Origin of the sequence: Bartonella sp. AP280QHHD (assembly GCF_042196125.1) — a bacterium.
Classification (GTDB): Bacteria; Pseudomonadota; Alphaproteobacteria; order Rhizobiales; family Rhizobiaceae; genus Bartonella.
In genome coordinates, this window is the sequence record NZ_JBHIPQ010000038.1 from 57,672 (window position 1) to 115,342 (window position 57,671).

Annotated in this window: 51 protein-coding genes, 1 tRNA gene and 1 pseudogene (2 of these 53 cut by a window edge); 18 read left to right on the plus strand and 35 right to left on the minus strand. The window is 37.9% G+C overall.

All coding sequences use genetic code 11. From position 1 onward, the window contains the following. Positions 1-38: the start of an argininosuccinate lyase gene (gene argH / locus ACFIMK_RS05195; RefSeq protein WP_375612734.1), read on the minus strand. It extends 1,363 nt beyond the left edge of the window; the window shows 38 of its 1,401 coding nt (coding positions 1-38); its start codon is at positions 36-38; its stop codon lies beyond the left edge, outside the window. Between the two features lie 97 nt (positions 39-135). Here argH and ACFIMK_RS05200 point away from each other — a divergent pair, with 97 nt between their 5' ends. After that, positions 136-765 (plus strand): TlpA disulfide reductase family protein, encoded by a 630-nt coding sequence (locus tag ACFIMK_RS05200; RefSeq protein ID WP_375693527.1) that lies wholly within the window; start codon positions 136-138, stop codon positions 763-765. 2 nt (positions 766-767) lie between these two features. On the opposite strand, the gene ACFIMK_RS05205 is transcribed toward ACFIMK_RS05200, so the two are convergent. The 7 genes from ACFIMK_RS05205 to ACFIMK_RS05235 form a co-directional block, all read right to left on the minus strand. Further along, positions 768-1,244 carry a YaiI/YqxD family protein gene (locus ACFIMK_RS05205; RefSeq protein WP_375612882.1) on the minus strand — a complete coding sequence of 159 codons (477 nt, stop codon included), beginning with the start codon at positions 1,242-1,244 and terminating at the stop codon, positions 768-770. Between the two features lie 30 nt (positions 1,245-1,274). Continuing rightward, on the minus strand, positions 1,275-2,129 hold the full coding sequence (locus ACFIMK_RS05210; protein WP_375612736.1) for a YihY/virulence factor BrkB family protein: 855 nt from the start codon (positions 2,127-2,129) through the stop codon (positions 1,275-1,277). A gap of 410 nt (positions 2,130-2,539) precedes the next feature. After that, complete coding sequence (locus ACFIMK_RS05215; protein ID WP_375612737.1) at positions 2,540-3,469, minus strand: prephenate/arogenate dehydrogenase family protein; 930 nt, start codon at positions 3,467-3,469, stop codon at positions 2,540-2,542. Between the two features lie 1,936 nt (positions 3,470-5,405). After that, positions 5,406-6,446, minus strand: coding sequence for a DNA polymerase III subunit delta (gene holA / locus ACFIMK_RS05220; RefSeq protein WP_375648870.1), 1,041 nt, complete (start codon positions 6,444-6,446; stop codon positions 5,406-5,408). Between the two features lie 4 nt (positions 6,447-6,450). Next, positions 6,451-7,245, minus strand: a complete 795-nt coding sequence (locus ACFIMK_RS05225) for an ABC transporter ATP-binding protein (RefSeq protein WP_375618340.1) — start codon at positions 7,243-7,245, stop codon at positions 6,451-6,453. Continuing rightward, positions 7,238-8,134 (minus strand): ABC transporter permease, encoded by an 897-nt coding sequence (locus ACFIMK_RS05230; RefSeq protein WP_375693524.1) that lies wholly within the window; start codon positions 8,132-8,134, stop codon positions 7,238-7,240. The genes ACFIMK_RS05225 and ACFIMK_RS05230 overlap by 8 nt, the downstream gene beginning before the upstream one ends. 63 nt (positions 8,135-8,197) lie before the next feature. Continuing rightward, positions 8,198-9,175 (minus strand): ABC transporter substrate-binding protein, encoded by a 978-nt coding sequence (locus ACFIMK_RS05235; RefSeq protein ID WP_375612209.1) that lies wholly within the window; start codon positions 9,173-9,175, stop codon positions 8,198-8,200. A gap of 186 nt (positions 9,176-9,361) precedes the next feature. On the opposite strand from ACFIMK_RS05235, the gene ACFIMK_RS05240 reads away from it, so the two are divergent. Beyond that, positions 9,362-9,436, plus strand: a tRNA-Gly gene (locus ACFIMK_RS05240). A 568-nt stretch (positions 9,437-10,004) separates the two neighbouring features. On the opposite strand, the gene ACFIMK_RS05245 is transcribed toward ACFIMK_RS05240, so the two are convergent. From ACFIMK_RS05245 to thiD, 4 genes and pseudogenes are all read right to left on the minus strand, one after another. Continuing rightward, complete coding sequence (locus ACFIMK_RS05245; RefSeq protein ID WP_375693528.1) at positions 10,005-11,006, minus strand: phage late control D family protein; 1,002 nt, start codon at positions 11,004-11,006, stop codon at positions 10,005-10,007. Then, positions 11,006-11,260, minus strand: a complete 255-nt coding sequence (locus ACFIMK_RS05250) for a tail protein X (protein ID WP_375610995.1) — start codon at positions 11,258-11,260, stop codon at positions 11,006-11,008. Before ACFIMK_RS05250 ends, ACFIMK_RS05245 begins: the two co-directional genes overlap by 1 nt. Continuing rightward, positions 11,257-11,734: pseudogene (locus ACFIMK_RS05255) on the minus strand (phage tail protein). Before ACFIMK_RS05255 ends, ACFIMK_RS05250 begins: the two are co-directional and overlap by 4 nt. Before the next feature lie 559 nt (positions 11,735-12,293). Next, positions 12,294-13,148 (minus strand): bifunctional hydroxymethylpyrimidine kinase/phosphomethylpyrimidine kinase, encoded by an 855-nt coding sequence (gene thiD / locus ACFIMK_RS05260; protein WP_375620922.1) that lies wholly within the window; start codon positions 13,146-13,148, stop codon positions 12,294-12,296. Positions 13,149-13,276: 128 nt separating this feature from the next. Between thiD and ACFIMK_RS05265 the strand changes: the two genes are divergently transcribed. From ACFIMK_RS05265 to ACFIMK_RS05275, 3 genes are all read left to right on the plus strand, one after another. Beyond that, complete coding sequence (locus tag ACFIMK_RS05265; RefSeq protein WP_375611308.1) at positions 13,277-14,083, plus strand: lysophospholipid acyltransferase family protein; 807 nt, start codon at positions 13,277-13,279, stop codon at positions 14,081-14,083. Positions 14,084-14,775: 692 nt separating this feature from the next. Further along, the gene (locus ACFIMK_RS05270) at positions 14,776-15,873 is read left to right on the plus strand and encodes a D-alanyl-D-alanine carboxypeptidase family protein (RefSeq protein WP_375682864.1); all 1,098 of its coding nucleotides are present in this window, start codon (positions 14,776-14,778) and stop codon (positions 15,871-15,873) included. A gap of 405 nt (positions 15,874-16,278) precedes the next feature. Then, positions 16,279-17,340, plus strand: a complete 1,062-nt coding sequence (locus ACFIMK_RS05275; RefSeq protein WP_375611310.1) for a CobW family GTP-binding protein — start codon at positions 16,279-16,281, stop codon at positions 17,338-17,340. Between the two features lie 892 nt (positions 17,341-18,232). Here ACFIMK_RS05275 and ACFIMK_RS05280 read toward each other — a convergent pair. The 3 genes from ACFIMK_RS05280 to ACFIMK_RS05290 all read right to left on the minus strand — a co-directional run bounded on the left by ACFIMK_RS05280 (position 18,233) and on the right by ACFIMK_RS05290 (position 20,996). Then, positions 18,233-18,982, minus strand: a complete 750-nt coding sequence (locus ACFIMK_RS05280; protein WP_375611311.1) for a L,D-transpeptidase family protein — start codon at positions 18,980-18,982, stop codon at positions 18,233-18,235. Between the two features lie 40 nt (positions 18,983-19,022). Beyond that, on the minus strand, positions 19,023-19,979 hold the full coding sequence (locus tag ACFIMK_RS05285) for an acetyl-CoA carboxylase carboxyltransferase subunit alpha (protein ID WP_375611312.1): 957 nt from the start codon (positions 19,977-19,979) through the stop codon (positions 19,023-19,025). 78 nt (positions 19,980-20,057) lie between these two features. After that, the gene (locus ACFIMK_RS05290; RefSeq protein WP_375638133.1) at positions 20,058-20,996 is read right to left on the minus strand and encodes a site-specific tyrosine recombinase XerD; all 939 of its coding nucleotides are present in this window, start codon (positions 20,994-20,996) and stop codon (positions 20,058-20,060) included. A gap of 260 nt (positions 20,997-21,256) precedes the next feature. On the opposite strand from ACFIMK_RS05290, the gene ACFIMK_RS05295 reads away from it, so the two are divergent. The 4 genes from ACFIMK_RS05295 to ACFIMK_RS05310 all read left to right on the plus strand — a co-directional run bounded on the left by ACFIMK_RS05295 (position 21,257) and on the right by ACFIMK_RS05310 (position 24,219). Then, positions 21,257-21,889 (plus strand): shikimate kinase, encoded by a 633-nt coding sequence (locus tag ACFIMK_RS05295; RefSeq protein WP_375606223.1) that lies wholly within the window; start codon positions 21,257-21,259, stop codon positions 21,887-21,889. Further along, positions 21,864-22,997, plus strand: coding sequence for a 3-dehydroquinate synthase (aroB, locus tag ACFIMK_RS05300; RefSeq protein ID WP_375638134.1), 1,134 nt, complete (start codon positions 21,864-21,866; stop codon positions 22,995-22,997). Before ACFIMK_RS05295 ends, aroB begins: the two co-directional genes overlap by 26 nt. A 416-nt stretch (positions 22,998-23,413) precedes the next feature. Further along, on the plus strand, positions 23,414-23,809 hold the full coding sequence (locus ACFIMK_RS05305) for an MliC family protein (RefSeq protein WP_375638135.1): 396 nt from the start codon (positions 23,414-23,416) through the stop codon (positions 23,807-23,809). Positions 23,810-23,826: 17 nt separating this feature from the next. Continuing rightward, the gene (locus tag ACFIMK_RS05310; protein ID WP_375629080.1) at positions 23,827-24,219 is read left to right on the plus strand and encodes an MliC family protein; all 393 of its coding nucleotides are present in this window, start codon (positions 23,827-23,829) and stop codon (positions 24,217-24,219) included. Between the two features lie 16 nt (positions 24,220-24,235). Here the strand turns inward: ACFIMK_RS05310 and mnhG are convergent, their stop codons facing one another. The 7 genes from mnhG to ACFIMK_RS05345 form a co-directional block, all read right to left on the minus strand. Beyond that, a complete protein-coding gene (gene mnhG, locus ACFIMK_RS05315; RefSeq protein WP_375611317.1) occupies positions 24,236-24,646 on the minus strand; it encodes a monovalent cation/H(+) antiporter subunit G in 411 nt (136 codons plus the stop codon). Continuing rightward, positions 24,643-24,924: a K+/H+ antiporter subunit F gene (locus ACFIMK_RS05320; RefSeq protein ID WP_375606068.1), complete on the minus strand. Its 282-nt coding sequence runs from the start codon at positions 24,922-24,924 to the stop codon at positions 24,643-24,645. The genes mnhG and ACFIMK_RS05320 overlap by 4 nt, the downstream gene beginning before the upstream one ends. Next, a complete protein-coding gene (locus ACFIMK_RS05325; RefSeq protein WP_375612748.1) occupies positions 24,921-25,406 on the minus strand; it encodes a Na+/H+ antiporter subunit E in 486 nt (161 codons plus the stop codon). The genes ACFIMK_RS05320 and ACFIMK_RS05325 overlap by 4 nt, the downstream gene beginning before the upstream one ends. Next, entirely contained in the window at positions 25,403-27,025 is a 1,623-nt protein-coding gene (locus ACFIMK_RS05330; protein WP_375611319.1) for a monovalent cation/H+ antiporter subunit D, read from the minus strand. The genes ACFIMK_RS05325 and ACFIMK_RS05330 overlap by 4 nt, the downstream gene beginning before the upstream one ends. Next, complete coding sequence (locus ACFIMK_RS05335) at positions 27,025-27,366, minus strand: Na+/H+ antiporter subunit C (RefSeq protein ID WP_273790150.1); 342 nt, start codon at positions 27,364-27,366, stop codon at positions 27,025-27,027. Before ACFIMK_RS05335 ends, ACFIMK_RS05330 begins: the two co-directional genes overlap by 1 nt. After that, a complete protein-coding gene (locus ACFIMK_RS05340) occupies positions 27,366-30,287 on the minus strand; it encodes a monovalent cation/H+ antiporter subunit A (RefSeq protein WP_375612749.1) in 2,922 nt (973 codons plus the stop codon). Before ACFIMK_RS05340 ends, ACFIMK_RS05335 begins: the two co-directional genes overlap by 1 nt. 230 nt (positions 30,288-30,517) lie before the next feature. Further along, positions 30,518-31,015, minus strand: a complete 498-nt coding sequence (locus ACFIMK_RS05345) for a BA14K family protein (protein WP_375632101.1) — start codon at positions 31,013-31,015, stop codon at positions 30,518-30,520. 167 nt (positions 31,016-31,182) lie between these two features. On the opposite strand from ACFIMK_RS05345, the gene ACFIMK_RS05350 reads away from it, so the two are divergent. Together ACFIMK_RS05350 and ACFIMK_RS05355 are read left to right on the plus strand one after the other, a co-directional pair. Then, positions 31,183-32,280, plus strand: coding sequence for a carboxynorspermidine decarboxylase (locus ACFIMK_RS05350; protein WP_375612883.1), 1,098 nt, complete (start codon positions 31,183-31,185; stop codon positions 32,278-32,280). A gap of 55 nt (positions 32,281-32,335) precedes the next feature. Continuing rightward, the gene (locus tag ACFIMK_RS05355) at positions 32,336-33,574 is read left to right on the plus strand and encodes a saccharopine dehydrogenase NADP-binding domain-containing protein (RefSeq protein WP_375682865.1); all 1,239 of its coding nucleotides are present in this window, start codon (positions 32,336-32,338) and stop codon (positions 33,572-33,574) included. A 1,127-nt stretch (positions 33,575-34,701) separates the two neighbouring features. Here ACFIMK_RS05355 and lpdA read toward each other — a convergent pair. The 8 genes from lpdA to ACFIMK_RS05395 all read right to left on the minus strand — a co-directional run bounded on the left by lpdA (position 34,702) and on the right by ACFIMK_RS05395 (position 45,833). Next, positions 34,702-36,108, minus strand: a complete 1,407-nt coding sequence (gene lpdA, locus ACFIMK_RS05360; RefSeq protein WP_375611323.1) for a dihydrolipoyl dehydrogenase — start codon at positions 36,106-36,108, stop codon at positions 34,702-34,704. 31 nt (positions 36,109-36,139) lie between these two features. Continuing rightward, complete coding sequence (odhB, locus tag ACFIMK_RS05365) at positions 36,140-37,351, minus strand: 2-oxoglutarate dehydrogenase complex dihydrolipoyllysine-residue succinyltransferase (RefSeq protein WP_375628547.1); 1,212 nt, start codon at positions 37,349-37,351, stop codon at positions 36,140-36,142. 32 nt (positions 37,352-37,383) lie between these two features. Then, entirely contained in the window at positions 37,384-40,383 is a 3,000-nt protein-coding gene (locus ACFIMK_RS05370) for a 2-oxoglutarate dehydrogenase E1 component (protein WP_375628545.1), read from the minus strand. 163 nt (positions 40,384-40,546) lie between these two features. Beyond that, on the minus strand, positions 40,547-41,449 hold the full coding sequence (gene sucD, locus ACFIMK_RS05375) for a succinate--CoA ligase subunit alpha (RefSeq protein WP_375612754.1): 903 nt from the start codon (positions 41,447-41,449) through the stop codon (positions 40,547-40,549). A 3-nt stretch (positions 41,450-41,452) separates the two neighbouring features. Further along, positions 41,453-42,649 (minus strand): ADP-forming succinate--CoA ligase subunit beta, encoded by a 1,197-nt coding sequence (sucC, locus tag ACFIMK_RS05380; protein WP_375612755.1) that lies wholly within the window; start codon positions 42,647-42,649, stop codon positions 41,453-41,455. Between the two features lie 88 nt (positions 42,650-42,737). Beyond that, entirely contained in the window at positions 42,738-43,700 is a 963-nt protein-coding gene (mdh, locus tag ACFIMK_RS05385) for a malate dehydrogenase (protein ID WP_375628541.1), read from the minus strand. 289 nt (positions 43,701-43,989) lie between these two features. After that, positions 43,990-45,189, minus strand: a complete 1,200-nt coding sequence (zapE, locus tag ACFIMK_RS05390) for a cell division protein ZapE (protein ID WP_375638137.1) — start codon at positions 45,187-45,189, stop codon at positions 43,990-43,992. 98 nt (positions 45,190-45,287) lie between these two features. Next, the gene (locus ACFIMK_RS05395) at positions 45,288-45,833 is read right to left on the minus strand and encodes an AprI/Inh family metalloprotease inhibitor (RefSeq protein WP_375638138.1); all 546 of its coding nucleotides are present in this window, start codon (positions 45,831-45,833) and stop codon (positions 45,288-45,290) included. Positions 45,834-46,058: 225 nt separating this feature from the next. Here ACFIMK_RS05395 and dapF point away from each other — a divergent pair, with 225 nt between their 5' ends. The 7 genes from dapF to ACFIMK_RS05430 all read left to right on the plus strand — a co-directional run bounded on the left by dapF (position 46,059) and on the right by ACFIMK_RS05430 (position 52,132). Then, the gene (gene dapF, locus ACFIMK_RS05400; RefSeq protein WP_375628539.1) at positions 46,059-46,910 is read left to right on the plus strand and encodes a diaminopimelate epimerase; all 852 of its coding nucleotides are present in this window, start codon (positions 46,059-46,061) and stop codon (positions 46,908-46,910) included. Further along, the gene (mtaB, locus tag ACFIMK_RS05405) at positions 46,910-48,193 is read left to right on the plus strand and encodes a tRNA (N(6)-L-threonylcarbamoyladenosine(37)-C(2))-methylthiotransferase MtaB (RefSeq protein ID WP_375612759.1); all 1,284 of its coding nucleotides are present in this window, start codon (positions 46,910-46,912) and stop codon (positions 48,191-48,193) included. The genes dapF and mtaB overlap by 1 nt, the downstream gene beginning before the upstream one ends. 14 nt (positions 48,194-48,207) lie before the next feature. Further along, entirely contained in the window at positions 48,208-49,461 is a 1,254-nt protein-coding gene (gene ftsY, locus ACFIMK_RS05410; protein WP_375638139.1) for a signal recognition particle-docking protein FtsY, read from the plus strand. Further along, positions 49,458-50,144 (plus strand): septation protein A, encoded by a 687-nt coding sequence (locus ACFIMK_RS05415; RefSeq protein WP_375620900.1) that lies wholly within the window; start codon positions 49,458-49,460, stop codon positions 50,142-50,144. Before ftsY ends, ACFIMK_RS05415 begins: the two co-directional genes overlap by 4 nt. Before the next feature lie 62 nt (positions 50,145-50,206). Further along, entirely contained in the window at positions 50,207-50,968 is a 762-nt protein-coding gene (gloB, locus tag ACFIMK_RS05420) for a hydroxyacylglutathione hydrolase (protein WP_375628534.1), read from the plus strand. A 65-nt stretch (positions 50,969-51,033) separates the two neighbouring features. Beyond that, entirely contained in the window at positions 51,034-51,468 is a 435-nt protein-coding gene (locus ACFIMK_RS05425) for a hypothetical protein (protein WP_375682595.1), read from the plus strand. Between the two features lie 196 nt (positions 51,469-51,664). Then, the gene (locus ACFIMK_RS05430; RefSeq protein ID WP_375611337.1) at positions 51,665-52,132 is read left to right on the plus strand and encodes a hypothetical protein; all 468 of its coding nucleotides are present in this window, start codon (positions 51,665-51,667) and stop codon (positions 52,130-52,132) included. A 23-nt stretch (positions 52,133-52,155) separates the two neighbouring features. Here ACFIMK_RS05430 and ACFIMK_RS05435 read toward each other — a convergent pair whose 3' ends face one another. From ACFIMK_RS05435 to mnmE, 5 genes are all read right to left on the minus strand, one after another. Further along, entirely contained in the window at positions 52,156-53,052 is an 897-nt protein-coding gene (locus ACFIMK_RS05435) for a ParB/RepB/Spo0J family partition protein (protein ID WP_375612765.1), read from the minus strand. 41 nt (positions 53,053-53,093) lie between these two features. After that, complete coding sequence (locus ACFIMK_RS05440) at positions 53,094-53,891, minus strand: ParA family protein (protein WP_273790170.1); 798 nt, start codon at positions 53,889-53,891, stop codon at positions 53,094-53,096. Between the two features lie 6 nt (positions 53,892-53,897). Next, a complete protein-coding gene (gene rsmG / locus ACFIMK_RS05445) occupies positions 53,898-54,545 on the minus strand; it encodes a 16S rRNA (guanine(527)-N(7))-methyltransferase RsmG (RefSeq protein ID WP_375611339.1) in 648 nt (215 codons plus the stop codon). Next, positions 54,545-56,413: a tRNA uridine-5-carboxymethylaminomethyl(34) synthesis enzyme MnmG gene (mnmG, locus tag ACFIMK_RS05450; RefSeq protein WP_375639846.1), complete on the minus strand. Its 1,869-nt coding sequence runs from the start codon at positions 56,411-56,413 to the stop codon at positions 54,545-54,547. Before mnmG ends, rsmG begins: the two co-directional genes overlap by 1 nt. A gap of 106 nt (positions 56,414-56,519) precedes the next feature. Beyond that, positions 56,520-57,671, minus strand: the 3' portion of a protein-coding gene (gene mnmE, locus ACFIMK_RS05455) for a tRNA uridine-5-carboxymethylaminomethyl(34) synthesis GTPase MnmE (protein WP_375638143.1). Its footprint extends 156 nt past the window's final position; the window shows 1,152 of its 1,308 coding nt (coding positions 157-1,308); its start codon lies beyond the right edge, outside the window — the gene reads right to left on this strand; its stop codon occupies positions 56,520-56,522.

Below are 57,671 nucleotides of genomic sequence, written 5' to 3' on the forward strand. Positions count from 1 at the left end.
CCACCCCACATTTGGTTCTTTAACTTCTCATCTGTCATATTCTGAAAACACCCATCCAAAGGACAAAATTATGATTTTTCAAATTTTCATCAGCAAAAAAACAATAAAAAAAGGCAACTTTCCCTTGCATTCTTTATCATTGCATTGAGTTTATACGCAACCATAAACTACGATACCAAAAGAGAGTTTTTTCTTTTCAATTTCATTTCAGCAGCACAAGCACAAGAAATAAATACTGATAAAGCACGAGCAGAAAAAATGATGGCGATACGAAAAGCAGCAAAAGGCTTTTTTAGCCACATACGATTTGCTGATACGCCCTCAGATATGAATAAACTCTCTTTCAAGGATATTCTAGGAAAAGAGCACACACTCAGCGAATTTATCGGAAAACCAATGCTGGTCAATCTATGGGCTATTTGGTGTGCACCTTGCCGCACAGAAATGCCTGAACTTGCGCAATTAAAACGTGAATTAGGTGGAGAAAACTTTGATGTCATAGCTATAAATATCGATAAAACTGCTTCTCCTGAAAAAATTCAGCAATTTTTACAGAATATTCATTCAGATAATTTGCTTTACTATCGCGATGAAACAATGGATATTTTCAACAATGTTAGAAAACAGGGGCTCGCTTTAGGACTCCCCATTACATTGCTCATTGATAAAGAGGGATATCTCATTGCTTCCTTCAATGGTGCAGCTCCATGGGCCAATGACGATGCCAAAGCACTTATAAAAGCAGTCATTAAAGAAGCCCTATAACTTTAATAACCGCGTCTTTTTAAACGTTGTATAACAAGATCCAGTGCTGACAAAAAAGCAGAACGGTCTTTACGAGAAAAAGGACGGGGACCACCTATTATACTGCCCTGTCCACGCAAATCTTCCATCAAATTGCGCATCGCCAAAGCCTGACCAATTGAATTTACATCAAAAATACGCCCCGTTGGCGAAAGACAAAACCCCCCAGCTTGCACAACCCGCGCTGCTAAAGGAATATCACTGGTAATAACGATACTTGCCTCATGCACATGTTCTACGATCCAATCATCAGCACCATTGAATTCACCAGCAACGACCACTCTTTCAATGAGTGCTTCATCTGGAAGGGACAAAGAACGATTTGCCACAACAAATGTCTTAAGCTGATAACGATTCATCACACGATAAACTTCATCTTTTACAGGACAAGCATCTGCATCAATCAACAAAGTGATAGCAGGCTTTATTGGGATAATCATACCTTGGCTTTCAAGCAATAATAAGCTCTTTCATTTATCTGAATGTTGCAAATCCTTGCGATAAAACATTATCGCCGCGTTTATTTCTCCTCCCAAAATAAAAATTGCACTCAATATGTACAGAAAAATAATAGCAACCATAATAGATGCCAACCCTGCATAGGTAGAAATATAATCAAACATCGTTAAATATTGCGCAAAAGCGATAGAAGCCATAAACCATATAAACATTGTCACCACTATTCCTGGTAAAATATCTATAATTTTCCGCCGCCCTGCTGGAAGCCATTTATGAACAATCAAAAGACTGATAAACAAAATAACGATTGCAACTGTATAACGCCATACACGAATAACAGCAATATATTCAGTCATAAAAAAAGAATGATTTTGCATAATTTTGATCAACAAAGGCGCCAGAATCAATAAAAAACTAATCACAACAAGACCAACAGCTCCAAGGATTACAAAAAACAGACTTTGAAAACGACAAAATAACAAACTCCGTCGATCAGTAACACGGTAAGCTTTATTTAAAGCCGTACGCAAAGCCTCTATCCCATTAGAAGCAAAATAAGCCGCTCCAATGACAGAAAGCGTCAACACACCTCCTCGATGAATGGTTAAAACATTAACAATTTCCTGAGATAAAGGCTCTGCAATAACATCAGGCAATAACTGCACCAGTGCTTTAATTTTTTGCGGTGTATAAGTAAAAGCACCTAGAAAACGAGCAAAAGATGTTCCAAAAATAAAAAAAGGGAAAAATGCTAAAAGCCCCGATAGCGCAACATGGCTTGCAAAAGCACTCCCATTATCACGCCAATAATGACTTACTGCGTCACACAAAATACGATAGCTATACCAAAAGATATTTTTTAACAAAACTCAATACTTTCTGGTAAAACTCTTCCTCAGTCTATTTCAAGTTTTATAAAAATCATCAAAACTCTGCAAATAAACATTTTGCAATGTTGCAATATAACGGTCAATAATCAATACGGTCAAGCCCGACTTTATACCAAAACAAAAACAATAACCCACTCTATGAAGTTCTACAACGACCTCATTTTTTTGTTACTTCTACAGATCAGTAACCTCTTCTGTACATCATATGCCCTATAGAGAACTAAGCAAGATGATCGTGCACACATAAAACCTTTTGAAGTCATGGTTATCTATATCGGAGCAATCGCCACTCTTTTTTATTGCAATCTATGACTGAGTAGAGAAAAAACTTCTTATCGGTTTTTAGAAAAAACCAACGAAATTCAACAAAAACCTCTTGTTTTTACTCACCCTTTTTTAGAAACATTCTGACGCCCAAAATCAGGAGCATCAATTTCCTGTCCAGCATCAATAATATTGCGGCGTACAGCACGCGTACGTGTAAAAAAGTTAAACAGTGTCTCACCATCTCCTAAATGAATTGCCCGTTCTAAAAAAGCAAGCCCCTCACTAAAACGGCTCAACATTTCTAAAATAGCATCCTTATTATGCAAACAAATATCTCGCCACATAACGGGATCAGAAGATGCTAAACGCGTAAAATCACGAAAACCGGAAGCGGAATAAGCAATCACTTCCGAATTTGTTACTTTTTCTAAATCACTCGCTGTCCCAACAGTATTATACGCAATCAAATGGGGTAAATGTGAAACAATAGCCAAAACAAGATCATGATGCTTAGGTTCCATCTTTTCGACACGCGCACCACAAGCTTCCCAAAACGCTGTTAATTGTGCGACAGCAGCAGCATCGCTATCCGCAAAAGGCGTTAAAATACACCAACGATTCATAAATAAATCAGCAAAACCAGCATCCGGTCCTGAATATTCCGTTCCAGCAATTGGATGCCCTGGAATAAAATGAACCGTTTTTGGCAATAAAGGTGCCATTTCCGCAATAACCAACGCTTTCGTAGAACCAACATCACTCACAATCGCTCCAAGTTTTAAATGATCACGAATGGTTTTTGCCACTTCTGCACTAGCCCCAACAGGAACAGAAAGAATAACCAAATCTGCTCCTTCAACAGCTTTTGCATTATCTGTCGTATAAAAGTCCCCAAGCTCCAATTCTCGCGCTCTTTTCAGGGTTTCTGGACGACGTGTTGCAATAGAAATCTGAGCCGCAAGATTTTTCTTTTTAATCACTCTTGCTAAAGAAGACCCAATCAGACCGATCCCAATGAGTGCTATTTTTTCAAACTGAGTATGGAGCATCTTTCACCTTCAAAGATTCTTTGCAAATGGCAATAAAGACTAATTGTAAAATCACAATTTTCTTGTTTGTTTGTTCAAGAGTTATGCGTAAAACATTAAAAAATGACAACTAGGGAATAAAGAATAACGCAGTTTACCAATTATCACCTGCGCAAGCTGACAACAGATCACTTTACCTAGAAAACACATAAAAAATAAATGACGAGAAATCTAACATCACGCTCTAAAACTCCCTCTTAATTACTGATCAAAGCGCATCACCGAAACAAAATAAAATGCACTCTCAATTAGGATAACAACGACTCTACATAAAATCCCATCAGTTTACTTTATCTTACTAATTTACTCACAAAAAAACACATCAAAAGCGTAAGCAGATACTAACTCTTCTCCAATTATCCCGATACGTTCATTAATTTGTACATTAGACCTATATAAAACGTATTGCGCCTCCACCTACAACATCAACATAAGTTTCGCGAATATTGAAAACACCGTAAAACAACGCATACCAAAAGATACCATTAAAAACATTTTCCTCTCCCGATTCCGGATACCGTAAATCAAATAAATATGAGAAAAACACGCCCTCTCAATAAAGAAAAAGTTTGATAAAAAAAACACCGAATATCCCTTTAATGGAATCACACCCCTCACGTAAAACAGAACGCCCTCAACAGAATAAATTTGGATTACAAATTCATGGGTTTGTTTTAAAAGACATCTCGCTCCCTAGCCTATCTCACGACAGTGTTCGTAAATGTTATAACTATAAATCTATTAAGCACGCCCCTCTTCACACTTAAATAAAACACTATCATTATATTTTCCTACCCCCAATGTTGCAAAAAACCTTGGAATTTGAGAGCATTCATAAGAGGCATTTTTAGTGCTTTCTTGTACAGTTTTTATCTACACGCCCCCCACTTATGACGTGCAAAAGACATTGTTCTGATTGATTTAATATGAAAAATAATAAATTATTAATAATAAACAATGACTAGCTCTGTTTATGAGACACATTCATTGCTAAGATAATCATCTCTGTATCAAACATAAAAGTTTCCCCATAGGTGCTGTGGTTTTCATCATAATCTATTTTGACTTTCTTCTCATCCCATGAAGATTCTTAATTCATACCGATCTGCAAACAATTCATTTTCTTGTCTAAAAGATTCCTCTGGCTCACTATTGTAAATGATTCAATTAATCTATAATACATTGATTTATAAAAATAATACTTTTTTTCAATTTGAATCATAACTTCGAATACTGTAAAATTCTTCCATCACAAACCCTCTTATCAATTAAAATCTCTTGGCTACATGTCACAAGAAGACATGTGAGAAAAAATGATGAAAAACGCTCTCTAATGCTAAAAACTGTAGTAACATTAGAGGCTAGCAAAGTATATAATGAGTGTCGACTTGCGCTTTTATTAAGCATAAAGATAGAGTTGCTCTATGGGTTTTATATTCTTCACAAGGAACTTTACTTCTACACCATTCATAAACACCGCCGCGAAATAGATATGACGCGCATTGAAAAATATTTCTAAGAAAGCGTATGAATCTACCATACAAGTGTCTTCTGTTGTTTGAGATACTCTGTTTTACATGGGGGTGTTACTCCATTAAGACTCTATGAACCAACCTAATATTCACCAAATACCCACACAAAAAAACATCGAACACATAAAATTTGATATGGGCCTCGTATCACTACCCTAAAAACAGTATTTTACGATACAACAAAATAATAAAACTGTATCAAGATTGTCTTTTTAAGGAAAGTTTTTATCAAGCTTTCAAGCTCCTAAAATGCATCCTCAAAAATACAAGTTCCATCAACCTCTACTTGATAGCATAACAGTTTTAATTACTGAAAATACCTCTGTGGTATACCAAAAATAAAAAATCATTATATTTCTAGGCTGTTAAGCTGCCATCTGGCGTCGTGCAATAATTGTAAGCCCTAACAAAACTTGACGAATGATAGCTTCGCCCAAAAGTGGATTTTTACGACTGTCTAAAACAGCACTCTGAATTCTTTCCATTGCATAAGAAATTTGTTCTAACTTCCAATATTTTAAAGCTTGTTCAACGATCTTTTTCCGTTGAAAAAAAATGGGAGGGCGTGCCTGAGAAACCACCGTAAAAGGTGAATTTCCTTCAACCTCTACCTGATAACGCAATAGCTGTAATTGCTGAAAATGCCTTTGAGCTGTACTCAAAATTAAAAAAAGTGCCCCCTGCACTGCTGCATGTCGGTTAAAATGCGCTTCAAAGCCTGATATATCGCCCAATAAAAGAGCATCAATGACTTCATCTTGAGAAAGAGCACTGACATCGCTTACAACAGCTTTCACATCTTCAAGAGTAATATGAACATTTGCAGCGTAAAGACAAAGCTTTTCTAATTCACCTCGTGATACAAGGCGATCCGCCCCTAAACATTCATGCAACCATCTACGTGCATCTAAAGAAAGAGTCTTCTTAAACTGTCCTAAAACCTCATCAATCAAACCGTCAAGAGACCGCATATCATCGGCAAAACAGGGTAAAGCCATCGCTTTTGATGCTGTTTCAACAGCATTGCGCAACCCTGTTCCTTTTTTTAAATCCCCTGCCTCAATGAGAATAAAACAAGCTTCTGGTGGTTTCTCAATTAAAAGTTTTAAGGCAGCAAGAAAACCTTTTTGGTTAGCAGCATTAGAGATCCATATCAAACGATCTCCCCCAAAAAGCGATAACGTACGCGCTTCATTTTCTAAACGTGCAGGATCTTTATCAATTTCAGCAGCATCCAAACGAATTGTCGAAAATGGATCTTCTATTGCTACCCGTGTAAGTTTTGCAAAACATTGTGCACGCTCACAAATAAGACCACGATCTGGCCCATAAATGAGAACAATAGGAAAAGCACGTGAAAAACGCATTAGAAACTGATCAACTTCATGTGCTTTTTTCTGAGCCACACTATTAATCCATTAACAGTTCATCATCATCAAGAACTTCCCCGCGAACTTTCTGAAACATGCCAATTAAATCATTGACATCCAAGCCCTTACGCTCTTCATGACAGACATCCAAAATCACTTTTCCACCATGCAACATCAAGGTACGATCGCCATAATCAAGAGCCTGACGCATAGAATGAGTCACCATGATAGTCGTTAATTTTTTCTCTTCAACGATTTTTTCAGTCAACCGCATCACAAAATCAGCCATTCCAGGATCAAGCGCTGAGGTATGTTCATCAAGCAATAAAACATCCGCATGTGCTAATGTTGCCATCACAAGACAAACTGCTTGGCGTTGCCCACCTGATAAACTATCCATAGGATTATGAATATATGCTTCAAGACCAATGCCTAATTGAGCAATTTTCTCTCGAAAAAATTGCCGTTTCTCATGATTTAAAGCCGCACGCAAACCACGACGACTTCCTCGAAGAGCAGCAAGAGCCAAATTTTCTTCAATTGTTAAAGAACCACAACTTCCCTCTAACGAATCTTGAAAAACACAAGCAATCTTTCCAGCGCGTTCACTGACTGATTGCCTAGAAACATTTTGCCCATTGATAACCACTTTCCCTGTTGAAGGAAGCGTAGCACCCGCTAAAACACTGAGCAAAGTTGATTTACCAGCACCATTTGAACCAATAACCGTAACAAAACTACCCTGATCAATTTTCAGGTTAATATCAATTAAAGCCTGTTTTTCCAAAGGTGTTTGCGGTTTAAATGTGACCCCAACATGAAAAAACTCAATCACGTTTATGCCTCCTCCAATAGCGTGGCACAATAAGGGTTAAAACAACCAACAGCGAAGTAATCAACTGAAGATCTGTCGACGTATCAATGCCAATGCCATTTGCTTCAAATGCAAATTGCACCGCCACACGATAAAGCACAGACCCTACAATACAGCTGATTATAATCCAAAAAATATTGCGCGTACGAAAGAGAGTTTCACCGATAATCACGGCTGCCAATCCAAAAACAATTGTTCCAATTCCACCGGTAATATCTGTTGCAATCGCAGTTTGAATATAAAGAGAACCACCAAGTGCCACACACGCATTGGAAAGCCCCATTCCAAAATATATCAATGCTGATGTATGAACACCTTGCGCCGTCGCCATACGTGGATTAGCGCCCATTGCACGCATAGCAAGACCAATTTCACTTTCCAAAAAGCGCCAAATCAAAAACGCCATAACGAGCAACACAATACCAACGAAAAGAGGACGCACAAAAATATCAGACAAACCAAACAGATTATAAAAGGGCGTTAACGCCGTATCAGCAAGAGCTAAATTAACATTAGACCCTCCCATAATTCCCATAATACGAAGATTAACCGTATAAAGTGCCGACATTGTTAAAATAGAAGCTAAAAGATTCAAAATGCCAAAACGCAAATTCAACATAGCTGTTAATAAACCAGCCACCATACCTGCACAAAAAGCGCATGCCATAGCTGTCCATGCATTGAAACCCAAGAGAATCAAAACACCACAGACACAGGATCCAAGAAGAAACGATCCATCAACCGTTAAATCAGGAAAATCTAAAACCCGAAATGAAAGATAAACCCCTATAGCAACAAACGCATAAATAAGGCCTAATTCCACAGCACCAGAAAACGCAAATATATTCATGTAAAGACAATCCCCATGAAAACTTAACGTATTTTTATTGTATCAACACTCTATCAATAAAAGTTATTGAATCACTTTTGTTGCACGGTCAATAACTGCCTGCGGAATAATAATCCCTGCTTTTTGGGCTGCTTTCAAATCAATTCGAATGTCATTATTAGCCGCCTGCACAACATCAATATCACCAGGCTTTTCACCCTTTAGAATACGCACAACCAATTTCCCAGCATCAACCCCTACATCATAGAAATTCACACCTTGCGTCATAAAAGGCCCACGCCCGATAGTATTAGCATCAACAGTAAATACAGGCATATTGGCTTCCTCTGAGACCTTTATTGCACCTTCTAAAACAGATAAAATCGTATTATCAGCAGGAACAAAAATAATATCGACCTTACCGATTAAAGCGCGTGCTGCTGCCTGCACATCTGAAGGCTTTGGTGCCGATGAGGGAATAATTTCAATTCCAGCTTTTTTTGCTACATCCTTTAACGTTTTAAGTGTCGAAACAGAATTTGCCTCAGAAGCATTATAAAGATAACCAATTTTTTTCAAATCTGGTTTTACTTCTTGTAAAAGTCTAACACTTTCTGCAACATCTATACGATCAGAACTCCCCGTCATATTACCGCCAGGTTTGGTAAGTGAAGAAACGATTTTAGCTCCGATAGGATCAGAAATTGCTGCAAAGACGATAGGAATTGTTTTTGTTGCCGCAAGCATCGTTTGTGCTGAAGGCGTGGTAATTGCTACAATAACATCGGGTTTATCACCAACAAATTTACGCGCAATTTGCGTTGCTGTTGAAATATTACCCTGCGCTGATAAAAAGGTAAGTTGAAAATTTTCACCTTGCTTATAACCATTTGCTGCAAGCACATCTTCCACACCTTTACGAACAGCATCCGCAGCAGGATGGACCATAATTTGCGTTATTGCAACTTTAACGTGTTTAACTTGGTCATCGGCCTTTGCAACACTGTTCATCATAAAAACAGTTGCAATGATAATCCCTAATATATTTATTCTCTTCAACATTATATTCCACCCCTCTCCATGCAAAAATTAAAAAAGGAATAATCTATTACTGAAGAATTTTCTAAAATCAATCTTTATTTCATTTTATTTAAACATGGACAAAATAAATCAAACTAAAATGATATTTTTTTGTTGCAATTCGTAGAAGCCTACGCCATACAGACAAGACATATATCGAATCGGTAAGCGGGTGTAGCTCAGGGGTAGAGCACAACCTTGCCAAGGTTGGGGTCGTGGGTTCGAATCCCATCGCCCGCTCCATTGAATTTTGTATTTATTCGTTCTTGTATGGAGTTATAGTGTAGCTTGCCAGCGGTTTTTGTATATTTTGCCACTGTAGCTTGCCAGCAGGTTTTGTATATTTTGCCACTAGGTTTTGTACCAATTTATTTTTTTTCAAAGAGTTTTTAAGGTGTTCTCAAAGGGTCTTCAAAGACCTTTCAAAGATCATTTAAAGCCTCTTTTTCTTTTCTGCTCAAAATCGCAATTTGAGATGATCAATCATTGAGTTGGAATCGTATTATTTGAGAAGCAGCGTATATAAAGCGTATATAAGATGTGTTCACCTCTTTTAGCATAAATTGACTGATGATTTTTCTGTATCCTAAGCACATTATTCAGGACATTATTAAATAAGAGAAGCGTTTAAGGAATTCGGTCAACTTGACCAAATTGCTCTTCAGTCTGCAATTGTGCAATGTTTGCACCATTGCTCCTTTTAGGAATTGGGTAAACATTACCCTATTGCTGTACTCATGCAATTGGTGCAAGTTTCACCTATTCCTCATCACGACCGATCAAAGGGTCAAGTTGTCCCTTTGATTTTCTGTCACTCAGAGGTTTCCTTTTCTCCTGCCTCTTTTCCCTTGTTTGGTGCCTCGAGTGTGATTTCTGTGGTGTATCCGCTTTGTTTTTCATAGCGGTGGGTGACGGTTGCAGCTTTCCATGGCCCATTGATTTGCCCACGAAACCCTTGCAATAAAAGAGGTTGATCCGCCATGATTTCGGGACGCCCCTCAAGGGTCAAAGAACCACTGCCTACAGCACGACACAACCTGTCCGACTCGGAAGCAGCAGCAGCTCGTGCTTCCTCCTCACAAGTGTAACAAGTGCGAAGACGCCGCACGGGACCGCTAAACCCTGTCTGATGCTTGACTTGGCATTGCTGCCCTTTTGAGCGATCAAAATAAGAAGCTTCAATGGTGCCATATTGCGTACGTGGTTCTAATGTGAATTCCCAGTTAGAACAGTCGTGCTTATGAAGTTCGAGGGCTGGTAAATTGTCACCGCTTAAAAATAAAAACTTATTGTCCTTGATCAAAAAACGTGCCTGCAGGCGGTCAGCAAGGCGGGTTAAAAAATCAACAGCCGATTGATCTGTGCGAATCACATAAAGCAAAGGTTTTTTAGTGAACTGGGGACTGACCTTTGCTTGATAGCCATGGCGTTTGGCGAGTGTCTCCACAATCTCACCAACAGTTTTGTGGTCAAAATGTTCACTCACCTGTTCTTTGAGCTCTTTACGCATCGAGGCACTTTTGCCACAAAGGCGCAAGATCTCTCCATCACTGCCCTCACCACATACAACCGATTCGACAACAAAACACCCCATAAATGCACTGACGCTGTTCTCATAACCAAAGATCACCTGTAGCGCACTGTTGCTTGAGGGAACCTCTAAATCATTGCCACTATCATCAAACTCTGCTTCAAATGTATCGGCTTCATTCCCAGCATGGTCCGTAATGGTTGCGGTTAAAAGACGCTGGTAAAAAACCTCATGAACAGGTTTGTCTCCCACCTTGACCACAATAAAAGGGTGTGTATGCATTAATCCCATAACCGCTTCACCATGCTTTGGGGATTAGACAACACAAATTCAGGCAGAATGACCTTTAAGCCCCGCGGTAAAAACACACCATATTTGGCAATCTCTGGATTGGCTTCCAGTGTGGCTTCTAAATAGCCGTTTAGTCCCCCAACTTGAGAACGGTCCCCTAACACAGCCATGACATGGTGAAAGCAAAGGAGATCGAGGCTCATATCCTCTAGCTCTACAACAACATGTTTTTCTGGTATCTTCATAGAGTTTGTCCCTCTTGGTAATACCCCATTTGATATTGTCTCTCTTGGTATTGTCCTTGTGGTTTTCCGCCATTAAAAAAGGGCAAGAGCGTAATGGAATAGCGGATGGCGCTGGGATTGACCAGAGCGACTGATATAGTCATGGTCTTTATTGATCGTGGTGATTACTACGGGTCCATGGAGAAGGACACTATAGGTCGTATCATTGATCCAACGAAGCATCTGAACCGGTTTGGCTCTTCGAATAGTTGTAGTGATGGCATCAATGGCTACACGGTCACCAAATTCTTCTGGAAACCAAACCCCATGAATGGTTTTTGCATCATTGCCATAGCCGGTAAATTGCAAACTGGGTGCCTTGCCAAAACGCTCCATACAAACCCATGAGGCAGAAAACTCTTCTTCAAAAGATTGGAAATTCAGCCAGTCCACATAAAATTGATGCGGTCCTAACATCATCAAAGGATCTCTCATAGGCTCCCTCCCCTCATTCTGTCCCGCCATGCAGGGCATTAGCGCGTGCCCGTTGCAAAGCATGGGCAACCGCACGACCAGTGGCCATGGGTTCACGGGCACCATTAACATGTACCGTGACATTTTGATTGTGTGTGATGGGGGAACGGTCTTTGTCTCTTTGCTCTCTCGCAGATGAATTTACAGGAGAAGCCCCCGCAAATTGTGCAATCGGTTGAATGGCTGTTTTGCCACCAATATAAGAAACAGCGAATATAGTGGATCCGCTAGCTTTAATATCGCCTTGTAAAAGGTCTTTCCCTCTACTCTTTTTGCTATCAAATCCTGATTTTACAATTCCTTGCTCTCTTTTTTATACTCAAAATTGCCTCTAAAACAGGATAGATTAATCGTAAAAAATATATAAAAGAAGCAAATTATAACATTTTTTCTTATCCTTCTTAATACAAAATAACTGTTAAGCTACAATACGCTAACATTTATCAGTCATAAGTCCAAAACATCATATAATGACGAAACAAATTCATAGAGTGAAGATTTTTCACTATCAACCGTTGTATTAATCTTTCCATAATGCATAAAAATGATGAAGCGGCCCTCGCCCTTTCCCTACTTTTAAAGCATCTGAGGCAGTTAAAGCGCCATGCAAATAATCTTTTGCTTGTTTAACAGCGCAATCCAAAGGTTGAGTAGGTAACAGAGCTGCAATGGCAGCAGAAATGGTACACCCTGTCCCATGATCATGAGTGGTTGAAAGACGAGAAGCTTCAAGTATAAAAAGGTTTTCACAATCACAATAAAGATCTGGACTAGAACAATCGTAATTTTCTGTACTATTTTTGGTCAGCGTATTCAAATGTCCCCCTTTTAACAAAACTGCATGACACCCTAGCGCCAAGAGTCGTGGAGCATATTGATACATAGTCTCTAAAGACCATTGCACTTCACATCCCAATAACAATGCAGCTTCAGGCAAATTTGGCGTGATCAAAGTTGACATCGGCACAAGAACATCACGCATAATTTCAATTGCATCAGACTTTAAAAGAACATCACCACTTTTTGCAACCATAACCGGATCAAAAACAATGAAACGCGCTTTATGATAAGCAAGACGTTCTGCAATAACCTGTGCAATCTGAGCATTTGCAACCATACCAATTTTAACGGCATCAACATGAATATCCTCAAAAACAGAATCAATTTGATCTGCAACAAAAGAAGCATCTAATGCCTGAAAAGAACGCACACCCTGAGTATTTTGTGCAACAACAGCTGTAACCACACTCATACCATAAGTTTTCATAGCTGAAAAAACCTTCAAATCCGCCTGCATTCCAGCGCCACCAGAAGGATCTGTTCCCGCAATAGATAAAATCCGTGGAATAAAAAGTTTATCTTTTTGTAATTCCATCAACCTCTTTCCTTCTGTTTTTAAATATCGGAAAATGAGTTACCGAAAAATAGATGCTTGAAAAAATATAAAGAAGATGTTTTCTCACGTGAATTATATTATATACGAAGTCTTCTTATAGATATAAAATGGAAAATGTAGTGCTTATCCTTCGTTCTATTCTTTTTACGTTCGCTTTTTATACATCAACTTTCATACAAATGATTCTTTACGCTCCCGTTTATTTTTTAATGCCCCGCAAAAAGGCATGGATTGTCCCTAAAACATGGGCGCGCGTTACACTCTTTTTGCAAAAATACATCGCAGGCACAAGTTATGAGATTGAAGGTTTAGAAAATCTTCCCAAAGGACCCTATATCATTGCTCCAAAGCATCAATCGGCTTGGGAAACTTTCAGTCTTGTTCCTTATTTTGATGATCCCACTCTCATTTTAAAACGTGAATTGATGTGGATTCCATTGTTTGGCTGGTATATGGCAAAAACGCAAATTATCCCCATTAACCGCACAACACCCATCAAAGCCTTAAAAATGATTATACAAAAAGCAAAAGAGAAAGTAAAACAAGGGCGCCAAATCTTGATTTTTCCCGAAGGAACACGCCGACAACCCGGTCAAGAACCAGATTATAAGTCAGGAATTGTCGCGCTCTATAATGAATTAGGACTTCAAGTTGTTCCTATTGCACATAATGCGGGTTTATATTGGCCACGCAATAATTTTCGCCGCTATCCCGGAACAATTCGTGTCCGTATTCTTCCCCCGATAGAGGCTGGTTTAAGCAAACGTGATTTTCTAGATCAACTTGTCCAAAAAACTGAAAAAGCGTGTGATGAACTGCTTCTCTTAGCAGCTCAAGACCCTACCCCTCCTCCTATGCCACCATACGCTGTTCAGAAACTTCAAAAACTAAATCAACATGAAACAATGCACTGATTGATAAGAATAATGCATAACTTTGTATATTGAGCGGAGTATAGGGAACAAAAATATAAGAAAGATACTTCAAACTTTCTAATTTAAAATTGTAAAACACTTGTACATGATAAGAAATGATCAATGTGTAAATTTTTTTGAAAAAGAATTCTTCCTCTCTTTAAAATCATTTAAATAACATACATCTCATTGATTTATAAGGATGTTTTAGCGTTATTCAACTTGAATGAGAACCCTGAACACCGTAAGATTTTCTCATTTCAAATCTATTCTAGGTTGAATCAATTAGAATCATTTTCTTACACATTACAAGCGGGGATATCTGTGTGAATAAAACGATACAAGAAAAGATTAAAATGCTTTTTACGAACCGTCTCAAGTGCCAAGGGCTATCCTAACAGGAGAGCAAGAAAAATGCATGATTATGCAGATTCATTCCTTTCTGAGAAATTCAATCCCTCCAAGAACCTGAAATCTTGTACAATCTTCATTATTTAAAAAGTATTTCTTGAGATACTTAAGTCATCAAACCAAATTCAAGGGGAAAATAAAAATGAGAATTGGTTTTTATCCCACAGACACAACGGATACAGCAATTAACCATCTTTCCTTCCTATCCTAGACTTAAATGCTTTGTGTGCTACATTAAAACAATTCTAAATAACGAATAAGAGGGAACTAGATTTAAATTAATGCGACGTCTCTTCTATAATTTATTTTTTTCTGTGATTTTGAGTTTATCCAGCGCTGTTGCTCTAGCGCAGCCTTTTATTTCTGTTGATGTTACAACGAGGCGTATCTTAAAACATAATCAAGCTTTTGAGCGTTGGTATCCTGCTTCCTTGACAAAATTAATGACCGCTTATGTTATTTTTCGTGCCATGAGCCGAGGGGAAGTTTCACCAAACAAACATATCACCATCAGCGAATACGCCGCAAAAGCTCCCTCATATCGTTCAGGCTATAAAGCTGGTTCTGTACTCACACTTGATACAGCCTTAAGTATCACCATGGTTAAATCTACCAATGATTTAGCCATTGCCATGAGTGAAGCTGTTGCGGGTTCACAGAAAGATTTTGTACGTAAAATGAATAGCGAAGCTAAACGTTTAGGCATGTTTGGCACCCATTTTGCGAACGCAAGTGGTTTACCAGATCCTCAAAACTACTCCACGGCACGCGATATTGCTCTTTTAGCCGTTCAAATACGTCGAGAATTTCCACAATATGCTCATTATTTTTCTATTCCAGCCATTGATTTTGGTAATAATCGAAAAATCCAACATAACTCAAACAACCTCATTGGCCGTTTTTATGGGATAGACGGTATGAAAACAGGCTTTATTTGTGCCTCTGGTTTTAATCTTGTTGCCTCAGCCACCCGCAATAAACGTACAATTATTGCTGTCATTCTAGGTGCTAACAACATAAGTGAAAGAGAAGAAAAAGCTGCACAACTTCTTGAAATAGGATTTTTGCACCAAGGAAGCCCCCAATTAACACTAGCAACATTAAAACCTTATGGGAGCAACATAACACAAGCCAACAATATGAGACAACAAACATGCACACCTGAAGCCATAAAAATGCATGCAAATTCATATGATGATCAAGGAAATATTATTCTCACCTCACCTTTTATCACTGCTCCACCTTCTTTTTCTCATCCTTTATCAGTACACCTCATTCGTACGCCACAAACACCTAAAATGAAAGTAAAACCACTAAGAAAACCCTATATTCCGTATAAAAGGCACGCAAACCATTCTATAAAAAGCCATAAATCATAATCTACAATTAATTATAATACTTTGATTTATAATGATAATTAATTATTTTGTACCTTATGTCAAAACCACAAGTATTGTAAGATTCTCTCATTTCAAATCTGTATTTGTTGAATCAATAAAACCAGTCTCTTGCGCGCCACAAGGTGGATGAACATGTAGATAAAATAATTAAAACAAGGAATAAAAATCCTTCCTATAAGTCCTTTCAAGAACCAAGAATTATCATAACATTGACGCTAAAAGTGTATAATATACCCACGTGCACCTACCTTTATAAGCGTAAAGATAGTGGTACAATGGATTTCATGGGGGATTAACCATTATATCCCTCACGGACATCATTATAAATTGCTTAGACATACTGAGATATATTTTTTAAAAACAAAACTATGATTGATGATTAACATGAAAATAAAGCGCATCCCTCTCACGCTTATTACGGGTTTTTTAGGCTCTGGCAAAACAACTTTGCTCAACCGTATGCTACAAGACCCTCTTCTAACAGAATGTGCTGTTATCATCAATGAATTCGGCGAAATCAGTATTGACCACCTTCTGGTTGAAAAAACGACAGAAGGAATTATTGAGCTTGCCAATGGTTGCTTATGCTGTAATTTACGCAGTGATCTCATCGACACATTAATTGATTTAATAAATCGCGTTCAGACAGGACAGATCAAACAACTCCATCATATTATCATTGAAACCACAGGGATGGCTGATCCCGCCCCTATTTTACAAATACTTTTAAGCCACCCATTGTTTATTCAAACATTGTCCATAAATGCTGTTCTTGCAACATTTGATACATTAAGTCCACTTTCCATATGTAAGCGCTATCCTGAAATATATAAACAATTAATATTTGCTGATAAAATCATTCTCACCAAAACAGATCTTAGAGACCCACAAACGCTTTCAGATGCACTCCTTAGCACACTTAAAACAATGAATCCTACAGCACAAATCATTGACGCCCATTCTAAAGATTTCTGTTCAAATCTATTAATAAATAACACATTATGGGATGAAAAAGTAGAAAATACAAAACTTAAACAAAATCTTACGACTACCCCACATGATCATACCCCCCATAAAACCATTCGTACCTTTTCACTAAACTGTGAGGGTCCTGTTGATTACGCCACAATTGAAGCTTTTTTAGATCTCCTACAAGAGCGTTATGGTACAAAATTATTACGTATTAAAGCAATTATCGCATTGCGTGATGACCCTTATCGCCCACTTGTATTACATGGCGTACAAACATTTTTTCATCCTCCCATAAGATTGCCGGCATGGCCAAAAGGAATAAAACAAACACGTTTTGTCATCATTGCCGATGGTGTTGAAAAAGACGCAATACAAAAGCTCCTCAATGCTTTTTTTAATAAACCAGCAATAGATACTGCAGACAAAACAGCTCTCTTAGAAAATCCTCTGGTCATTCCAGGAATAAAATTTTAATTTTTTCTCCCCTTCAATGATATAATATTAAATTCATTGGCACCACCATCTTTATGCTTTTAAAGAAGCAAACCGGCACCATTACACACTTTGCTAATTCCCAATGTTGAAACAAGCCCTTGGTACTTGAGACGGTTTGTAAAAAGCATTTTAGTCTTTCTTGCACAGTTTCACCCACGCGGTTATCCCCGCTTGTAACGTGCAAGAAAATGGTTTTAATTTATTCAACATGGAACGGCTTTGAAATGAGAGAATCTTATGGTATTCAGGGTTCTAATTTAACTTGAATAACACTAAATTATCATTATAAATAAAATTGTTATGATAAAAAATTTAATATCCATCAATCTGCAAACAGATTGTTTTCTCTCTAAATGCGCTTCATCTGCAAACCACTTCATGTGATTCATTTCACAGACAGATTGACCAAATTCTTGGTTCTAAAATATTCTGCTCAACTCTATATTTATTCAAGCTAATTGAAATCAAAATCCCTGTTAAGAAAAAAACCAAAATCAGACAGAGGCAATATCGCATTTTAAAATATGTGAATGTGTCTTATATAACAGCACGACAAGACAATATTTTACAGCATAAAAGAATAAAACTCTTTGAAAGAAATAAAAAGAGAGGTGCATTTTATGTTAACTTACTCTTCACTAAAAACGAAGATTGACACCAGTGCCTATGTGCAAACAATCCAACTTCTTTGAGAAAATTCCTCTTGGCTTCCCACTTCATATGATTTACTTACATTAAGGCTCTATGAAAAAACTCTGCACTTTAAGACTATTGACCACTCACTTAAACACCTTGTGTGCAAAGTTTTTGCATATCCTGTATCGCCATTATTAAGTGATAGTGTTTACGGTGCTGTAAGATACAATAACACTTACTGCATTAGAGAAACTGAATTTTTATCAATATCGCGATTAAAAACGTAACGTTTTTCATAAACCTCAACAGTTGGAGGTTGACGATTTTTTTCAAAAAAATCATAACCTTTCTTAAGCATAACCCAGAATTGATAATGAGGATTCTTGCTATGACGTGACATATTATCTTCGGTCATGCGGAAAGGAAAAGCCTGCAACTGAAACTCTCTTTGTCCTCCTTTAAAAGCATCCCGTGCAAACGCATAAATCTGAGCCATGTTCTTATCACTCATAGAATAACAACCTGCGGAAAAGCAAGAACCATGCACCATAAGATTGCTTCCTGTGCGACCATTTTCCTGATCATAAAGGTTAGGAAATCCTATATTAAAAGAGAGATAATATTTTGAATAAGGATTCATTTGGTTTGCGCTAATAGTATAAAAACCCTCTGGTGTCTGAAGATCCCCTTCTTTATATTTAGGTCCAAGCTTACCAGACCATTTGCAAATGCCATAGCGAGCAACCAAGATAAAAGGTCCTGAACGAGATTGCTTCCAAACTTCAGCAAGATTTTCTTCCTTAAAAAACCGCATCATAATCGGTGCATAGGGATCTATATCATACAGAACCATTCTATTTTTGATTTCTTGCGGCAACGGCTGCTCAACTTTAGCGCGAATAGAGGCTGGTAATCTTCCTTCACATGCTGTCAATAGTCCCATTACAAACAACACACACACAGCAAGGAATCTGCTAAATGTCATCGAATAAAACTCCAATCCAACACCCCTCACAAAAAATAACCTATGTTAGAGATCGACCAATTTGAAGGTATTTTTCCCTTCGCTCTTGTTTAAGCACTTGACCATCTTTTCCAGCCATAGCTTTTAAAGCCTCTGAAATAACATCACCCGTTGCATCAATGACAATCTCTTTGCCACGATGCGCTCCCCCTAAAGGTTCCGAAATAATGCCATCAATAATCTTTAAGCGATACAAATCTTGAGCGGTAATACGCATATTCATTGCAGCATCTTTTGCACGAGCTGGATCACGCCATAAGATAGAAGCTGCTCCTTCTGGTGAAATAACAGAGTAAATTGCGTGCTCCAACATATAAACTTTGTTGGCAGCCGCGATTGCTATCGCCCCTCCAGAACCGCCTTCTCCAATAACAACAGAAACCACAGGAACTTTCAAACGCAAAGTTGTAGCTGTTGATTGAGCAATTGCTTCCGCTTGCCCACGTTCTTCAGCGCTTACCCCAGGATAAGCACCTGCTGTATCAATAAAAGTGAGGAGTGGCAAACCAAAGCGGTCAGCCATTTCCATAATACGTACAGCTTTACGATAGCCTTCTGGACGCGCAGAACCAAAATTATAGCGCAAACGTGTTTGCGTATCGTGACCTTTCTCTTGACCAATATAAGCAACGGCCTCACCTTTAAAGCGTGCAAACCCCGCTTGAATAGCCTCATCTTCAGCAAACTTTCGATCTCCGGCCAAAGGCGTAACGTCACTCAATAGGCGTTTAGAATAGTCCATAAAATGGGGACGATCCGGATGACGAGCGACTTGTGTTTTTTGCCACGGCGATAATTTTTTATAAATATCGCGCAACGCTGTTTGGGAACGCGTTTCAAGACGAGCAATCTCGTCACTCATATCAAGACTGCCTTTTTCCTGAGAAATTTTTTTTAATTCAAGAATTTTCCCATCAAGATCAGCAACTGGTTTTTCAAAATCAAGATAATTATACATTTGTGTCAACTCATTCAGTGTCACTTATACACTTATAATTTGCTTTATAAAGTCTTTTTCAAAAACATCACCTTTTCTTTAACGAGCCTTTTGCTCATCGGCAAGTGGATGATGCTCATTGACTAAACGATAAAGTCCCTCTTCCAACACATGGGTATAAATCTGAGTGGTAGCAATATCAGAATGACCTAACAAATGTTGAACGGCACGCAAATCAGCACCATTTTGCAAAAGATGACTAGCAAAAGCATGACGCAACATATGGGGAGAAAAGCTATCACTTCCTATCCCTGCTCTTCTAGCGAGATTTTTCAACTCTCGTGCAACGACTTGACGAGCAATATATCCTGTCTCGGAATGCGCAGGAAAAAGATAAGAACTCGTAGCGTCCTTTCCCTGATCACGCAAATTTAACCACTGTGAAAGAACTTGGCATGCTTTTTTTGATAACAGCACCATTCGTTCTTTTTTGCCCTTACCACGAACCAAAACGCTGTATTCATTCCTTCGAACAGACTGAACCGGCAGACTCACCAACTCACTAATACGTAACCCTGTTGCATAAAGCATTTCAATCAATAGCTGAAGACGCAGTGCACGGAAATAACCTTTGGACCCATAGTCTGCTTGGTTGACTTCTAACTCCGCAAAATCAAGCAATTTTATCACTGCATCTTCACTCATGATTTTGGGCAAAGGACGCCTCTGACGAGGTGCATCAATATCATGAGAGGGATCATCTGCTCTCAACCCTTCAGCATAAAGGAATTGATAAAACTGACGCAAAGTTGATAAACGGCGCGCTTGCGACGATGCCGCAAAACCAAAAGTATGCATAAGTGACAAAAGAGTAATTAAATCTTCTTTTTGTGCTGAAAAAAGCGAAACAGAGTGTGAAGACAATTCGTCTTGTGCCCACTGCAAATCATGCTGATAAGCCGCAAGCGTATGAGACGAAGCCCCTCTCTCCGCACTCATCATCTCAAGAAAATGATCTATCACAGCACCACTTTTCATTTCATTGATTCGCTTCCGTAGAAAGATTCCATGAATTCAAGGGAACATCAATGTACATATCCACAGTTACTGGTTCAACCCAAACCACAAGAGCACCCATTATAATGAAAAGAACAGAAAGCAAAATGAAAAGAATCATCAAAAATCTAGTCAATGTTGGCATAAGACAATAACCTACCCAAAAATATTCTATCTCGTATTATGCCTCACAAAGATTAACAGGAATTGACTTTAAGATGGATAAATGCCGAAATAAAGTTATGAAAAGCAATCGACAAAAACGCGTCCCCATAACACAAATAAAGAATCAGCTCTTATCGTCCCTTGATAAAAGAGCACTTGTCCTTGTTGGTCTTATGGGGGCAGGCAAATCAGTGATCGGAAAACGCGTCGCCACCATGCTTCGTTTACCTTTTTATGATTCTGACCAAGAAATTGAAAAAGCTGCACAAATGACAATCACGGAACTCTTTGAAATTTATGGTGAATCCGAATTTCGTGCTCTTGAACAGCGTGTTATTCTAAACCTCATGAAAAAAAGTCCCCTTGTTTTAGCAACAGGTGGTGGTGCCTACATAAATGAAAATATCCGAAAAGCCATTCACCAAAATGGTATATCCATATGGCTAAAAGTCGATCTTGATATCCTCATGCAACGTGTCTCAAAGCACCCAACACGTCCCCTGCTTCAAACAGCCAATCCTAAAGAAACCATGCAAAAACTCATGGAACAGCGTTATCCTATCTATGCAAAGGCAAACTTAACAATTAACAGTCATAAAGAAAGCCGTCATACCGTAGCACAAAATGTTATACGATCCGTACAGCACTACCTATACACAGAAATTAACAATAGGGATAACCAGCATGCAAACCAAAACCGTCACTGTTAAACTGGACAAACACTGTTACGATATCATCATTGGTCCGGGTCTGATTACACAAGCTGCTTCACAAATTAAACATGCTCTTAATAAAAAAGATCCTCATCAAACGCGCTTGGCACTTGTTACAGATACAAATGTTGCTTCCCTTCATTTGGAGATATTGCAAGCAGAATTAACAAAAAATAAAATTCATACTGTCCCTATTATTGTAGAAGCGGGAGAACAATCAAAATCATTTTCAACCCTGCAAGTTGTTATCGATCAAATTCTTGCTGCACGCTTAGAAAGAGGCGACTGTGTTATTGCTTTTGGCGGTGGTGTCATTGGTGATCTAGCAGGATTTGCGGCAAGTATAATCCGCCGTGGCATGAACTTCATTCAAATGCCCACAACGCTTCTTGCACAAATTGATTCTTCTGTTGGTGGAAAAACGGGAATCAATAGCCAATATGGCAAAAATCTTATTGGTGCCTTTTATCAACCACAATGCGTTATTGCTGACACGTGTCTTCTTGATACCCTGCCACCGCGTGAATTTCGCGCTGGCTACGCAGAAATAGTAAAATACGGTCTCATTAACCAACCTGACTTTTTTGAGTGGCTTGAAAAAAATGGGCAGAAAATTTTCTCTAATGGCCCTATGCGAACAGAGGCCATTGTTCGCTCATGCCAATTTAAAGCTGCCATTGTAGCACGTGATGAGTACGAAACGGGAGAGCGCGCACTCTTAAATCTCGGCCATACATTTGGACACATGCTTGAAACAGCAACCGCTTATGACTCCAACCGTTTAATCCATGGCGAAAGTGTAGCAATTGGGATAATTCTAGCTCATCAATTCTCTGCTCAATTAAATTTAATAAGCCCCACGCTTACACAACGCATTGAAGCGCACTTCAAATCTATAGGATTGCCTACACAATTAAAGGATATCCCAGGGTCTCTACCAGATGCTGAAACTTTAATGACTCTCATTGCCCAAGATAAAAAAGTTTCGCAAAACAATTTGACTTTCATATTAACACGCGGACTTGGCCAATCATTTATTGCAAAAAATGTTTCACCAGATGCAGTTTTATCCTTTTTGGAACAAAAATTAACAGAAATTCGTTAATTCATATTGAATATAATTGATTCGTTTTTATACTTCTATTAAAGATTAAATATGATGATGTCTGCGTAGCTCAGTAGGATAGAGCACAGGATTCCTAAAGAAATTGGGCACTTTGAGGAGAAATCCTCAAAGTGAATCTGCTCAAATTCGGGGAAAGCTTCATGGGCGACTATATGCCAATCCCGAGCCAAGTCTCTTTTCAAATGAGAGAAAGGTGTAGAGACTGAACGGGCAGCACCTAAAGAGCAAAAGCTTCAAGGTGAAGAGACAGTCCAGACCACAAACAGCCGATAAGGCTGGCGGTGAAAATCGAAGTGGTATGAATCCTGGGGTCGCAGGTTCGAATCCTGCCGTAGACACCATCGTATCAGTCAAATTATTCTTTGTGCACAATATTAGGAATATAGGGAAGCATCATGAAAAAAACTTTGCACATTTTAGGATTTTTCACCGCTTTAAGTTTATCACTCTTCAGCTCAAACAATAGCTTAGCTGGTTCTTTAATCATTGAAGTACCAGACAATCCAGAGCCCAAAACAGAGACCATTACCTATCAGTGTGAAACTGAAACAGGTAAAGAGCGCGTAGAGGCAGTCTATCTTAATGCTGACAATATTTCGTTGGTTGATTTCAAATGGAACGGTGATCGTGTCATTGCTGCTAATGTCATCGCGGCAACAGGAGCAAAATTTGCAGGAGCTCAGTACATCTGGTGGGAGAAGAACAAAGAAGTCACGCTTTATGACCTTGCTCAGGATCCAGAAGAAAAAAAACCTATCCTCTGTAAAGATGAGTCAACATTATTATTTTAAATAACACGGGAAATATTATGAAAAAAATTTCTTTTACTAAACAATTTTTCATTACTTTAAGTGTGCTCCTCCTCGGTTCAATTAATGCATTAGCAAGTTCTTTAGTCATTGAAGTACCAGATAATCCAGAACCAACAACAGAGACCGTCTCCTATCAATGCGATATGGGAACAAGCAAAGAGTATGTTGAAGCAACTTATTATAATGCTGGCAATATTGCGCTTGTTGATTTAAAATGGAACGGTAAGCGCATCGTTGGTTCTAATGTAATTGCCGCTTCTGGAGGAAAATATGTGGGTGGACAATACATTTGGTGGATAACTAAAAATGAAGCCATATTTTACGATCTTATTAATGATCCAAAAGAAGAAAAGCCCATCCACTGTGTAGAAGAAAAAAGCACAGAATAAGGAAGATTCTTACATTTCAAGAACCGCGCTGGCTCTCATCTCGTGATGTTCCTTCTGATGTGGGTAGCTTTTCCTCCGTTTGGTGTAATAAAAGAGCCAGCGGTTTTTCTGATTGTTTTTCTGAATGATGTCGATAAGCTGCCGTATGTGAAAGCAACATAGAAGCTACCGGTGCTGTTAAAAACAAAAAAAACATCAGCAACACTTCATGAAAAACAAAATAATGGTCCACAAATATTGAATAAAGAAATGAAGAAATAAGAATACTACCAACGCCCCAACTCGTACATACTGAAAGCATATGCAAACGCTTATAAAAATTGGAAAAACGCACCAAACCTATCGTTGCGATCAATGTCAATCCAGACCCTAATATTAAGAAAACTGTGATAGCAATAGCAACCACAAGCGATATATCATCTTTCATTCAATAATCTCCCCCCGCATAAGAAATTTCGCCAAAGCGATGCTTGAGACAGATCCCAACAATCCAATAATGAGAGCTGCGACAAAATAAGTGGTTGTTCCTGAACGAATATCGAATGTAAGAAACAAAAGAATAGTGGTTATATAAAGGGCATCCAAACCAACAATTCTATCCTGCGCCCGTGGACCACGAATCAACCGAAACAGCGCGAAAATCACCGCTAAACTTAAAAAAAACTGTGAAAAGAAAAGCCCCCAATAAAGAATCACCATACTCATAAAAAAATCTCCAAAAGCAATTGCTCATACCGTTGTTTGATCAACTGTTTGTAATCATATCCATTTTTTAAATTTAAGACATGAAGCAAAAGTTCACCCTTTTTACTATTATAGGCAACCCAAGCAGTTCCAGGGGTTGCCGAAAGGATGCATGCTAAAATAGCCAAAGCAGTGCGATTATGAAGCAGAAGAGGTACTACAATAAAACCAGATTTCTGCTCTCGAGACCTTTTTGTTAAAACAAACCAAGCCACCGAAACATTTGAGAATATAGAATCTATAAATACTCGAAAAACGAGACGAAAAACCGCACTCCAGCTTTTAATAACAACCTTCTCCGGCTCCAGAAGCCGTATCATCCAACCACAAAACAAAGCGGTTAAAATCCCTAAAAGCAATTGCCCTAAACTAAAACCATTTAAAATAAGCCACATAAGGACAATGACACCACTGAAAAAAGGGGAAGGACAAAAACGATTCATTTACTTATCTCCCTATTTTCGAGAGAAAAATCCGTTAAAACGCTCCCAATATAGTTTTGAGGTTCATACAAAGTCTTAGCAGTTTCAGACATATAATGACTAACAGGACTGGCTACAATTGTTATAAGAAAACACAAAGCAAGGAGAACGGCAATAGGCGCAAATTCTATCACTTGCACACGAGGAATACGCCCTTCAAGAGAAACCCAAAAAGTTCGGATACCCGTTCGTGTCAATGCAATCAAAGCCGCAAAACCAGAGAGAGTGACAAAAACTACAAAAAGCCAATCTTGGTAAACCGGAAGAGAAGCAGAAAAATCCTCTCTACTGTGGTTTAAAATTGCCATGAACATCATAAATTTAGCAACAAAACCAGAAAAAGGCGGCAATCCAATAATCAAAATGGCACAGATACCAAAACAAGCTCCAAGAATTGCCAAGGTTACTGGAAAATAGATGCCAACTTCATCTTCTTCCTCCTCTTCATCGTCACCATACACCTCCATTGTGACAGCAAGAACATTAGCAGCCACATCTTGACAGCGTTCTACCAACTCTACCAAAAGAAAAAAAGCTCCCAGTGCTAAAGTTGAAGAAACAATATAAAAAAGTGCGCCTGCTGTCAGTGCTGCATTGCCTATCCCGATCGCAGCCAACAATGTGCCAGAAGAGACAAGAACGCTATAAGCTGCCAAACGCACCAAAACTTGGCTCGCCAATACTCCAATAAAACCAATAATCATAGTGGCAAGCCCACCATAAAACAAAACTGTATGACCAAAATGGTTAAAATATTCACTTTCAGGACCAAACCATAGCAACGTTAAACGTAAAATAATATAAATACCAACCTTGCTCAAAAGTGCAAAAGAAGCTCCAACAGGCGCTGCTGCTGCACTGTAAGTTGGCACCAACCAAAAATTAAGCGGCCACATACCCGCTTTAAGCAAAAAAGCAATACCTAAAAGTGCAACACCTATTTCGAACAAAACAATATCTGTAGAAGATATATATTTTATTTTAACAGCCAAATCGGCCATATTAAGAGTACCAACGACTCCATAAATGAGCGCTATACCAACTAAAAAAAATAATGAAGCAACAAGATTAACCACAACATAATGCAACCCTGCACGCACGCGCGTCTGACCAGAACCATGCAAAGCAAGCCCATAGGAAGCCGTTAACATAACTTCAAAAAACACAAATAAATTAAATAAATCGCCAGTCAAAAAAGCACCATTTATCCCCACCATAAAAAATTGCATTAGTGACTGAAAATGAGAACCAGCTTTGTACCAATGAGCCCGCGCAAAAACCAACACGCTAGTCACCAACAAGCTGGAAAGTAAAAGCATCATAGCGCTTAAGCGATCAAGGACTAAAACAATTCCAAAAGAAGACGGCCAATTACCAAGTCGATAAACATCGCAAGCCGGTGCTATTTCAAGAGTACGTATAATCAATAAAATGGCAGTAACGACCAACAGTCCCGCAGAAGAAAGACTGATGAATGATTTAAGTCTTGCACGACGTTCATCATAAAAAAGAAGAAGTGCTCCAGTGATTAACGGCAAAAGAATAGGCAAAATAAGGAGATGATGCACTCCTATTTCCATTATTGCACCTCACGTCCATCAACGTGATCAGAACCCGTTAAACCACGTGAAACCAACAAGATAACTAAAAATAAAGCTGTTGTTGCAAAACCAATCACAATCGCAGTTAAAACCAAGGCTTGTGGAAGAGGATCGACATAATTAGCTGGATTAATAACAGTGGTAGGATCAACAATTGGAGCAGCATTACTACGCGGTCTACTCATTGAAAATATAAAAAGATTAACACCATAGGAGATCAAGGACAAACCAAGAATGACTTGAAAAGTACGTGGACGCAAAACAAGCCAAATACCTGATCCGACAAAAACACCGATACCCAAAGAAAGAACAATTTCCATTAATTTTCCTTCTCTTTTAAAATAGGTTTCTTACCGATTCGGTAACTCCTAATTGACTGGTGTGCAAGTGCAATTAAAATGAGAACAGTTGCTCCTAACACAAGAGAAAGCACACCAAAATCAAACAAAAAAGCAGATGCCATGGGAACTTTCCCAATTAACGGAAGATGAATATATCGAAAAAAGGATGTTAAAAAAGGATATCCAAAAAACCAAGAGCCCATCCCCGTTACGACTGACAATAATAAACCAAAGCCTATCCAACGCAAAGGTAAAACTCTCAAATGCGTTTCCACCCACCGAATATCGCGTGCAAGATATTGTAAAATAAATCCTATAGCCAAAGTAATACCACCGACAAATCCACCTCCTGGCAGATCATGCCCTCGCATGAATAAATAAATAGCAAAAGCGATAATAATCGGAAAGAGCCAACCCATAATAACAGCAGGAACAGCTAAATAATTCAATACTGTATCTCCCACATTTCGATTAGGCTGTGCTATATCAAAGGCTTTCTGGATACGTTGTTGAAAAGGCGCATCAATACTCTCAGGCGCAGGACGAAAACGTCGTAAGAGTGCAAAAACAGTAAGGGAAACAACACCCAAAACCACAATTTCTCCCATGGTATCAAAACCACGGAAATCAACCAATAACACATTCACAACATTGCGACCACCAGCATCTGAGTAAGCATGCGTTAGAAAAAAATCAGAAATCGTTGTACCTTGGGGACGTGTCATCACTGCAAAAGAAAGCCATGCTACACCAGCACCTCCTACAAGGGATATGATGAAATCACGGAAACGACGCAAGCGAACCCAAAAATGAACAGCAGCTGGCCCAGGGTCATGCAAACGTTTAGGCAACCACCGTAAACCAAGCAATAATAAAACGACTGTAACAACCTCAACAACCAATTGTGTTATTGCTAAATCAGGAGCAGAAAGCCATAAAAAGGTTGCACAAGTCATCAAACCAGCTCCCCCTAAAAGCATAAGTGAAGCAAGACGATGAAACTTTGCTCGCCAAGCAACTAAAAGCGCACATAATCCGCCAACCAGCCAAAGAGCGAGAAAAGGAATATCAAGTGGAAAAAGCGGTAATGTCCCCACTGGAATGAAACCATCGCACCAAAGTAAAAGACCAACAAAGGCAAAACAGACCCAAAAAATCCAATGCAATTGGATCTGCAAACGGCGTGTTGACAAAGCAGACTCCACCGCACGGGCCCATTTCCAAGAAATAATTACGAGAATGCGTTCAAAAATACGCGGTCCTTTTAAGTGACGGAAAAAAGGAGCCCCATCATCACAGGATAAAAAATAACGATGCCCAACAGCATAGAGCAATCCGCCCCCTAATAATGCAACAAAGCTCATCACTAATGGAGTGTTAAACCCATGCCAAACAGCCAAACTATAAGGAATTGTCATTGGTCCTAAAACAGACACGACCGCATTATCTAAAATAGGTCCTATTGTTAAATTAGGAAAAATACCAACCGCTAAACAAATAAACACCAAAAGCTCCATTGGTAAACGCATGAAATGCGGTGGTTCATGGGGAGTCTTGGGTAAATTGTCAGGCTTTGGTCCTAAAAAAACGCCATGAATAAAGCGTATAGAATAGGTCACACTAAACAGACTAGCTAGCGTTGCCACATAAGGCGCAATCCAATCGAGCCATGATTCCATATGCGTTTCAACAGCTTCAGCAAAAAACATCTCTTTCGATAAAAAACCATTCAACAAAGGAACCCCAGCCATCGCTGCACTCGCAACTAAAGCAAGAGTTGCTGTGATAGGCATAGAACGATAAAGCCCTGACAGTTTACGCATATCACGTGTTCCCGTCTCGTGATCAATAATGCCAGCAGCCATAAATAAAGAAGCTTTAAAAGTAGCATGATTGGCCATATGAAAGATCGCCGCAACACATGCAAGTGGACTACCAAGACTTAAAAGTGTTGTAATTAATCCAAGATGACTAATAGTCGAGTAAGCAAGCAGTCCTTTCAAGTCTTGCTGAAACATGGAAAAATAGGCACCTAGAAGAAGAGTTGAGAGTCCTGAAAAGCCAACCAGCCAAAACCAAGATTCTGTTCCAGAGAGCACAGGCCATAAACGAACAAGCAAAAACAATCCCGCTTTTACCATTGTTGCCGAATGCAAATAAGCCGATACGGGAGTTGGAGCAGCCATCGCGTTAGGTAGCCAAAAATGAAAGGGAAATTGCGCGCTTTTTGTTAACCCTCCCAATAAAATACAAATAAGGATAGGACTATAAAGAGAACTTGACCGGATCATATCTCCAGACTGTAGCACCTTATCCAAATCAAAACTGCCAACAGTATACCCAATCAATAAAACTCCAATAAAAAGAGCAAAGCCGCCAAAACCTGTGATCGTTAGAGCCATACGCGCACCCTCACGCGCACTTGCATTATGGTACCAATAGCCGATCAGCAAAAAAGAAAAAATACTGGTAAGTTCCCAGAAAACAACCAAAAAGACGAGATTACCTGATAAAACTATTCCTATCATTGATCCCATAAAGGCCAAAAAAAAGGAAAAAAAACGCGGTACAGAATCCGCTGGATCTATGTAATAACGTGAATAAATGACAACAAGCAGCCCAATCCCTGTAATAAGCAAGCAAAAAAGCCAGGACAAACCATCTATGCGGAGAATCAAATCGCTTCCCCATTCTGGAAGCCAAGAAATATCTAAACGCACTATGTGGTTTCCGCGAACTTCCGGATAAAGCATTATTGTAAAAATAAGACAGAAAAGTGCGACGACCCCAGCAAACCACGCTTCATTATTTTTTGCTGTCGAACGAAAAAAGCCAATGACAGCACTTCCACCAAAAGGAAGCAAAACGAGCAATACCAACATTGCTTCCCGTGTTGTCATTCTTTAAACTCCATTTTACCTTAATATTTTGTCATCGACAAAACAAAAACTTATATTCTCACCCCCCCATTCCACACTTAATGATAATAAGATTTAATAAAACTTAAAAGCATTTAAATTTTAAAAAAAAACAATGCTTGCATGAAAATACTGCGCACCACACAAGTCTTCTCTTTATTGTAAGAACAATAACGCCCACGACAAGAAGCAATTAAAATTTTATTTAATTTCTATCCTTTAAAAAAGCGTGATAAACACTGCCTACGCCCCCCATGAAAAGGCTGAAAACTATTATCATTTTTATTATAAGAGCGATAACGCGCACGGCAAGATTCAATATGTTGTTTAAGCATCCATGGCTCTTTTTTTTCTAATTTTTCCGAAGAAGACGTTAAAAACACTTTTTTAGCATCTGGTACAACTTTTAATGATGCGCCTTTTGTGCTTAAGTGCGGTGATGTAACAAATGCCACTTCAGGATACCACCAATTATCACTGTATTTACGATAACCACGCCGATAATGACGATAACCTTTGAAACCATTAAGTTCTCTACGCCCCGTAAAAATCAGAGGCACCGAACTATCTTGGACAGAAGTATGAGTAACCAGTTTGGCTTTAGCGTCACTTCTATTTTGCCCCCAATTAACAAGAGTGGTTGTTATAATGAAAAAAATGCTAACAAATACAAAAGCTAAAGCATAATATAATTTTTTTTTCATACTCATAACAAAAAACTCAACATAATAAACAACAGTAATTACAGAAAGCCTTTCTCTTGCTAGACAGAAACAGATTCTTTTCTTAAGATTCTTTTTTCTTGAGACATTCTGTTACTCTTTGTACTAAACGTTGATCTTGGCAATAAGATCCTTCAAAAAAGAATGAATAAATGATGATAAAAACCCCCTATTATCTTATAGACAAATCGAAACTCATCAAAAACATGCAAACAATTTCTCATTTACGGGAAATGTCCGGAGCTAAAATTTTACTTGCTTTAAAATGTTTTGCCACATGGAGTGTTTTTGATTTAATGTCTGAGTTCATGGATGGAACCACATCATCATCCCTTTATGAACTACGTTTAGGAAGAGAAAAATTTGGCAAAGAAACCCATGCTTATTCAGTGGCTTGGGCAGATGATGAAATTGATGAAGCCTGTGGTTATGCAGATAAAATCATCTTTAATTCCATCCAACAGCTTCAACGCTTTTCTGATGCAACAAAAACCATTCAAAGAGGTTTAAGGTTAAACCCAGGAATGAGCGCATCAAATTTTGATCTTGCCAACCCCTCACGCCCTTTTAGCCGCTTAGGAGAAACAAACCAAAGCGCTATCAAAGAAATTCTGCCACTTATCAACGGATTGATGATCCATAACAATTGTGAAAATGCTGACTTTAATCTTTTTAACCAAATGCTTGGGTATATGGAAGAAAAATTTGCAGAACTTTTTTCTGCTGTTGACTGGATAAGCCTTGGCGGTGGAATCCATTTTACGGCTGAAAATTATCCTCTAGAAGCTTTCGCAAAACGCTTAAAACAATTTTCTAAAACTCATGGTGTCACTCTTTTTCTAGAACCAGGAGAAGCTGCTATTACCAAAAGCACCACATTAGAAGTCAGTGTTCTTGACACATTGTATAATGAAAAGAATCTAGCCATCGTTGATAGCTCAATTGAAGCACATATGCTTGATCTTCTCATTTATCGTGAAAATGCTAAATTAGAACCTAATCAAGGACCACACGAAATTATGATTTGTGGAAAATCTTGTCTTGCCGGCGATATTTTTGGAACATTTCAATTTCAAAAACCTCTTAAAATAGGCGATAGACTGTCTTTTCAGGATGCAGCAGGTTATACAATGGTCAAGAAAAACTGGTTTAATGGCGTTACAATGCCTGCTATTGTTCTCAAAGAGTGCGATGGTACATTAACACTTCAACGCCAATTCAGCTATAGCGACTATCAGGAAAGCCTTTCATAAAGATAAACCATAAAAAACGTCATACAACAGTATTAAAAAGGGAGATGGACCTACAATGAAAAAAAATGTTCTCATTATTGGTGCTGGAGGTGTTGCACAAGTTGTTGCACACAAATGTGCTCAAAACAATGATATTCTTGGTGAAATTCATATTGCGTCACGAACACTCAAAAAATGTGAAGCCATCATTGCTTCTATTAAAGAAAAAAACACAATGAAAGAGCAAGGTGTTCTCAAAAGCCATTCGCTCAATGCCATGAATGTAGAAGAAACTATAAAGCTCATCCAAAAGACCAAATGCGAAATTGTCATTAATGTTGGTTCTGCCTTTCTTAATATGTCTGTTCTTTCAGCTTGTATTGAAACCAAATGCGCTTATATCGATACCGCAATTCATGAAGACCCATTGAAAATTTGTGAAACACCTCCTTGGTATGGCAATTATGAATGGCCTCGGCGTCCAGAATGTGAAAAAGCTGGTATAACCGCTATTTTAGGAGCAGGTTTTGACCCAGGTGTAGTGAATGCTTATGCAGCATTAGCGCGCGATAATTATTTTGATAAAATCACAGATATTGATATTATTGATATTAATGCCGGAAATCATGGACGTTGGTTTGCTACAAATTTTGATCCAGAAATTAACTTCCGTGAATTTACAGGACAAGTATGGTCATGGCAAAATAAAAAATGGACTTCCAATAAAATGTTTGAAATCAGCCATGAATGGGATCTTCCCGTTGTGGGAAAACAAAAAGCCTATATGACAGGACATGATGAAATTCATTCACTTTCCAAAAATCTTGATGTAGAGAATGTCCGTTTCTGGATGGGATTTGGTGATCGTTATATCACTGTTTTTACGGTTCTAAAAAATCTTGGTCTCTTATCTGAACAGCCCATTAAGACAGCAGAAGGACAAGAAGTCGTGCCCTTGAAAGTCGTAAAGGCCGTCTTACCCGACCCTTCCTCTCTCGCCCCAGACTACACAGGAAAAACCTGTATCGGAGATCTTATTAAAGGCGAAAAAGATGGACACCTGCGAGAAATTTTTATCTATAATATAGCCGATCACAAACAAGCTTTTCATGAAACTGGGGCACAAGGCATTTCCTATACGGCTGGCGTACCAGCAGCGGCAACAGCTCTTCTTATTGCCACAGGTGAATGGGATGTTAAAACTATGGTCAATGTGGAAGAATTACCACCCCACCCTTTCCTTAAATATCTTGATCATATGGGGCTTCCCACTTTTATAAGAGAACAACAAGAGGATAAAAAATTACAATTTTAATACCTATAGAAAGCATATGCTTGATTTTTTAAGTTATCACAAAACTGCCCAATGAAAACAAACTTAATATTCTCGTGTAATTATGGTTTTCAAAAAAATTTTAGCTATTCGTTATATTTTGGCAACATTGCGATTTCTTAACAACCCTAAAGAAGAGACATAGCATCTTTTTAAGACATAGCGAGCAATGATCAAGAAAAACAGAGAAGAAAAAACTAATTTAATCACACTGTATAACTTGTCATTATCATCAAAAAGATAGTGTCATAAACAAAAGATATAAAAATACCGCTCTTTTAAAGAAGAGCGGTATTTTGTAGAATATTCAATTCCTCGCCTCTTCATCTTAAATGACAAAGATCCTTAACCTACACCAATCATTAAACAATTCAATTTCTTTGAGTGAATTCCTTTTGACTTCCCTCTTCATATATAACGATTTGATTTATAACAATAAATCATCATTTTCAACTTGATTCATAACGCTGAATACTGTAAAATTCTCTTAATCACAAACTCTCTCACATTGAAGTAATTAAAATCTTTTGTCTGCACATCACAAACAAAACGAGCGTGTGAGGTAAAATGATAAAAGAACAGAATGAAAATTCTCAAATAATAAAGAGCTTTAGCAATATTAAGAACTGAAAAAGTGTATTATAATGCCAGCGTGTACTTTTACTAAACATAAAGATGATGGTGCACAATAGGTCTTATAACAGTTTGAATGAATTTCATATATTTCAAGAGGAACTTTTACAGCTATACCATTCACGAACACCCTCGCGAAGTAGATTTGAGCATTTTGAGAGATGTCTTCTTAACACAAAGCACCCAGATAGGCTCAGAATCCTATCTTAAATATTTTATAACAGTATAAAAACTACCCCATATATAAAACTTTACATAGACTAAACACCACCGCTCTAAACGATAGTGCACAACAGAATAATCAATCAAAACTGCACAACAGATATCTAAAACAGTAATTATCGAAAAGCATACAACAAATGGAACATTTCAATACAATTGGTTATATTCTTTTTTAAAGTTTTAAAATGTTGTTGCATGCTTCACAAATATTTTCTGCCTCATGTGCCTTTTAAAATTTACTTTTTAAAAGCTTTTTAAATATGAAGTGGTTTAGCAAATGTTGCCAAAGCTGCCTCACGCACGGCTTCTGATAAGGTAGGATGTGCATGGCAACAACGTCCCAGATCTTCTGATGAACCTCCAAATTCCATTAAAACTGCAATTTCATGGATCATTTCACCAGCACCAAATCCAAGAATATGCCCCCCTAATACCCGATCTGTTTTTTTATCAGAAAGGATTTTAACGAACCCATCACTCTTTTGCATTGCACGTGCACGACCATTGGCCATAAAAGGAAATTTGCCAACATTATATTCAATACCAGCAGTTTTTAGCTCTTCTTCTGTCCTTCCTACACTCGCAATTTCCGGCTGTGTATAAACAACACTAGGAATAACATCAAAATTAACATGCCCTTTTTGACCTGCCAAAATTTCTGCCACAGCAACGCCTTCTTCCTCTGCTTTATGTGCTAGCATTGGTCCTTTTACGACATCACCAATCGCATAAATTCCTGGAACATTCGTCTGCCAATGAGCATCAATTGCAATAAATCCGCGTTCATCTAACTGAACACCAGCCTCTTGTAATCCAAGCCCCTCTGTATAAGGAGAACGTCCAGTAGCAATAAGCACAACATCAGCCTCTAAAGTTTCAGATTCACCACCTTTGACAGATTCAAAGCTCACCTGAGCAGTTGAGCCAGATTGTGTAACAGCTGTTACCTTTGCACCCGTTTTATATTCAATCCCCTGTTTTTCCATTAATTTCTGAAATTGCCGTGAAACTTCACCATCCATTGAGCCCAAAACTTTATTAAGATACTCAATAATGGTCACCTTAGCACCTAAACGGCTCCAAACTGATCCAAGTTCTGAACCAATGACACCAGCACCTACTACAATCATATGCGTTGGTACTTTTTCAAGTGAAAGAGCTCCCGTAGAAGAAACAATAGTCTTTTCATCAATTTCAACATTCACCCCTGGAATGCCTGAACTCTCTGAACCGGTAGCAATAATAATATTTTTTGTCTCAATTGTTTGTTTATTACCATCTCTGGCAACAACTTCCACATGACCCGCACTCAAAATTTTGGCTGTCCCAAAAAAAGTATCAACTTTATTTTTTTTCATCAAAAAAGAAACACCACTCGTATTGGCTGTCACCACAGCTTTCTTATGAACCATCATTTGTTCAAGATTAAGCTTAGATTTACCAATAGAAATACCAAGCGTTTCAAAACCATGCTGGGTTTCAGAAAACACTTCTGAAGCATGCAGCAACGCTTTAGAAGGAATACAACCAACGTTGAGACATGTTCCTCCTAATGTTGTACGCTTTTCAATAATTGCTACTTTAAGTCCCAGTTGCGCCGCTTTTATTGCTGCTACATAACCACCTGGACCCGCTCCGATCACAGCCACATCATAAGACATCCGTTTCTCCTTTCATCCTGAAAACTGTATTTTACAAATCAAGAACAAGGCGTTCCGGATCTTCTAAGCTTTCCTTAACACGCACAAGGAAAGTCACAGCTTCTTGCCCATCCACAATACGGTGATCATAAGAAAGCGCTAAATACATCATGGGGCGGATCACAACTTGACCCTCAACAACCATTGCTCGCTCTTTAATCGCATGCATTCCCAAAATACCAGATTGTGGTGCATTCAAAATCGGTGTTGACATCAACGATCCATACACACCACCATTGGTAATGGTAAAAGTTCCGCCCTGCATATCAGAAACGGCTAATTTTCCATCACGCGCAAGACGCCCCAAACGACCAATCTCTTTTTCAATCTCTGCCAATGACATTTGATCTGCATCTCGCACCACTGGAACAACAAGCCCTTTATCCGTTCCAACAGCAATTCCAACATTGACATAGTTTTTGTAAACAATATCTGTCCCATCAATCTCTGCATTAACAGCAGGAAGTTCTTTTAATGCATGACAAACAGCCTTGGTAAAAAAACCCATAAAACCAAGCTTAACACCATGTTTCTTTTCAAAAAGATCCTTATAACGCTTGCGCAAATCCATCACCGCTGACATATCAACCTCATTAAATGTGGTTAACATTGCTGCTACATTTTGTGCATCTTTAAGACGGCGAGCAATTGTTTGACGCAATTTCGTCATACGAACCCGCTCTTCACGTGTTTCTTGGACAGGAGGTGCCGAAGAACTCGTCGCAGAAGAAGAGGGTGTAGGAGCATTTGTACTTTGTTTTAATCCACCAAGAACATCTTCTTTAAGAATTTGTCCACGTTTTCCAGAACCTGAAATATCGCTTTTTGCAACATTATTTTCAGCCATCAATTTTGCTGCTGAAGGAGAAGGAGGCATTGCACTGCTCAAAGCAGGCTTCTTCGATTCAGATGAAGCCGCTGGAACAAGTGTAGCAGAAGGTGAAAGTGATTGGGAGATACCAGCTTCTCCAGCTTTCACCACTCCTAAAAGAGCATTTACTTCAACCGTATCGCCTTCTTTTGCAATGATTTCAGATAATTTCCCAGCAACAGGAGAAGGAACTTCAACGGTTACCTTATCAGTTTCTAATTCAACCAAAGGCTCATCCATAGCGACAGCTTCGCCAAGTTTTTTAAACCATTTGCCAACCGTTGCTTCGGTAACCGATTCGCCCAAAGTAGGAACACGAATTTCAGTAGTCATAATATTTTTCCATACATCAGAGTAGTAATAAATTAAGAACCTAACGCGTCTTTAAGAAACGCAGCCAGTTGTTCAAGGTGTTTCACCATTAACCCAGAGGCCGGTGACGCACTCGCAGGACGTCCTGCATAACGAGCACGTGAATATTGCGCATTAATATGCGTCAAAACCCATTCCAAATAAGGCTCAATAAATGACCAAGCCCCCATGTTTTTTGGTTCCTCTTGGCACCAAAAAACTTCCGCCTGCAAAAAGCGCGATAATACATTCACCAAAACTTTTGCAGGGAAAGGATAAAGCTGTTCAACACGAAGGAGGTAAACATCATCAATACCCCTTTTTTCACGTTCTTCATAAAGGTCGTAATAAACCTTACCAGTACAAAGAACGACACGGCGAATCTTATTATCTTTTTGCAACTTAATGACAGAATCTCTGAGACATTCTGCATCATCAAGCAACACACGACAAAAACTTGTTTCTGGCCCCATTTCATTGAGAAAAGAAACAGCTCTCTTATGACGTAAAAGTGATTTCGGTGTCATCAAAATCAATGGCTTCCGGAAATCACGCTTAATTTGTCGACGCAAAATATGAAAATAATTTGCAGGGGTTGTACAATTAGCAACCTGCATATTATCTTCCGCACAAAGTTGAAGAAACCGTTCTAAACGTGCAGAAGAATGCTCCGGCCCTTGCCCTTCAAAACCATGAGGCAATAAACACACAAGACCAGACATACGAAGCCACTTACGCTCTGCGGATGAAATAAATTGATCAAAAATGACCTGTGCACCATTAGAGAAATCACCAAATTGTGCTTCCCAAAGTGTTAATCCTCGTGGTTCAGCAAGAGAATATCCATATTCAAAACCAAGAACAGCTTCTTCAGAAAGCATAGAATTAACAACGTCATAAAGCGCTTGCCCCTTTTGTAAATGATTCAAAGGAATATAACGCGCCTCATTTTCTTGGTCATAAAGAACTGAATGACGTTGTGAAAAAGTTCCCCGTTCAACATCTTCACCGGAAAGACGAACCGGTGCACCTTCCAAACAAAGTGAACCAAAAGCTAAAGCTTCAGCGGTTGCCCAGTCAACACCCTCACCGGTTTCAAAAATTTTAGCACGATTATTTAAAAAACGTTGAATGGTTTTGTGAACGTGAAAATTCGCCGGAATTTCAACAATTTTCTGACCAATTTCCTTTAAAGTTTTTACTTCAACACCGGTTGCTCTAGAATGCTGCTCATCAGAACTACTAAAAGCTTTGAGTCCCGTCCAGCTTCCATCAAGCCAATCAGCCTTATTAGGCTTATAAGAAGCACTCGCTTCAAGTTCACCTTCAAGCTTATCGCGCCATAATTTTTTTTGTTGCTCAATCTCTTCTGAAGAAATCATTCCTTCTGCTACCAATTGGTCACTATAAAGTTGAAGTGTTGTTTTATGATTACGAATTGCTTTATACATAAGCGGCTGCGTAAAGGAAGGTTCATCACCTTCATTATGCCCATAACGGCGATAACAAAACATATCAATAACCACTGGTTTATGGAAAATTTGGCGAAACTCTGTTGCTATTTTGGCAACAAAAACAACCGCCTCAGGATCATCACCATTCACATGGAAAATTGGTGCATCAATCATTTTTGCGACATCTGATGGATAAGGCGAAGAACGTGAAAAACGTGGAGATGTTGTAAAACCAATCTGGTTATTGATAATAACATGAAGTGAGCCTGCAACACGATAACCTTTAAGACCTGAAAGACCAAAAGTTTCTTGGATAACGCCTTGTCCTGCAAAAGCGGCATCACCATGAATAAGCAATGGCATCACTTTTGAACGCTCACTTAATGGGAGTAAATCAGTATGCGCAGGTCCCATAAGTTGATCTTGTTTAGCACGTGCTTTTCCCATGACAACCGGATCAACAATCTCAAGATGAGATGGATTGGCTAACAGCGATAAATGAACTTTTTTACCATCAAAGTCCAGATCAGCGGTAGTTCCCAAATGATATTTGACATCACCGGATCCCTCCACATCATCAGGCTTGTAAGATCCCCCTTTGAATTCATGAAAAATAGCCCTATGCGGTTTGGCAAGAACTTGTGAAAGAACATTTAAACGACCACGATGTGCCATTCCTAAAATAACTTCCCTAACCCCCAAAGCACTACCACATTTGATAATCTGTTCAAGAGCGGGAATCAGCGCCTCACCACCATCGAGTCCAAAACGCTTTGTACCTTTATATTTAGTGTCTAAAAACTGTTCGAATCCCTCTGCCTGAATAAGCTTATTCAGAATAGCTTTCTTGTCTTGTTGTGTGAAAGAATTTTTTTTATCTCGCCCTTCAATGCGTTCTTGAAGCCATACTTTCTGAACCGGATCAGAAACATGCATATATTCCACACCGATTGTTGAACAATAGGTACGATTGAGAATCTCAAGCATTTGCGGAATAGTTGCATATTCCAACCCTAAAACATTATCAATAAAAATGGGACGCTCGTAATCAGCTGGAGTAAAACCATAAGCTTCTGGAGAAAGTTCCTTATAATCTTCTTGTTTTTCGGCCAATTGAAGAGGGTCAAGTTGCGCATGAAGATGTCCCCGTTCTCGAAACGCACGAATCATCATAATTGCATGAACGGAATCACGTGTTGCACGAATAATATCTTGTTCACTGGAAGTTTTTCCCTTTTGTGCAGCACCTGTTATTGCTTTTTCCTTTAATTTATCGCCAAAATATTTTTCAAGAGAAGACCAATCACCATCAAGAGCAGAAATCAATTCACCCTCTGCTTTTAATGGCCAATGATCACGCTGCCATGTTGCTCCTTCAGCATTTTTAAGAACATCTTCTTTATTATCATGAAGTCCTTCAAAAAAAGCACGCCACTGTGAATCAACACTGGTAGGATCTTTTTCATATTGAGCATAAAGTTGATCTATATAATCCGCATTCCCACCATAAAGAAATGATGTCTGTGCAAAAAGGCTATTTATTTCGTCCTGCCTTGCCATATACTTCTCCGGAACATTTATTCCGTCTCCTTATATCTCTTTTTGATCTTTAAATGCTTACAAACAAGCAGTGATTCGAACATTCAAAAAAGTTTTACCTTTTTATACTCAAGCTTTTTCACCTGAATCTAAGAACCTTTTCTTATTCAGGTGAAACTTTCTTTTAGCCTTTCAAAACTGACATCAAAGTCTTACCTATCTGTGATGGCGAAGAAGATACACGAATCCCTGCTGATTCCATTGCCGCAATTTTATCTTCTGCTCCACCTTTACCACCAGAAATAACAGCACCAGCATGTCCCATTGTACGTCCTGGAGGAGCCGTACGGCCAGCAATAAAGCCAACAACTGGCTTTTTACGACCTTTTCTTGCTTCATCTTGCAAAAACTGTGCTGCTTCTTCTTCAGCAGAACCACCAATCTCACCAATCATAACAATAGACTCGGTTTCATCATCCGCTAAAAACATTTCCAACACATCAATAAATTCAGTGCCCTTAACAGGATCGCCACCAATCCCTATAGCAGTTGTTTGTCCGAGACCTTCCTGACTCGTTTGAAAAACGGCTTCATAAGTTAAAGTTCCCGACCTCGAGACAACCCCAACAGAACCTTTTCTAAAAATAGAACCAGGCATAATACCAATTTTACATTCATTTGGTGTAAGAATACCGGGACAATTAGGACCAATAAGACGAGACTTTGAGTTTTCTAATCGCGCCTTCACTTTAACCATATCCATAACGGGAATACCTTCCGTAATACAGATAATTAAACGAACTTCAGCTTCTATAGCCTCTATAATAGCTGCCGCAGCCCCTGCAGGAGGAACATAAATAACGGAAGCATCTGCACCTGTTTTTTCTTTTGCTTCTGCAACATTAGCGAAAATAGGAAGAGTTTCGCCTTTTGAACCTTCCCATGTTTCTCCACCCTTTTTAGGATTAACGCCACCAACCATTTGCGTACCATGATAAGCAAGCGCCTGTTCTGTATGAAACGTTCCTGTTTTTCCTGTAAGCCCTTGAACTAGAACTTTTGTCTCTTTATTCACAAGAATTGACATAGCTTAAGCTCCCTTCACGGCTGCAACAATTTTTTGGGCAGCATCATCTAAATCATCAGCAGGAATAACATTCAAACCACTCTCATTGATAATTGCTTTACCTTGCTCAACATTAGTACCTTCAAGACGAACAACCAAGGGAACCTTTAAACCAACCTCACGAACAGCAGCAACCACACCTTCAGCAATGACATCACAACGCATAATACCACCAAAAATGTTAACCAAAATGCCCTTAACATTTGGATCGGCCGTAATAATTTTAAAAGCAGCTGTCACCTTTTCTTTTGATGCTCCACCACCAACATCCAAAAAATTCGCTGGCTCTGCTCCATAAAGCTTAATGATATCCATTGTTGCCATAGCAAGCCCAGCACCATTAACCATGCAACCAATCGTACCCTCAAGAGCAACATAAGCAAGATCATGCTTTGATGCTTCTATTTCCTTTGGATCTTCTTCTGAAAGATCGCGCAATTCTAAAATATCTGGATGACGAAACAGAGCATTATTATCAAAAGAAACTTTCGCATCAAGAACACGCAAGTGACCATCTTTCATCACAATAAGCGGATTGATTTCTAAAAGGCTCATATCTTTTTCACAAAATGCCTTATAGAGAATCGGAAAAAGCTTTTCACCATCTTCTCGCGCACTACTTTGTAGTTTCAACGCATCACAAAGTCTTGCACAATCAGCAGAAGTAACACCCTCTACAGCATCAATGGGAAGCGTGAATATTTTTTCTGGTGTCTCTTCAGCAACCGTTTCAATATCCATTCCACCTTCTGTTGAAACAACAAAAGCAATTCGACCAACGCTACGATCAACCAAAAGTGAAAGATAAAGCTCCCGTTCAATATCGGCACCATCTTCAATATAAAGGCGGTTGACCTGCTTACCCTCTGGACCAGTTTGTTTGGTTACCAAAGTTTTTCCAAGCATTTCTTGAACATTTGCAACAACTTCTTCAACAGATTGTGCAAGCCGAACACCACCCTTTGCATCAGGACCAAGTTCTTTAAACTTACCCTTACCACGACCACCAGCGTGTATCTGACTTTTAACCACATAGAGAGGTCCGGGCAATTTTTCCGCCCATTTTTCAGCTTGCTCTACAGAATAAACAGCGACACCATTTGCAATTGGTGCTCCATATTCATGAAGCAGACGTTTGGCCTGATACTCATGGATATTCATGCATTTGTCCTTTTCTTTTATGGATCTTATTAATCCTAAAGTTTTAACATTCTAAATACTTATTTTAATGAATTAAATCTTGTTCAATTTACTTGAGACTAGGTACAAGAGCAATACAAGCTTCACAAAGCTTTTTAACCGCATTTACTGAATGATCAAAAGCACCTCTTTCTTCTTTATCAAGATCAATTTCAATGACTCGTTCAACACCACCTGCACCAAGTACAACAGGTACCCCAACATAGGTATCATTAACCCCATATTCTCCTGAAAGATAAGCTGCAACAGGCACAACACGCTTAGTATCCTTTAGGTAGGCCTCAGCCATAGAAACAGCAGAAGCTGCTGGTGCATAATAAGCAGAACCTGTTTTTAACAAACCAACAATTTCTGCACCGCCATCACGGGTACGCTGGATAATTTGATCAATTCTTCCCTGTGTTGTCCAGCCCATCTTTATAAGATCAGGCAAAGAAATACCACCAACCGTTGAATAACGCACGAGAGGAACCATTGTATCACCGTGGCCCCCTAAAACAAACGCTGTCACATCTTTAATAGAGACCTTAAATTCCTCAGATAAGAAATGACGAAAACGCGCTGAATCAAGAACACCAGCCATACCAACCACTTTATGTGTAGGGAGACCTGAAAATTTCTGCAATGCCCACACCATCGCATCAAGGGGATTGGTAATACAAATAACAAACGCTGAAGAAGCGTATTTTTTAATTCCAGCTCCAACTTGTTCCATAACCTTTAAATTAATGCCCAAAAGTTCATCACGACTCATACCAGGTTTTCGCGCAACGCCTGCTGTTACAATAACAACATCAGCACCTTCAATTGCTTCATAAGCATTAGCACCTTTTAGACTGATATCAAAACCATCAACGGGAGAAGATTCGGCTATATCTAGAGCCTTACCTTGTGGCACACCTTCTGTAATATCAAATAAGACCACATCAGCAAGCTCTTTAAGCCCAATAATATGTGCTAAAGTACCACCAATCATACCTGAACCAATGAGAGCTATTTTTTTCCGTGCCATTTTATTTTTTCCTAACTTTTAGATAATTCAGCGCACACCCAATCAACGTCCGTATACTGAATATTTTTGACTTCAACCATATTCAAACAATATCATAAAAAGGAGTAAAGAAATGAAATTTACAAATTTATCTCCTTACAGAAACAACAACCCTCCGCTGAAACAACTATTAGAAAATTATCACGATGTATCGATAAAGTGAATTTTAAAAAAATACAACAGAATTATTATATTTCTTTAATTTCAAAAAGTTATTGTTTTGACAGTTTACGTAAAGGTAAAAGTATAATCAATGCTTCTTCTTCAAAAGAAAATGTTCTTCCCAAAGTTTTAAATAATCGTAGCTTTGCATTTCGAAAAGACGTGATTGTGTTCTTTGAAATTCAAATGTTTCCGTAATCTGCGCATGCCCTTTATACAAAGCCCCTATCCCTGCCGCAGCCGACATAAACAACCGTATGTGGCGCTCATAAAGAATATCAATAAGCAAAATAAACCGTTTTGTTTCATTGCGACATGTATCATCCATGACCGGTACATTATCAATAAAAATCGTATGATAACGCTCCCCTAATAACAAATATTCAGCCGCGGCCAAAGGCTTTTCACATAAATCCCCATAATCAAAACGAGCACATCCTGCACCAAAGCGCGGAATAGGAATAAAGCGCCCTTTTATAGAAAGCTCATCAGACATCTCCTTATGTCCTCGCAATACAAGTGTCCATGCTTGATCCATATATTCATTTGCTTGAACCCCCAACGGCGATACATACATCTGTTGTAGATTTGATTTTTCAAGGCGATAATCTGTTTTTGCATCAAGATTAACAACACGAACATATGCTTTCAAAACTTGAATAAAAGGCAAAAAGAGCTCACGATTTAAACCGTTACAATAAAGGTTATCTGGCGCCACATTTGAAGTCGCAATAAAGAAAATTCCTTTATCAAACAGAGCAGAAATAAGCCGCCCCAATACCATAGCATCAGCAATATCCGTTACACTAAACTCATCAAAACAAAGTACTTTTGCTTCTCGTGCAAGATCCTCAGCAACAGCTAAAATAGGATTATCTTGTTTAAATTTTGCACACCCAGATGCTTGACGATAAAAATTAATACGCTCATGCACATCAGCCATAAAATCATTAAAATGGGCACGCTTTTTATGACCTTTAGGCAAACAAGAAAAGAACAAATCCATCAGCATGGTTTTGCCCCGTCCTACTTCACCATAAATATACAGTCCCTGAAAAAAACCTGTTTCATCTCCTTGTTTTACAACACAAGAAATATTTTGTTTTTTCCTTTTAAATATTCTGTTAAAGAAAGAGCAAAATATCCAAGGCAAAGGATGAGAGATATTTTGTTCCGCAATTTTTTTTAATAAATGATCAAAATATTCTGTTATAGCTAATTGAGCGGGATCAAAACAAACCTCTCCTTTAGCGACAAGCTCCTTATAACGTGTTGAAACGAGAATCATCCAAAAAACCTTTTTCAAACCGATCTCAATGAAAAATACAAATACTTTTCAAGAATCTGTCCGTCTAGTTTAGTTTGTCATAAACGATCAAAAATGATTTAACGACTTAAAATAACGGGATGATCATCAAGTGTACGTCCCTCAAAACGATCAACATTTGAAGAATAAAGAACGAGGATAACACGTCCAGAGTTATTATAAAAATATAATCTTTTTCCTTTAACAGCCCACGATCTCACTTGGGAAGCAATTCCTGGACAGTGTAAAGGACCAGCACGGTACCCTTGTCCAAACTTTGTTTGTGGAGTTGCAATCCGGCAAACTTTTCCTCCTATAGAAAGATTCCACACCCCAGCAACACTTGCAGGAAATAAATCAGTAGCATTACTTGGCAATTCGAGACTAGCCATTCGTCCATCGCTCTGAGAATCTCCTTTTTCATACATCGGAGCGTTTGCATCTTCAGATATCGACGAAGAAGTAGACGACAGATCAGACGCTTCTAATATTGTCATTTGTTGAGATGGATAAAAAACTTCTAATGCGTTACCATCGTCATTACCATCAAACCGTGTTGTTGAACATCCCCCTAAAAACATTACAGTTGATAGTGCAACGAAAAACGAAACTTTTGAAAACGCCATGTCTGTACTCTCTCCCACGACAATAAATAAGTTCACAAAAAAATTAAGCGAATATTTGTTATAGTTACAAAGATAAATTAACAAATTAAAAAAAACAGGTTAAAATCACTTATTTTAAAAGAAATAATTTATGTGCCCAATTTTATATTTATTAAACACTAGAAATTTATAATATTTTCAGTCATATATCTTTTTATAAGTAATCATTAGAAATAGAGAAATTTCATGAAAACGCCATTTAGCAAAATGGACGGTCTTGGAAATCAAATTATTGTTGTTGATATGCGTGAAAGCACATACGCTCTTACACCACAAGCAATCCTTGCTTTGTCGGCAGATCCTGAAATGCATTTTGATCAAATCATGGCTATCCACACACCAACCCAGAAAAAAACCGACTTCCGCATAGAAATATGGAATGCCGACGGATCAATGGCTAAAGCTTGTGGCAATGGTACCCGCTGTGTCATCGCATGGCTTAAAGATCACAATTTTGGTGAAAAATTTCATTTAGAAACTCCCGCTGGAATTATTGAAGGAAAATACCAAACCGATAATCTCATTTCTGTTGATATGGGATGCCCAAATTTCAATGCAAAAGAGATGCCTGTTTCACGTGAAATAGTTGATACCAATCACGTAGAAATTATCGCTGGTCCCCTAAAAGACGCTTGTCTCATATCCATTGGCAATCTCCATGCTATCTTTTTTGTTGAAAATGATATTCAACATATTCCATTAGAAAAATATGGGCCAAAACTTGAACATGATCCCCTGTTTCCCGAACGGTGCAATATTTCCATTGCTTGCATAACGTCAAAGAAAAGTCTAAATTTACGTACATGGGAGCGAGGGGCAGGATTAACACAAGCATGTGGGAGTGCTGCTTGTGCAAGTGCAGTGGCTGCTTATCGTCGTGGACTTACAGAGCGCCATGTTGATGTAAATTTACCAAAGGGAAAACTTAATATTTTTTACCGAGAAGACGATCATATTATCATGACAGGACCAATTAAATATCACTTTAGTGGTTTTTTAAGCCCTTTAACAGGGTGTTACAAAAAGGATCACTCCTGATGGCAATAGAAATTGTAACTTTTGGTTGTCGACTTAATAGCTACGAATCGGAAATCATTCGCAAAGAAAGTACTTCTTCAGGGCTAGATCAACTTAAAGATGGTGCTATTATCTTTAATACCTGTGCTGTCACTGCCGAAGCCGTACGACAAGCAAAACAAGCTATCCGCAAAGCAAGACGTGAAAATCCTCATGCGCGTATCATTGTAACAGGGTGTGCAGCCCAAACAGAAGCACAAAATTTTGCCTCAATGACAGAAGTAGATCTTGTTTTAGGAAACGAAGATAAACTTCACGCTCATTCTTATCGTCAACTTCCTGATTTTGGTATTAATCATTCTGAAAAGGTGCATATCAATGACATTATGGAAGTACAAAAAATTGCTCCACATATGGTCAGTGCAATGCAAGAGCGCACCCGCGCTTTTGTACAGGTACAAAACGGATGCGATCACCGCTGTACATTTTGCATTATTCCTTATGGACGAGGACCATCTCGTTCAGTTCCCATGGGTGCTGTCATAGAACAAATTAAAAAGCTGATAGGTGGGGGTATCCAAGAAGTGGTCCTTACAGGTGTTGACCTTACAAGTTATGGCCACGATCTTCCTGGAAAAGCTACTCTAGGAAAATTAACTTCAGCTATTTTGCATCATGTCCCTGACTTAGCCCGATTACGCCTCTCATCTATTGACTCTATTGAAGCAGACGAAGAACTCATAAATCTTTTAGCTTATGAAACAAGAATCATGCCCCATTTGCATTTATCTTTGCAAGCAGGTGATAATATGATTTTAAAACGGATGAAACGGCGTCATCTGCGCGAACATGCCATTCAATTTTGCCAAGAATTGCGTGCCAAACGTTCTACAATGGTTTATGGTGCCGACTTAATTGCTGGTTTTCCTACAGAAACAGAAGAGATGTTTCAAAATAGTCTTGCCTTAATCAAAGATTGTAATTTAACCCATCTCCATGTCTTCCCCTTTAGTCCAAGAGAAGGAACACCTGCCGCACGTATGCCACAAATCAACCGTAAAATAGTTAAGCTGCGTGCTGAAAAATTGCGTAAAGCAGGTGATATGGCTTACCAAAAGCATCTTGCTCATTTACAAAACAGTCTACAAACAATTCTCGTTGAAAAAGATGAAATCGGACGAACAGAAGATTATACTCTTGTACAAGTTAAAGGTGCAAAAGCAGGAACAATTGTTCAAGCCCTTATCGTTGATCATGATGGCGATAAATTGATTGCTGTCCCTCCAAAATTAAACGCTGCTTGAGCAGGAGAATTCTTATGACTAAATCTTTTATAAAAAAAATATTCTCTTTTAACAAATCTCAAGAGCAAGAAATTGAACAACAGATTTCTATTCCTGATAAAAGCGATATAATAGAAGAAAATAAAGACAAAAATGAAAAGACAAAAAATAATCAAATCTCTATAAACACAGAAAAAGAAGAACAAACAAAAAATCCAGAGTCAATACTTACAAAATATGATGAAAAATCTCCATTTCTAGAATCCCATTCTGATAAAATTCCCTTTTCTGGTAAAATTATTGTCACAGACAACATCCGTGAAAAAAAGAATGAAGAAATTTTATCTGAACCTTCTGTTGAACAAAAAAAGACAGCGTGGTTTGGGCGCCTTAAAAAAGGCCTATCCCTTTCTTCACAACGCCTAAGCGGATCAATTGGCGATCTCTTTGTTAAAAGAAAACTTGATGAAGATACACTGCAAGAGCTCGAAGATATTCTTATCCAAGCTGACATAGGTGTAGAGACGGCAACACGCATCACAAATACTTTAGCTTCCAGTCGTTACGGAAAAAACCTCTCCCCAGATGATATTCATACTATTGTAGCTGATGAGGTCAAAAAAGTTCTGGAACCTGTTGCAATACCATTAGAACTTGATCTCAGCCATAAACCTCATGTTATTTTGCTGGTAGGTGTAAATGGCACTGGAAAAACGACAACTATTGGAAAACTTTCAGCCAAATTAACAGAAGGGGGATTAAAAGTTATGCTGGCAGCAGGTGATACTTTCCGAGCCGCTGCTATTGAGCAACTACACATTTGGGGTGAACGTACCAATTCTCCTGTTATTTCGACAAAATTGGGTGCAGATGCCGCCAGCTTAGCATTTGATGCTTATGAAAAAGCAAAAAAAACAAACAGTGATGTATTAATTATTGATACAGCAGGGCGTTTACAAAATAAATCTGAATTAATGGATGAGTTGGCAAAAATTATTCGTGTTTTAAAAAAACACACCCCCCAAGCACCCCACACAATCCTTCAAACTCTTGATGCAACAACCGGACAAAATGCACTCAACCAAGTGGACATTTTCAGTGATATTGCTGGTGTTAATGGTTTAGTTATGACAAAGCTAGATGGGACTGCACGAGGAGGAATTCTTGTCGCTATCGCAGCAAAATATAAATTACCCGTTTATTTTATCGGTATAGGAGAAGATATTGAAGACCTTCAACCCTTTTCTGCTTCTGACTTTGCCGAAACTATTGCAGGAAAACACGCATGAAACAGCCTTTATCTAATCTTAATTTACACAATAATTCTGAAAAAAAGATGAATAACAATAAAAAAATTTCTCTCTCACCAACACTTAAGTTTCTTTTGGAAATGGGTCCATTGGTTGCCTTCTTTTTTGCCAATTATAAGGGAGAATGGCTGATAAAAAACATTGGATTTTTTCAAAATTTTAGTAAGCCTATTTTCCCTGCAACAGCTATTTTTATGGTGGCTATTATTATTTCCCTAAGCTTATCATGGATCCTTGCAAGACAAATTCCTATTATGCCTCTTATTTCAGGAATATTTGTTTTAGTTTTTGGCTTTCTAACTCTCTGGCTTCATAATGAAACTTTCATAAAAATGAAACCAACAATCATTAATAGCTTATTTGCTTTTATACTTTTTGGAGGGATGTTTTTTAAAAAACCACTTTTACGTTATGCTCTTGATTCTACCTTAAAACTTGATGATTTAGGTTGGCAAAAACTTACCTATCGTTGGGCGTTTTTTTTCATTTTTCTTGCCATTTTGAATGAAATAATTTGGCGTAATTTTAGCGATAATTTCTGGACAAGTTTCAAAGTATTTGGCGTCATGCCTATAACAGTCCTTTTCATGCTTACCCAAATGCCTATAATTATAAAACATTCAAAAGGACTTTTTACAGAAGAGGACAAATCTGATTCTTAAAAAAATCATCACTACCGATTATTTTATAGATTCATCGCCAAACACTGTTCGGGAGAAAAAATATGTTGATTGAACAGTTTATTTGTCGAGAAGACAATTTCGGTGTACTCCTTCATGATGAAAAAAGTGGTATGACAGCTGCAATAGATGCTCCTGAAGGCAAAGCGATTCACAATGCCTTAAAGCGCCACAATTGGACACTTAACACTATTTTTGTAACTCATCATCATCACGACCATGTAGAAGCCCTATCAGAATTAAAACAAGTTTACAACGCTACGGTTATCGGACCAGAAGCAGAAAAAGAAAAGATCAATCATCTTGATAAAACACTTCAACCTGATGAAAGTTTTTCTTTTGGCTCACTCCTTCTTTTAGCTCTTTCAACACCTGGTCATACTCTAGGCGCATTATCTTACTATTTTCCTGAAAAGAATTTACTCTTTGCTGGAGATACACTTTTTTCATTGGGCTGTGGACGTCTTTTCGAAGGAAAACCAGCACAAATGCTGAATTCTTTAAAAAAACTTCGTAAACTTCCTGATGAAACACTTCTCTATTGTGGACACGAATATACAAAAAATAACGCTCTTTTCGCACTAACAATTGACCCACATAATAAAAAACTCCACCAAAGAATAGAGGAAGTTTTTTTGCTACGTGCAAAAAACGCTATGACTTTACCAGTAACCTTAGGGCAAGAAAAAGCCACCAATCCCTTTCTCCGCTGGGATGATAGTGTATTGCGAAAGAACCTTGTAATGGAAGAAAAAACAGATGAAGAAGTTTTTGCTGAAGTTCGAAGAAGAAAGGACAATTTTTAACCATGCGTAAGTTCGTATTACGTTTGTTCCTGCTTTTTCTTTTCGTGATACATATTCAACAAACAATGGCAGAGGAAAAGGAAACAGATAATTCTTCTCTTATAGCACCTCTCATTGCAAATTATCCCTTAACAGAAGATTTTCTTTTAAAGCTGGAAAAAATTGAAAAAGAATGTAAAAACTTACTTCCAGAAACAAAAAATAATCTTATAACTTATGATTCTAGTATCCACTCTAGTATTGAAAACTACACTACCTATATTTCTAGTAAACCAAAACTTGTGAATATTTTAAAAGAAAATAATATAACACCGAAAGATTTTGCTGCGGGAACCTCAGCACTTAAAGAAATATCAGCGCTTATCATATTTGTACCTGAAAAGGAATATTCTACTGAGAAAAATACTATATTTCTAAACAATCTTGAATTTGTTAAAAAACATTTTTACAAAGCAACAATTCTTTTAAATAGCTGTGAAAAACTCATTTTGAGCAACTAATCAGCTATGAGACATTAAAAAATATTATCCCATTAATCTAATAAAAAAGTACGTGCATTAAAAAAACACCGTGTTTTTACCATTCCTAATAATTGTTTTTATTTCGATTATATTTACAAATGTTTTTCTAAAAATAAAGAATAACAGACGGAAAAATATTTATTGAAATTCAAAAAAGAAAGGATAATTTTTCGTCATGTTTAAACTTCTATTGTGTTTTTTCTTCATTTTTCCTTTTGTATCATACGCTCAAGAAAAAAAACAAGAAATAGATGATCCTTCTTTTATACCGCCTTTCATTGCAAATTATCCCTTAACAGAAGATATTCTTTTAAAGCTGGAAAAAATCAAAGCAGAATGTAGAAATTTATCTTCAGAACCAGAACAAACAAATACAAAAAGTGATCTCAGTACTTATGATGATAATATTGAAAAATACGCTTCCTATATTTTTAATAATCCAAAACTTGTAAATATTTTAAAAGAAAATAATATAACACCGAAAGATTTTGTTGTTGCTCACCTAGCACTTCAAGCGACATTGTATGTACTTACTGATGAAGAAAATTCTACTTATGAAAAAAACTCTTTACCTGCAAGAAATATAGAATTTGCTAAAGAGCATATGTATAGAATAATAAAAATTTTAAAAGATAACTGTTAAAAAAATCTTTTTAGAACAATTGATTAACTTTGTAAACGCCGACAAATTTCATCTAATTGTTCTAATGAAGAGTAATGTATTTTTAAATCTCCACCTTTTTTACCATGTCGAATAATAACTTTCATTCCTATCACATCTGCAAGTAATTTTTCTAAAGATTTTGTTTCAGCATCTTTCTCCGTATTGGTACGCTTTTTAGTTTTAGGATTAGCTTGCTCATATGCAAGTATTTCTGTTTGACGTACTGAAAGCCCTTCACGAATAATTTTCTCAGCTAAATTTTGTGGATCATCAACGGTTATAAGACAACGTGCATGACCTGCAGAAAGTTGTCCATCAGTTAAGAATTGTTGTACTTTTTCTGGAAGTTTTAACAAACGAAGCGTATTTGCAACATGACTACGACTTTTTCCTATAACTTGCGCTAAATCTACTTGCGTATAATCATGTTCATTTAGAAGCATCTCATATCCCTTTGCTTCTTCGATAGGATTAAGATCTGCACGTTGAACATTTTCAATAATTGCCAATTCCAAAGCCGTTTTATCGTCCACATCACGAATAATAACGGGTAATTGACTTAAATTTGCACGTTGTGCTGCACGCCAGCGCCGTTCACCCGCAATCAATTCAAACCGATGAGGATGATCTCTTAAAGGCCTCACAATAACCGGTTGAACCACACCGTGTTGACGAATTGATTGTGTCAAATTATCAAGCTCTGTTTCAGTAAAATGACGCCGAGGATTGTGAGGATTACATGAAATAGATTCAATAGAAATAAATCGCTCAGAAAGACTACCGGATTCATTTAATTTATCAAAGCTTGATGAACGTGCAATATTGTTGTTTAAATTGATATCTCCAATCAATGCCGCTAATCCACGTCCTAGTCTTTTTTTTGATAGATCATCGTTCATAATTTTGCTCTTTGAGTTTTCTTACAAAAAATTTTACATTTTTAAGCAGCAGCACGTGCTTGTTTTTCACGTTGAATCATTTCTGATGCTAGACGCAAATAAGCTTGGCTCCCAGCACATTTAAGATCATAAAGCAATACAGGTTTGCCAAAAGAAGGCGCTTCTGATACTCTTACATTTCGTGGAATAACAGTACGATAAACTTTATCTCCCATAAAAGAACGTACATCTTCAACAACTTGATTTGAAAGGTTATTACGTCCATCATACATTGTTAGAACAATACCTTGGATCTCTAAAGATGGATTAAGTACGGATCGCACTTGTTTTACTGTTTCAAGTAATTGACTTAAACCTTCAAGTGCTAAAAATTCACACTGCATAGGCACTAAAACAGAATCCGCAGCCCCCATAGCATTAAGTGTTAAAAGATTAAGGGAGGGAGGACAATCAATTAAAATATAATTGAATTTTTTTTCCATTTCCGGATCATCATAGAGAGCTTTACGTAAGCGTTGTATGCGATCTTTTGATGAAGAAATTTCCATTTCCACACCTAAGAGATCAAGTGTAGAGGGAACTATATAAAGATTGGGTACGGCTGTTTTTAAAGCCGCCTGTGTAATTGAAACGCCCGAAACCAAAACATCATAAGAAGATAAAGGACGGCTATTACGATCAATCCCTAAACCTGTACTAGCATTACCTTGTGGATCAACATCCATAATAAGGACATTTTCACCAATAGCCGCTAAAGCTGTAGCAAGATTAATTGCTGTGGTTGTTTTTCCGACTCCACCCTTTTGGTTTGCAATAGCGATAATTCGTGTTTCGCTCATTTTGCTCTACCCTCTATATGATCGAATATGAGAAATTTCCAAAATAACAGAATTTTCATCAACTTTACTTTTATGTTTTAACAGATCAAAGTGCCAATTGGCAGAGGCATTTTTTATTTCTGTAGCGTAATCCCGACCTTTTTGCAAAAGAGCTATTGTTTTTTCTGTTAATAAAGGAAAAATGAGTTGTAAAAGAGTATCAAGCGGCGCTAATCCCCGTGCTGTTATAATATCAGATATGGGAATTTTTTGATATATATCTTCAATTCTAGCGTGATAAACCGTTGCTGGAAGATTAAGTTGAGCAATAACTGTTCGCAAAAAAGCAACTTTTTTCCCATTACTTTCAACAAGATTAATATGTCCTGCTTTTTTTTCTTTCAAAAAGATAGCAATCACAATTGCAGGAAAACCTCCTCCTGATCCTAAATCACACCAATGTAAAGAATGAGCATACAAAGGAAAAATTTGTGCTGAATCTAGAATATGTCGTGTCCATAGATCTGGTATAGTTGTAGCAGATATCAAATTAATATGTGCATTCCACTGAAGTATTAAAGACTCAAACTGAATTAAATTTTCCATCGTTTCACGTGAAACAGAAGGAACAATATTTAATAATTGTTGATATTTTTTTTCTGTAGAAAAATTCATTAAGCTGTTTTAGCCTTTTCACGTCGTTGACGTTGAATATGTGTAATAATAAGCGATAACGCGGCGGGTGTCATGCCATCAATTTTTTGTGCATCAGCAATTGAACGCGGCGACACTTCTTGAATTTTTGATTTAAGTTCATTTGAAAGACCTGAAATTGCCTGAACATCGAGAGAAGAAGGAATTTCTAAACGCTCATCTCTCTGAAGAGAGGCAATATCTTGTGCTTGTTTATCTAAATAAACCGCATATTGTGCTTCAATTTCTAAAGATTCTGCTGTTTTAGAATCAATTGTTTTTAATTGTGGCCAAAAATCTGAAAGACGCTCTAAGGTCATATGAGGATAAGCAAGAAAATCATAAGCCGAACGCCGAATTCCATCATGATTAACATGTAATCCATGAGCAGAAGCTTCATTGGGTGTTAAAAAAAGATTTTGACATATTGATCGTGCTTGATCAAGCCGTTGTTGTTTTTTCTGATAACATTCCCAACGTATTTTACTCACAATACCCCATTTTTGTGCCAAAGGTGTTAAACGCGTATCAGCATTATCAGATCGTAAAGATAAACGAAATTCAGCACGTGATGTAAACATCCTATAAGGTTCACAAACACCACGTGAAACCAAATCATCAATCATAACACCAATATAAGCAGTAGAACGACTTATAAGTATTTCATCTAATTTACCTACTTTACGTGCAGCATTTAATCCAGCTAAAAGTCCTTGTGCTGCTGCTTCTTCATATCCTGTTGTACCATTAATTTGGCCTGCTAAGAACAAACCCGGTAAAGAACGTAATTCTAAGTTTCTCGTTAATTGTTGTGGATTAACAAAATCATATTCAATAGCATAACCAGGTTGCAAAACTATAGCATTTTCCAATCCTTCAATGGTTTTCAATAGAGAAATTTGTACATCTTCAGGAAGAGAAGTAGAAAGACCATTTGGATAAACAGTATCATCATTTAATCCTTCTGGTTCCAGAAAGATCTGATGTCCATCACGTTCTCCAAATTTAACAATTTTATCTTCAACAGAAGGACAATAACGTGGTCCTAACCCTTCAATATTTCCAGAATATAAAGCAGAGCGATAAATATTCTCGCGAATAATTTGATGTGTTTTCTCATTTGTACGTGTTATTGCACATTCAATTTGTGGTTGTTCAATTTTCTCTGTTAAAAGAGAAAAGGGTATGGGATTTTCATCTGCTTGTTGTTTTTGGAGAGCTTCCCAAGCAATTGTTTTTTTACTCAAACGAGCAGGGGTTCCTGTTTTTAATCGTCCAAGTTTTATATGATATTTTTTCAAATGTTCAGCAAGTTTTACACTTGACTGATCTCCCATACGACCAGCAGCCCATGTTTTATTACCAATATGAATAAAGCCATTTAAAAACGTACCTGTTGTTAAAACAACAGCACCAGAAAAAATTGTTCCTTGTTTTTTTAAAATAACACCTGATACACAATTATCTTTAACAACCAGATCAATAACTTCATCCTCAATAAGAGTAAGATTTTCTTGTTCTTTTAATAATTTTTGAATTGCTTTTTTATAAAGTTGTCTATCTGCCTGTGTTCGTGGTCCTCTTACTGCCGGTCCTTTACGTCTATTAAGTAGTCTAAACTGAATTCCAGCAGCATCTGCTGCTCTTCCCATAAGACCATCTAACGCATCTATTTCACGAACTAGATGCCCTTTTCCAAGTCCACCAATAGCAGGATTACACGACATTGTTCCCAGTGCTGATATTTTATGTGTAACAAGCGCTGTTTTGGCTCCTACACGTGCTGAAGCTGAAGCCGCTTCACAGCCAGCATGACCACCACCAACAATAACAACATCATATGATTGCATTTAATTCATTCCGTAGAAAATATTCTAAGGTTTCACGTGAAACAGGATATAAATTACATAATCTTTATAATCTGTCTATGAAATAATCAATGTTTCACGTGAATCATTATTTACCAACACAAAATTCTGAAAAAATAATATCAAGCAAATCTTCAACATCAATATCTCCTGTAATTTTCCCAAGAAAATCACTTGCACAACGGAGATGTTCTGCACGTAAACTGAGATCAAGAGAATGATAATTAAGAGAAAATTCAATCTCTTTAACAGCCTGCTTTAATAATTGAAGTTGCCTTTTACGTGCTGGAACAATATTTCCAATTTTAGAAGCACGATAATGACAAAATGATTCAAGTTCTTTTATAAAATAATCAAAATTTAAACCAGTTAATGCGGAAAATTGTATAGACCAACGCTGATCATTTTTTTCATAAAGATCAAGCTTATTGCCAACACACCATATTTCAGCCGATGTTTCTGGTAAATCAACTTGCTTAGGATTTCTTATATCATAAACCAAAATAACCAAATCAGCTTCCCTAACATGCTGTTTAGCAATTTCTATTCCCATCTGTTCTATTTTATTTTCTGTTTTTCTAAAACCAGCAGTATCGGTTAAAAAAACAGGTAAACCACCAAGAATAATTCTCATTTCTAAAGCATCACGGGTTGTTCCTGCTTCTTCCGTTACAATAGCAACAGATCTTCCTGAAAGACGATTCATAATGCTTGATTTTCCAGAATTTGGAGCACCAGCAATAACAATTTTTAATCCATCACGTAAAATACTCGCACGTTCTCCTTCAGTAATATATTCCCGAATAGAAGTACAAAGATCCTGAACATCTTTCCAAACTTTATCAGATATTGCGTTGGGAATATCTGCTTCATCAACAAAATCAAGTTCTGCCTCAATAAAAGCACGCGCCTTCATAAGCTTATGACGCCAATCACGATAAAGCGTCGTTAAATGTCCACTTGTACCCATAACAGCTAAACGCCGTTGGCTTTCCGTTTCTGCTTCTATTAAATCAGCAAGACCTTCTGCTTGAACAAGATCTAATTTTCCTTCCATAAAAGCACGACGTGAAAATTCACCTGCTTCTGCAATACGGCATCCAGAAAATGTCGACAATTCATCGAGAAAACGATTAACGACTGCTTTTCCTCCATGTAAATGGAATTCTGCACAATCTTCCCCCGTAAAACTATGAGGAGCAGGAAAAAAAACAGTTAAACCAGAATCTAAAAAACTACC

Bases quoted from the DNA above. Each gene is read 5' to 3' on its own strand.
- ACFIMK_RS05205 (WP_375612882.1), bottom strand. From the start codon at position 1,244: ATGATTATCCCAATAAAGCCTGCTATCACTTTGTTGATTGATGCAGAT.
- ACFIMK_RS05215 (WP_375612737.1), bottom strand. From the start codon at position 3,469: ATGCTCCATACTCAGTTTGAAAAAATAGCACTCATTGGGATCGGTCTG.
- ACFIMK_RS05230 (WP_375693524.1), bottom strand. From the start codon at position 8,134: ATGAATATATTTGCGTTTTCTGGTGCTGTGGAATTAGGCCTTATTTAT.
- ACFIMK_RS05235 (WP_375612209.1), bottom strand. From the start codon at position 9,175: ATGTTGAAGAGAATAAATATATTAGGGATTATCATTGCAACTGTTTTT.
- ACFIMK_RS05245 (WP_375693528.1), bottom strand. From the start codon at position 11,006: ATGCATACACACCCTTTTATTGTGGTCAAGGTGGGAGACAAACCTGTT.
- ACFIMK_RS05250 (WP_375610995.1), bottom strand. From the start codon at position 11,260: ATGAAGATACCAGAAAAACATGTTGTTGTAGAGCTAGAGGATATGAGC.
- thiD (WP_375620922.1), bottom strand. From the start codon at position 13,148: ATGGAATTACAAAAAGATAAACTTTTTATTCCACGGATTTTATCTATT.
- ACFIMK_RS05265 (WP_375611308.1), top strand. From the start codon at position 13,277: ATGGAAAATGTAGTGCTTATCCTTCGTTCTATTCTTTTTACGTTCGCT.
- ACFIMK_RS05270 (WP_375682864.1), top strand. From the start codon at position 14,776: ATGCGACGTCTCTTCTATAATTTATTTTTTTCTGTGATTTTGAGTTTA.
- ACFIMK_RS05275 (WP_375611310.1), top strand. From the start codon at position 16,279: ATGAAAATAAAGCGCATCCCTCTCACGCTTATTACGGGTTTTTTAGGC.
- ACFIMK_RS05280 (WP_375611311.1), bottom strand. From the start codon at position 18,982: ATGACATTTAGCAGATTCCTTGCTGTGTGTGTGTTGTTTGTAATGGGA.
- ACFIMK_RS05285 (WP_375611312.1), bottom strand. From the start codon at position 19,979: ATGTATAATTATCTTGATTTTGAAAAACCAGTTGCTGATCTTGATGGG.
- ACFIMK_RS05290 (WP_375638133.1), bottom strand. From the start codon at position 20,996: ATGAAAAGTGGTGCTGTGATAGATCATTTTCTTGAGATGATGAGTGCG.
- ACFIMK_RS05295 (WP_375606223.1), top strand. From the start codon at position 21,257: ATGAAAAGCAATCGACAAAAACGCGTCCCCATAACACAAATAAAGAAT.
- aroB (WP_375638134.1), top strand. From the start codon at position 21,864: ATGCAAACCAAAACCGTCACTGTTAAACTGGACAAACACTGTTACGAT.
- ACFIMK_RS05305 (WP_375638135.1), top strand. From the start codon at position 23,414: ATGAAAAAAACTTTGCACATTTTAGGATTTTTCACCGCTTTAAGTTTA.
- ACFIMK_RS05310 (WP_375629080.1), top strand. From the start codon at position 23,827: ATGAAAAAAATTTCTTTTACTAAACAATTTTTCATTACTTTAAGTGTG.
- mnhG (WP_375611317.1), bottom strand. From the start codon at position 24,646: ATGAAAGATGATATATCGCTTGTGGTTGCTATTGCTATCACAGTTTTC.
- ACFIMK_RS05320 (WP_375606068.1), bottom strand. From the start codon at position 24,924: ATGAGTATGGTGATTCTTTATTGGGGGCTTTTCTTTTCACAGTTTTTT.
- ACFIMK_RS05325 (WP_375612748.1), bottom strand. From the start codon at position 25,406: ATGAATCGTTTTTGTCCTTCCCCTTTTTTCAGTGGTGTCATTGTCCTT.
- ACFIMK_RS05330 (WP_375611319.1), bottom strand. From the start codon at position 27,025: ATGGAAATAGGAGTGCATCATCTCCTTATTTTGCCTATTCTTTTGCCG.
- ACFIMK_RS05335 (WP_273790150.1), bottom strand. From the start codon at position 27,366: ATGGAAATTGTTCTTTCTTTGGGTATCGGTGTTTTTGTCGGATCAGGT.
- ACFIMK_RS05340 (WP_375612749.1), bottom strand. From the start codon at position 30,287: ATGACAACACGGGAAGCAATGTTGGTATTGCTCGTTTTGCTTCCTTTT.
- ACFIMK_RS05345 (WP_375632101.1), bottom strand. From the start codon at position 31,015: ATGAGTATGAAAAAAAAATTATATTATGCTTTAGCTTTTGTATTTGTT.
- ACFIMK_RS05350 (WP_375612883.1), top strand. From the start codon at position 31,183: ATGATAAAAACCCCCTATTATCTTATAGACAAATCGAAACTCATCAAA.
- ACFIMK_RS05355 (WP_375682865.1), top strand. From the start codon at position 32,336: ATGAAAAAAAATGTTCTCATTATTGGTGCTGGAGGTGTTGCACAAGTT.
- lpdA (WP_375611323.1), bottom strand. From the start codon at position 36,108: ATGTCTTATGATGTGGCTGTGATCGGAGCGGGTCCAGGTGGTTATGTA.
- odhB (WP_375628547.1), bottom strand. From the start codon at position 37,351: ATGACTACTGAAATTCGTGTTCCTACTTTGGGCGAATCGGTTACCGAA.
- ACFIMK_RS05370 (WP_375628545.1), bottom strand. From the start codon at position 40,383: ATGGCAAGGCAGGACGAAATAAATAGCCTTTTTGCACAGACATCATTT.
- sucD (WP_375612754.1), bottom strand. From the start codon at position 41,449: ATGTCAATTCTTGTGAATAAAGAGACAAAAGTTCTAGTTCAAGGGCTT.
- sucC (WP_375612755.1), bottom strand. From the start codon at position 42,649: ATGAATATCCATGAGTATCAGGCCAAACGTCTGCTTCATGAATATGGA.
- mdh (WP_375628541.1), bottom strand. From the start codon at position 43,700: ATGGCACGGAAAAAAATAGCTCTCATTGGTTCAGGTATGATTGGTGGT.
- zapE (WP_375638137.1), bottom strand. From the start codon at position 45,189: ATGATTCTCGTTTCAACACGTTATAAGGAGCTTGTCGCTAAAGGAGAG.
- ACFIMK_RS05395 (WP_375638138.1), bottom strand. From the start codon at position 45,833: ATGGCGTTTTCAAAAGTTTCGTTTTTCGTTGCACTATCAACTGTAATG.
- dapF (WP_375628539.1), top strand. From the start codon at position 46,059: ATGAAAACGCCATTTAGCAAAATGGACGGTCTTGGAAATCAAATTATT.
- mtaB (WP_375612759.1), top strand. From the start codon at position 46,910: ATGGCAATAGAAATTGTAACTTTTGGTTGTCGACTTAATAGCTACGAA.
- ftsY (WP_375638139.1), top strand. From the start codon at position 48,208: ATGACTAAATCTTTTATAAAAAAAATATTCTCTTTTAACAAATCTCAA.
- ACFIMK_RS05415 (WP_375620900.1), top strand. From the start codon at position 49,458: ATGAAACAGCCTTTATCTAATCTTAATTTACACAATAATTCTGAAAAA.
- gloB (WP_375628534.1), top strand. From the start codon at position 50,207: ATGTTGATTGAACAGTTTATTTGTCGAGAAGACAATTTCGGTGTACTC.
- ACFIMK_RS05425 (WP_375682595.1), top strand. From the start codon at position 51,034: ATGGCAGAGGAAAAGGAAACAGATAATTCTTCTCTTATAGCACCTCTC.
- ACFIMK_RS05430 (WP_375611337.1), top strand. From the start codon at position 51,665: ATGTTTAAACTTCTATTGTGTTTTTTCTTCATTTTTCCTTTTGTATCA.
- ACFIMK_RS05435 (WP_375612765.1), bottom strand. From the start codon at position 53,052: ATGAACGATGATCTATCAAAAAAAAGACTAGGACGTGGATTAGCGGCA.
- ACFIMK_RS05440 (WP_273790170.1), bottom strand. From the start codon at position 53,891: ATGAGCGAAACACGAATTATCGCTATTGCAAACCAAAAGGGTGGAGTC.
- rsmG (WP_375611339.1), bottom strand. From the start codon at position 54,545: ATGAATTTTTCTACAGAAAAAAAATATCAACAATTATTAAATATTGTT.
- mnmG (WP_375639846.1), bottom strand. From the start codon at position 56,413: ATGCAATCATATGATGTTGTTATTGTTGGTGGTGGTCATGCTGGCTGT.